Here is a 56178-nt window from a genome sequence, read left to right as displayed (position 1 = left end):
TTGCGGTCCTGCAAATAGGACAGCTCGGCCGTGGTCAGCGTGAATTCCTCCGACAGCGCGATCGACTGGCCCACGATTTCGACGGCGACCTTGCGAAACGCCATTTCGACCGACATGCCGGATTCGATACAGATCAGCAGCAGGTCGAGCGCGTCGGGAAAGGCGCGCTTGATCGAGAGCTGGCGCTTGGAGATCGCGTTCCTGAGGAACAGCATCGGCGCCTGGAGGCCGAGATAGGCGGCACCGACGCAGATGCCGATCTTGACGGGCATCGGCTTTTCCATGTGCGCGATCAGGAACACGTAGACGACCGAGCCGACGAACAGCACGAGCGGGGCCACCATGCGGGCGAACAGGAAGGTGATGTAGGGCGCCTGGCCGCGATAACCCGCCATGATGAGCTTGTCGCGCGCGGCTTCCTGCGCGAGCCATTTGGTGAGGTTGAAGTCGTCGACGACCTTGGAGACGAGCTGTTTGGGCGTCTGGCGTAGCGTGACCTTCTCGCTCTTGTTGAGGCGCTCGCGTTCGCGCTGCCGGATGCGCTCGCGCTCGCTCGCCACCGCCTTCATGCGCTTGGAAAGACCTTCGCCGGCGAACAGCGGCATCACCAGCGTATAGACGGTGGCGCTGGCGGCGACAGCCGCCAGCAGCATGGTCATGAAGCGGACGTCATGCAGTCTCGTGATGAGGAAATCGACCATATTGCACCGTCAGAAATCGAAGTTGATCATCTTCTTCATCACCATGATGCCGATCGACATCCAGACGACGCAGCCGACCAGCATCAGCTGGCCGGTGGGATGGGTCCACAGAATCGAGATGTAGTGCGGCGTCGTCAGATAGACGAGGAACATCACGATCGGCGGCAGCGAGCCGATGATGCCGGCCGAAGCCTTGGCTTCCATCGACATCGCCTGGATCTTTTCCTTCATCTTCTTGCGGTCGCGCAGCACCTTGGAGAGGTTGCCCAGCGCTTCGGAGAGGTTGCCGCCCGACTTCTGCTGGATCGAGATGACGATTCCGAAAAAGTTGGCTTCCGGCAGCGGCATGCGCTCGTAGAGGCGCGTACAGGCTTCACCCAGTGGCATGCCGATCGCCTGTGTCTCGATGATGGCCAGAAACTCGCTGCGCAGCGGCTCGGGCGCGTCCGCAGCGACGACCTTGATCGATTCGAACAATGGCAGGCCGGCCTTGATGCCGCGGACGATGATGTCGACCGCATCGGGCAGCGATGCCAGGAACTTGCTTTCGCGGCGCTTCTTCAGGAAGCCGAGTGCCCAGCGCGGCAGGCCGAAGCCGCCGGCAAAGGCAAGCCCCGCGGCGCCGAGCAGGCCACCACTGACGAACATGGCGGCCGCGAACAGCGCGCCCGCCACGACGGCGGACACGATCCAGAATTTCTGTGGCGTCCAGTCGAGCCCTGCCTGTGACAGGCGGACGCTGAGCGGAACGCTCTTCTCCTGCTGGCGCCGTGCCTCGAGATCCTTCAGCGAGGTCTCGACCTGCTCACGGCGCGATCGCTGGCTCTTCTCGGTCTGCTTGGCCGCGGGCGCATCGGCGCGCGAGATCGAGGCGCGGCGGTTCTCGGCCTTCCGCTCTCCGGACAGCAGCGGATAAAGGAAGACCCAGGCGATGCCGCCGACGGCGGCGGTGGCGAGGAAGGCGAGGGCGAGGACCTGCATGTTCATGGCCGTGCTGAGCTCCTCACGTCGGAGGCGCCACTTCCGCGGCGTCGAGCGCCGCGGCAAGGCGCTTCTCTTCGCCGTAATAGCGGGCGCGTTCCCAGAATTTCGGGCGGCCGATGCCGGTCGAGCGGTGCCGGCCGATGATCTTGCCGTTGGCGTCCTCGCCGATCATGTCGTAGAGGAAGACGTCCTGGGTGATGATGGTGTCGCCTTCCATGCCCATCACCTCGGTGATGTGGGTGATGCGGCGCGAACCGTCGCGCAGGCGCGCGGCCTGGACGATGACGTCGATCGAGGCGCAGATCATCTCGCGAATTGTTCGCGATGGAAGCGAAAAGCCACCCATCGTGATCATGGATTCGCACCGCGATAGCGCTTCGCGCGGATTGTTGGCGTGCAGCGTGCCCATCGAGCCGTCGTGGCCGGTGTTCATGGCTTGGAGCAGGTCGAACGCCTCGGGTCCGCGGACTTCGCCGACGATGATGCGTTCGGGGCGCATACGCAGGCAGTTGCGCACCAGTTCCCGCATGGTGACCTGGCCCTCGCCCTCGATATTGGGCGGGCGGGTTTCCAGCCGGACCACATGGGGCTGCTGCAGCTGAAGCTCGGCGGCGTCCTCGCAGGTGATGACGCGCTCGTCGTGCTCGATATAGTTGGTCATGCAGTTGAGCAGCGTGGTCTTGCCCGAGCCGGTGCCGCCGGAGATCAGCACGTTGCAGCGGACGCGGCCGATGATCTGGAGGATTTCGGCGCCTTCCGGCGAGATCGCGCCGAACTTGACGAGCTGATCCAGCGTCAGCTTGTCCTTTTTGAATTTGCGGATGGTGAGCGTGGGGCCGTCGATCGACAGCGGCTGCACGATGGCGTTGACGCGGGAGCCGTCGGCGAGGCGCGCGTCGCAGATCGGCGAGGATTCGTCGACGCGCCGGCCGACCTGGCTGACGATGCGCTGGCAGATGTTGAGCAGCTGCTGGTTGTCGCGAAAGCGGATTCCGGTCTTCTGGATCTTGCCGTTGACTTCGATGAAGACGGTGTTGGCGCCGTTGACCATGATGTCGGCGATGTCGTCGCGCGACAGCAGCGGCTCCAGCGGACCGTAGCCCAGCACGTCGTTGCAGATATCGTCGAGCAGCTCTTCCTGCTCGGCGATCGACATCACGATGTTCTTGATCGCGATGATCTCGTTGACGATGTCGCGGATTTCCTCGCGCGCGGACTCGGAGTCAAGCTTGGCAAGCTGGGCGAGGTCGATGGCCTCGATCAGAGCGCCGAAGATGGTCGCCTTGACCTCGTAATAATTATCCGAGCGGCGGGCCTCCATGGTCGGCGCAGGCCTGGCCGGGGCGAGCGGCGGCGAGGCGACGGCCGGCGGGGGCGGCGCGCGCGACACCGTCGGCGCCGGAGCCGGGGCAGGCTCTGGCGACACGGCGCCGAGCTTGGGAGCCCGAGTATCGGTGTCTGTTCCGCTACGCTTACCGAACACTTAACGACTCCTTGCGGCGGCTTATTTTCCGCGCAACTTCTCAATCAGGGGTGAAAGCAAGGACGACTTTTGTTTCTTCGTCTCGCTGCGCCCGGTCAGGCGCTGGGCGATCTGAAGGAACATCTCGATCGACTTGTGGTTAGCGGAGATCTCCGCGATCATCTGGCCGTTGTTTGCGGCCGACCCGAAGATCTGCGGCTCGAACGGGATCGAGACGACCGGCTGGCTCTCGATCGCCTTGGCGAACTCCGCAGCGGCGATTTCGGGCCTTTTCGGGATGCCGACCTGGTTCAGGCAGTAGAGCGGCGGCCGGTCGTTCGGGCGCGAGGCCTTCAGCAGGTCGAACAGGTTCTTGGTATTGCGCAAATTGGCAAGGTCGGGCGCCGCCACGATCAGGATGTCGTCGGCTCCGATCAGGGCGCGCTTGGTCCAGCCCGACCATTGGTGCGGGACGTCCAGCACGATGCAGGGCATGGTGGAGCGCAGCGTGTCGAACACGGCGTCGAAGGCGTCAATGCCGAAATCATAGACCCGGTCGAGCGTCGCCGGCGCCGCCAGCAGGCTGAGATGGTCGGTGCATTTCGACAGCAGGCGGTCGATGAAGGCCGTATCGACGCGGTCGGGCGAGAACACGGCGTCTGCAATGCCCTGCGGCGGGTCCTGGTTGTAGTCGAGGCCGGCGGTGCCGAAGGCAAGGTCGAGATCGGCTACGACCGCGTCCATCGCGAGGTCGCGCGCAATCGCCCAGGCGACGTTGTGTGAGATGGTGGAGGCGCCGACGCCGCCCTTGGCTCCGACCACGGCGATGATGCGGCCGACCGCCTTGGCTTCCGGCGCCGAGAACAGGTTGCAGATCGAGCGCACGACGTCGATCGCGCCGACCGGCGCAAGCACGTAGTCGCTGACGCCGCGGCGCACCAACTCGCGATAGAGCATGACATCGTTGATGCGGCCGATCACGACGACGCGGGTGCCGGCGTCGCAGACGGTAGCGAGATGGTCGAGCCCGCCGAGGATGTCGTTGCGGGCGTCGCTCTCGAGCACGATCACGTTTGGCGTGGGGGCCGAGCGGTAGGCTTCGATCGCGGCCGCCATGCCGCCCATCTGGATCTTTAAATGGGCCTTGCCGAGACGGCGATCCTCGCCGGCCGACTGCACCGCGGCAGCGGTCTCCACGGTCTCGCAGAAGGCCTGGACCGAAACGCGCGGTGCGGGCGCAATATGCTCCTCGACCGGCGGGAGAGATGCATCCGGCTGCTCTTCTGGTGTCTGGCGAGCGTAACTGATCATTTGCCGGTGTCGCTGAGTTTGGCCTTTTCGGCCTCAGGATAGGTAACCGCGGTCGGATTTCCCTTGCGATACTTCTCGAATGCCGCGGTGCGTCGTGTCGTGTAGGACGGCGTTTCGGAACGCGGCTGCTCGAGATCCGCCGGATTGTCGATCATGGCCGCCATGTTGCGCTGATAGGAGCAGCCGTAATTGTAGTAATCCTTGTTCTCGAACCAGCTCTTGTTCTTCATCGAGGGACCGATGTCCTCCGGCCACAGCCCGCAGGGACCGGCGACGGCGGCGATCCTGGAATAAGTCAGCCGGATCGGCGGCAGGAAGCGCTTGTCTTCCGGCTGGTAGGTGCGAACGGTTACGCCGCGCGGCGGAATGCCCGCGGCTGCCAGCATCGCCTGGATCTCACGCATCGTTTCGGCGACCGGGCGCGCGTTGGGCGTGCCGGACGGGGTGTCGATATGGATGGCGCCGGTGCCTTCGTGCAGCCAGGCCGATGCCAGGCCCATCACGTCGGCGCGTTGGGCGGCGCTCAAGCCGCCGCGGGCATGGCCGACGAAGACGACGATCGAGCGGTTCTGTTCCTCGATCGCGATCGGATGACGCTGCTTGTAGTCGTCGGGAATGGAGGCGGTCGCCGCCTCGTCGTGCTGACAGCCGCCGAGCGCAAGCGCGATGCCGACGAGCGCGCCACCGAGGCCGGTGGCGCGTTTGCGAAGCTGGGGTGGTCTTGTGGTCATCGTGAAGTCCCCGTTCCGCTTCAATCGGTGATGAAACCGTAGGTGCCGCGGTAGTTGCGTGCCGGCTCGGTTTTACCGGGCACGCCGTAGATGCGGTTGATGTTGCCGATCAGCTCGGCCTGCGGATCGGCGGGCGCCGAGAAGCCGTCATCCGGCCGCGACAGGTCCTTCTGCGCCACTGCGCGGACGATATAGGGCGTCACGATCACGACCAGCTCGGTTGCGTTGTTGACGAAGTCCCGGCTGCGGAACAGCGTGCCCAAGACCGGGAGCTGCATCAGTCCCGGTAATCCGCTCACCGCCTGCTTGGTCTGCTGCTGGATCAGGCCGGCCATCGCCATCGCGCCGCCGGAGGGAATCTCCAGCGAGGTCTCGGCGCGGCGAGTCCTGATCGAGGGCACCGTCAGCGAGTTCACGGCCGTCGAGGTCACGGCCTGGGACAGGGTGATCGCATTTTCGTTCGACAGCTCCGAGACCTCGGTCATCACCCGCAGGCTGATCTTGCCTTCGGTCAGGACGATGGGGGTGAAGTTGAGCGAGATGCCGAACTTCTTGAAGCTGATCTGGGTGGTACAGACATGCGTGGTCGGGTCGCAAGCATAGCCTGCCGGCACCGGGAATTCGCCGCCGGCGATGAAGGTCGCGGACTCACCGGAGATCGCGGTCAGGTTCGGCTCGGCCAGCGTCCGGATCACGCCCGCGGTTTCCATCGCGCGCAGGGTGGCCTGCACTGACGGCGTCGCGCCGAACTTCGTGGTCAGATTGTTGCCGTCGACGAGGTTGCGGCCGAGAGCCGTGAATGGATTGGAGTTGGTGAAGCTTACGACCGAGGTGCCGTAGTTCAGGTTCGCGGTGAGGTCGATGCCGAGCTGCTTGACGATATTGCGCTGGACCTCGGCCACCGTGACCTTGAGCATGACCTGGTCGCGGCCGCGGACCACGACCGAGTTGACCACCTTGTTGGGATCGCCGGTGAGGCGCGCAGCGAGATCGTTGGCCTGCTGCGCCTCCATCGGGTTTGCCGCAGTGCCGGTCAGGATGATGCCGTCACCGAGCCCGTCGATCTGGATGTCGGAGTTTGGCAACACCTGCTTCAGCGCGGCCCGGACGCCGTTGAGGTCGCGCTTGACCGCGATGTCATAGGCCGCGATCTGCTGGCCGGCGGAATCGAAGAACACGATGTTGGTCTGGCCGACCGAGGCGCCGATGATGTAGGCGCGCTGCGCCGAGCGCACTACCGCATTGGCGATTTTGGGATCTGCGACCAGCACGTCCTTGATGTCGCGCGGCAGGTCGATCACGATCGACTTGCCGACGCCGAGCGAGAGGAAGCGCGCATTCATCTGGCCGTCGGCCGCAACCTGCGCCACCGGGCGGTAGTCGGCGGCGACCACGGGGGTCAGCGCCGGGTTGAACACCAGCGCAAGGGCGGCCGAGAACGACAGGGCGCGAACCACAGAGGTTCGCATCGTCGCCAGATCTGCCCTGCATTTCATATCGACAGTCCTCATCGTGCCTTCGCCGTCGAGCTTGGGATGCCGTAGCGAATGATCGAAACGCCATCGCGCTTCTGTGCGGAATCGTCGAGTGTGATCTCGCTCATCTTGACGTCGACGATGCTGCGCAGCGCCAGCGACAGCGTTCCCGCCTGGCGGCCCGAAGTGAGCACCTGGGTCTGCGACGGATTGAGCTCGAGGGTCACGGTCTTGCCGACCACCGCGTTCTGGCCCTCCTTCTCCTTCGGCGCCTGGTCGATCGCCAGCACGCGGACATTGGTCAGGATGATCTCGGAGGTGACGACATCAGGTGCGCCGCCGCTCTGGTCGGGATTCTTGAGGCGGCGGGTCAGAAGGACGTCGACGCGATCGTTGGGCAGGATGAAGCCGCCTGCGCCGGTTTCCGGCGAAATCTCGGTCGAGATCGCGCGCATGCCGGTCGGCAGGATGGCGGCCATGAAGCCGGAGCCTTCGGGCTTGACCAGCTTCTGGTCGCGGATCGGCTCACCCTGGATGAACGGAGCGCGCGCGATCGAGCCGGTCACCTGGGTCACGCCCTCGGGACGCTCGTTGCGGCGGATGAAGGTGGCGCTGGCGGTTGCGGCCGGCCAGGTCTGCCATTGCACGTCTTCCGGCTTGACGGTCTGGCCGAGGCCGATGTCGTTCTTGGCGACCAGCACGTCGACGGTGGGAAGCTGCGCGACCGGAGCCGCTGGAGGCGGCGCAGAATTGTCCGAGCCGCTCGCCAGATACGCGGCGACACCGCCGGCGCAGATGGCGACCGTCAGGACGACTATGCGTGCCCTATTCATACGCTTCACTTTCCACAAAACGCCGCGACGCTGCCGCCGCCGTAATCGGCAGTTGACCAGCTATTCGTCAAAGCATGGTTAATGAGGCGTATCTAAATCGGCTTAACGCCGGGTTTACCCGGTGTGTTCAGCGCAGTGCGAAGTGAGCGAGGTCGATCGCCTTCACCCATCCGGTCTCCGGGTAGATCATCAGCGCGCCAAGCGTGAGCGCGATCCCGTAGGGGATGCCGCTCTCCTTGTCGTGCAGCCGTGCCAGCCAGGCCTGGCCCGCCAGCCCGTAAGGCAACGGCCATTGCCGGAACTGGAGCAGGAGCAGCGTCAGCGCTCCGCCGAACAGCGACGCGTAGAGCAGGAAGTCCATCAATTGGGCGAAGCCGAACCACAGCGCGACGGAAGCTGCGATCTTGGCGTCGCCGCCGCCCATCCAGCCCATCGCGAAGCAGCCGAAAGCCACGACCAGGAGCAACGCACCGGCGCCGACATGGCTCAGCATCTCGTAAGGTGCCATGCCACCGGCGAAGGCGAGCGCGAAGAAGCCCGCGACCAGCGCCAGCGAGACGCGGTTCGAGATCGTCATCGTGAAGAGATCGCTCGCGGCGGCGAACGCCATCAGGGCCGGAAACAGCAGAAGGCGCGCAAGGTCGAGGATCATGGGCTGCGTCTTGAGGCCTGGGGGATCTGGCGTCGGGCGATGCTAGCCGGCAGTGCTAAACAAACCGACAACGGCGGCTGCGGCCGCAACGGCTGGAACCCGCGAGAGGCGTGCTCACCAGAGACTGGCGATGCGCGCGGCGAGTGCGACCGTCGCAACCAGCAAGGCAAGGCAGACCCAGTAGGCCGGCGAGCCGATCGGCATCGCCTCCGTCTTGCGCGCCGCAACCGCGGCATCGGATCTGTACTCGCGCAACGCCACTGGAACTCGCCGTGCTCAAAAAAACAAAGGCCCCGGAGGTCCGGGGCTTTTGCCATCGATGGTCGGTCGCTTACTTCAGCGAGGTGCTGATCGAACCGAACTTGGTGTTCAGCGTGCTGCCGAGGTTGTTGACGACGGTGATGATGGCCAGCGCGATGCCGGCGGCGATCAGACCGTATTCGATGGCGGTGGCGCCGGATTCATCCTTGGCGAAACGCGCAATCAGGTTCTTCATGAACATAACTCCATCTGGGTTGGATCGCCTCGTTCGGCGCTGTCTTTGACGCTGTGACCATGAGAGCCGAGCTCTTTCGGTAGAGTTAATTCGACCGTGCAAACCCGAATACTGCGCGATGCTTTTGCCCAGAGTGAATTTCGCCTTAAGGCCCCCGCTGGATTTCGCTTTGGTTCCTGATCTGCTGCAAGCGCGCCACTGGCTTCACCCTCCCTTAAATTTCACGGAGTAGGCCTAAGGCGGACCAGCTGTTCGGAAGAGAGGCGACGATGTCGAGCCTGCCCATGGAAGTCGCCCTGATGCTCGGCGAGACCATCGCGAAAGTGGTCCCCGTCACCTTCGTGCTCGCGCTGGTCTTCACGGTGCTCGAGCATTTCTGGGCCTGCAATCCCGGTATTCCGTGGTGGCGCAAGCGGGAGATCGTCACCGACATCTGCTACTGGTTCTTCGTTCCGGTGTTTGCCCGCACCATGCGGATCGGGCTCCTGATCGTCGGTGCGAGCCTTCTCTTCAACATCCATGACGCCGACGATCTCATCGCCTTCTACGACAACGGCCACGGCCCGCTGGCGCAATTGCCGCTCTGGATGCAGGCCGTGCTGTTCCTGGTCCTGTCCGATTTCATGCTGTACTGGCTGCACCGGCTGTTCCATGGCGGTGAGTTCTGGAAGTACCACGCGATCCATCACTCCTCGGAAGAGATCAGCTGGATCTCGGCGGCCCGCTTCCATCCGGTCAATCTCGTGCTCGGCACGATCGGCGTCGACGTCGTGCTGCTGATCGCCGGCATCTCCCCCAACGTCATGGTCTGGGTCGCTCCGTTCACGACCTTCCATTCGGCCTTCGTGCACGCCAACCTGAACTGGACCTTCGGGCCGTTCAGATATGTGCTGGCGACCCCGGTGTTTCACCGCTGGCACCACACTCCGCTCGTAGAGGGCGGCGACACCAATTTCGCCGGCACGTTCCCGATCTGGGATGTGCTGTTCGGCACCTTCCGCATGCCGGAGGGGCAGCTGCCGCAGGATTACGGCAAGGACGAAGCGACCATGCCGAAGGAGATCGCGGGCCAGCTCGCTTATCCGTTCCGTCGCTAGCGAGGTTACGGAAAACGCCAATCCGCTCAAACAATAGTCGGCGAATTTGCGGAACGTTCACGAATTGAGGGCAGGTTAGCGGGGTCGGGCGCCGGCTCCGCTGTATCGCTTCTGCCGGTTTGTGACGTCCCGGGAGTAAGAGTATGCGTAAACAACTGCTGCGCCGTCATGCGCGCGTCTGTCTTCTGGTTGCGGCCGCGGTGCTGGCATCGCCGGCTGCCGGCCTTGCCGAGCCCACCGCCGATACCATCGCCGTCAATGTCGACCAGGCCAAGCTGGTCCGGCTGCCCGGCAAGGTGGCGACCATCGTGGTCGGCAATCCCCTGATCGCCGATGTCACGCTCCAGCCCGGCGGCATGATCGTCGTGACCGGGAAGGGCTATGGCGCCACCAATTTCATCGCGCTCGACCGGAGCGGCGAGATCCTGGTGGACCGCCAGATCCAGGTCGAAGGCCCGAGTGACCGCCTCGTCACCGTCTATCGCGGGATCGAGCGCGAGTCCTACAGCTGCATGCCGCAGTGCCAGCGTCGCGTGACGCTGGGCGACAGCGACAACTACTTCAACACCACGATGAGCCAGGCCGGTTCGCTGAGCAGCAATGCCAGCGGCGGCGCCGGTGCGGGCGCCAAAACCAACTAGCAAGACCGATCGGCGGATTTGCCCGGGCTGGATCGCATGATCCGGTCCGGACACGCGCGCGATGAAGAGCTCTCTTCCAGGTTCGCCCTTTTCCGTCTCCTTCGGATTGTCCGTGGTTAACGCATCCTTGACGGCGCGGTCCGCCGCGTGCGGATCGCCTGAAACACTTAAACAATCTGTTTCCGCTATTGAACAGGGCAGATGATCGCCGCTGCCGGGGAATTTGACGCGATGCCATCGCCTGCACCCAAGAGATTTACGTTCCTCGCCGCGCTGCGCCGATTTCGCGGCAACCGCCGCGGCTCCGCCGCCGTCGAGTTCGCGCTGGTCGCGCCGGTCTTCTTCGCACTGCTGTTCGCCATCATCGAAACGGCGATCATGTTCTTCGCGAGCCAGGTGCTCGAGACCATCACGCAGAATTCCGCCCGCGTGGTCCTGACCGGGCAGGCGCAATCCGGCTCGGTGACGGCCTGCGCGGTCTCCGGCGTCAGCACGGCCTGCTCGCAAACGACGTTCAAGACTTACGTCTGCGCCCAGATCCCGGCGCTGTTCGACTGCAATAGTCTCTATGTCGACGTCTCGAGCTTCTCGTCCTTCTCGGCGGTGACGCTGCCGAGCCACATCAACGGCTCCGGAAATTTCGACACGAGCATGAACTACAGCCCGGGCAACGCCGGCGACATCGTGGTCGTCAGGCTGTTCTACCAGTGGCCGCTGTTCGTCACCGGGCTCGGCTACAACATCTCCAATCTCACTGGCAGCAAGCGGCTGCTGGTGGCCACGGCCGCGTTCAAGAACGAGCCTTACTGAGGCATGATCCGGAAAAGCGTGAAGCGGTTTTCCGAAACGATCATGCTCAAAACCTAGGACCACGGATCGGCGGAGCGATGCAGGCGATTGCGAAATTCTGGCGGACGACGCGTCTCACGGCGCACGAATTCCTTGCCGACGGCAGAGGTCTGGCGGCGACCGAATTCGCGGTGATCGTTCCACTGATGCTGGTGATGTTCTTCGGCACGGTCGAGTTCTCGTCGGCCGTGGCGATCGATCGCAAGGTGACGCTGATGGCGCGGACGCTGTCGGACCTCACCTCGCAGTCGACGTCGGTCGGCGATACCGACATGACCAATTTCTTCGCCGCCTCGACCGCCATCATGACGCCCTACGACGCCACGCCGGCGTCGTCGACGATCACCGAGCTCTATGTCGATCCCTCGACCTTGCAAGCGCATGTGCAGTGGAGCAAGGGATCGGTGCCGCGGGCGGCGAAATCGGCGGTCACGATTCCCTCGACGCTTGCGATCGCCGGCACCTATCTGATCTTCAGCGAGGTCAGCTACAGCTACACGCCGTCGGTCGGCTATGTGCTCAAGAATTCGATCACGCTGAGCGACGTCGCCTATACCCGCCCGCGCCAGTCCACCTGCGTCTATTACAGCCCGGATACGGCCTGTACGGCCTACTGAGCGTCCGCGATTTATCGCGAATGAAAAAAGGCCGTGCGTCTCGCACGGCCTTTTGCCTTGGTTTGTTGATCCGGGCCGAAAGCCCGGGGAGCTCAACCGGCGGAGCGCAGGTTGTCCGCTGCCGACTTGCCGGAACGGCGGTCGGCGACGATCTCGTAGGAGAGCTTCTGGCCTTCGCGCAGCGTGCCGAGGCCCGCACGCTCGACGGCGCTGATGTGAACGAACACGTCCTGGCCGCCATCGTCGGGCTGGATGAAGCCGAAGCCCTTGGTCGCGTTAAACCACTTCACGGTTCCCATGCTCATGGGGGTAGTCCCTTCTCAAATACACAATGTCAGAGCCCGCTTGCGCAGGCAGGTTAGATCGAATTTTTGGAAGGGTCGTCAGCGTGTCTGAACCGGCTGTACCGGTGGATGCTAATGTCGTCCGGCCGAAAATCGATTGGCGCATTTTATTGGAAACAAGGTCCCGAAACAATCCTGACGTGCACGATTTTTTGATCCGCCGTGGGTCCACGGCGGATCAGCATACAGGTCAGAATTTTAGTTCCATGACTGACGCGCTGGAAGCGGATCAGCGGCGGCGGAACTGGCCACCGCGCTGTCCGGGACGGGGAGGTCCGCCCACCCCGCTGGGACGTTCGTCCTTGTGGCGGAAAATCAGTCGGCCCTTCTCGAGGTCGTAGGGCGACATCTCCACCGTCACGCGGTCGCCCGCCAGCGTCTTGATGCGGTTCTTCTTCATCTTGCCGGCGGTGTAGGCGACGATCTCGTGTCCGGCGTCGAGCTGCACGCGGTAGCGTGCGTCGGGGAGGATTTCGGTGACCAGTCCTTCGAACTGGATCAGCTCTTCCTTAGCCATGAATTTCTCCAGGTCGTGGACGGCTAGTGCGAATGGGGTTTGCGGGTGGATTGGCCGTTCGGCCGACTCTCGCGGCGCAAAAAGGCAACGCCTTGTATCCCATCAGGCTTGCCTGCGCTATGCGCAGGACGCTGTTCTGACCGATCGTTTGGCGAAGAATGCGTCTTGCCGCCGGGCCGGCGGCGGCCGGAACCCTTGGAAGTCTTCGGGCCGTTGCCGGGCCTTGCATCAGGGTGCCTTCCTTCAGCATGCCGTCCTTCAGCATGTCTTGCATCGGCATGCCGTCCGTCGCCCTGCTTGCCGGCGCTATGGTGGCGTCCGTCGGCACGGCTTTCGTCCGTTCGTCGTCCGTCACCGTGCCGTCCCTCACCATGTCTTGCCTCACCATGTCTTGCGCCCTGCGGACGCTGGCCCGGGCGGCCGCCTCGGCCCTGTCGCTGCTGCGGCGCGGGAGGACCCGCATCGCGGCGGCCGGCGTCGGTGCGGAGATCCTCGCGCGGCAGCGTCACCTTGATCAGCCGCTCGATGTCGCGGAGATAGGCGAGCTCCTCGCCGCCTGCGACCAGCGAGATCGCGGTGCCCTCGGCGCCGGCGCGCGCGGTGCGGCCGATGCGGTGCACATAGGTCTCGGGCACGTTGGGCAGGTCGAAATTGATGACGTGGGTGATGCCGTCGACATCGATGCCACGGGCGGCGATGTCGGTGGCGACCAGCGTGCGGATCTCGCCCGTGCGGAATTGGGCGAGCGTCCGCTCGCGATGGTTCTGCGACTTGTTGCCATGGATGGCGCTGGCGGGAATGCCGGCCTTCTCAAGCGTCTTCACGACCTTGTCGGCGCCGTGCTTGGTGCGGGTGAAAACCAAGGCGCGGTTGACCGGCTCTTGTTTCAACAGCTTGGCAAGGAACGTCGGCTTGGCCGAGAAGTCGACCTGGATAATGCGCTGCTGGATGCGCTCCACGGTCGAGGAGACCGGAGTCACGGCGACGCGGGCGGGATCACGCAGCATGGCGTCGGCGAGCTCGGCGATATCCTTCGGCATGGTGGCCGAGAAGAACAGCGTCTGCCGCTTGATCGGCAGCTTGGCGACGATTTTGCGGATGTCGTTGATGAAGCCCATGTCGAGCATGCGGTCGGCCTCGTCGAGCACGAGGAATTCGACGCTGCCGAGCTTCAGCCCGTTGCTCTGCACGAGGTCGAGCAAACGGCCGGGCGTGGCGACCAGCACGTCCACGCCCTGCATCAGTGCGCGGACCTGGCGGCCCATCGGTACGCCGCCGATGGCAAGCGTCGAGGACAGACGGATGTGGCGGCCATAGGCGTTGAAGCTGTCGAGGATCTGCCCCGAAAGCTCGCGGGTTGGCGAGAGCACCAGCACGCGGCAGGTCTTGGGCTGCGGCTTGATGCGGTTCTCGAGCAGGCGGTGCAGGATCGGCAGCGCAAAGGAGGCGGTCTTGCCGGTGCCGGTCTGGGCGATGCCGACGACGTCCCGGCCGGTCAACGCCGTCGGGATGGTCTGGGCCTGGATCGGGGTGGGAGTGACGTAATTCTCTTCGAGAAGAGCGCGAGCGATCGGTTCGGCGAGGCCGAAGTCCTGAAACGAAGTCAAAAGGTGGGTTCTTTCCATGTCAAAAGCGGGCGCCCGGCGCATAGAGCGCGGCGCGCGCGAGAGGGTGTCGAGAAGACACCTGCGTGTTTGGGGTGTCGGATGGCTTGGGAGATATGGGGCAAGCCAGACGCCCGGAAGGGCTTAAGAACACGCGGCTCGCAACGACCACTTGATTCGCAAGAGGTCTCGGACACTCATATGGAACATTCAGGGGGCGCTTTCAAGGCAACGCAGCTTCAAACGGCGATTGCGGTGCAAAAATAGTTGTGCCAGAAATTTAGACAGAGGCATCATTTTGCTTAATAAATAAGCCGCATGCCGCATTAGCATACATTTTATTCGCCCAAGTTTTGAGCAAAGAGACTGCGGCGAAACTTTGATTTCTGCAAATTTCCCAAATGAAACCAGTGGCTTGGCGTATGCCAATCCCATGGCATGGTTCTTGCGATTCCGTTAATCGCAGGCGGCCGTGGGGCCGTTTCGCAGCGTCTTTTTTCACGTCTGCGTCAGGGAGATGATACAAATATGCTTAGCAAATCCACACACGATATAGCGGCGTCATTTAGCCGCCGCGGCGTGCTCGCCGCGACCGCCGGACTGATGCTCGGTCTGGCTTCCATTTCTGGCGCGAAGGCCGCGGACGACACCATCAAGGTCGGCGTCCTGCATTCTCTCTCCGGCACGATGGCGATCAGCGAAACCACGCTGAAGGACACCATCCTCTTCCTGATCGACGAGCAGAACAAGAAGGGCGGCGTGCTCGGCAAGAAGCTCGAAGCCGTCGTGGTCGATCCCGCTTCGAACTGGCCGCTGTTCGCCGAAAAGGCCCGTGAGCTGATCACCAAGGACAAGGTCTCGGTCGTGTTCGGCTGCTGGACCTCAGTGTCGCGCAAGTCGGTGCTCCCGGTGTTCAAGGAGCTGAACAACATCCTGTTCTACCCCGTGCAGTACGAGGGCGAAGAGTCCGAGCGTAACGTGTTCTATACGGGTGCTGCGCCGAACCAGCAGGCGATCCCCGCCGTCGACTATCTGATGAAGGACGAGAAGGTGAAGCGCTGGGTGCTCGCGGGCACCGACTACGTCTATCCGCGCACCACCAACAAGATCCTGGAAGCCTATCTGAAGTCGAAGGGTGTCGCCCAGGAAGACATCATGATCAACTACACGCCGTTCGGTCACTCCGACTGGCAGACGATCGTGGCCGACATCAAGAAGTTCGGCTCGGCCGGCAAGAAGACCGCCGTGGTCTCGACCATCAACGGCGACGCCAACGTTCCCTTCTACAAGGAGCTCGGCAACCAGGGTATCAAGGCGAAGGACATCCCGGTGGTCGCGTTCTCGGTGGGTGAGGAAGAGCTCGCCGGCATCGACACCAAGCCGCTGCTGGGTCATCTCGCGGCCTGGAACTACTTCGAGTCGATCAAGTCGCCCGAGAACGAGAAGTTCATCAAGGCCTGGCAGACCTACACCAAGAATCCGAAGCGCGTGACCAACGATCCGATGGAAGCTCACGTCATCGGTTTCGACATGTGGGTCAAGGCGGTCGAGAAGGTGAAGTCGACCGATCCGGACAAGGTGATCGACGCGCTGCCCGGCATCGAAGCCAAGAACCTGACCGGCGGCACCTCCAAGATGCTTCCGAACCATCACATCACCAAGCCGGTGTTCATTGGCGAAATCAAAGCCAATGGCCAGTTCGACGTGGTGTGGAAGACCCCGGGTCTTGTCGCGGGCGACGCCTGGTCGAAGGAGCTCGACGGCTCCAAGGACCTGGTCGGCGACTGGGTCGGGAAGAAGTGCGGCAACTTCAACACCAAGACCAACAAGTGCCTCGGCTCGGGCTCCTGATCCCGATCTGACGTTCTAATGCACGACGGGAGGAGGCGGCTATTCCGCCGCCTTCTCCCCACTTCTGCCGGGGTGATCCACAGTGCCAACCAATTTGTCCGCTCGTCTCTGTACCTTTGTCCTCTCGCTATTCCTGATCGCGTTCGCACTGCCGGCCTTCGCCGGTCCGTTCGAGGATGCGGTCGCCAAATTCGCCAATGATGACTTCTCCGACACGGATGAGGCGATCGGCGTCGTCGCAAGCAGCGGCAACAAGCTGGCCCTTCCCATCATCAGCGCGCTTCAGGACGGCCGTCTCATGGCCGACCCTGACAGCAAGAAGGTTTACGTCACCGGTGCCGACGGCAAGTCGATCGATGCCGCGACCGGCGAGCCCGTCGCCAGCGTTCCCGACAGCGCGAGCGCGGTGCGTCTCAACAACCGCCTGCGCCGTAGCGTCGATGCCGCGATCGGCAGCCTGACGCTTCAGTCGCCGGATGTCGGAACGCGGCTCCAGGCTGCGCAATCCGTCTTCAAGTCGCACGAGGAGACGGCGCTCGAGGCGGTTGATGGCGCGCTGGCCAAGGAGACCAACAAATCCATCAAGGCTGCGCTGGGCGACGCCCGTGCGGCGATCCTGCTGTTCAAGTCTGATGCCACCGAGGTCGAGAAGCTCGAGGCGGTCGCCACTCTCAAGGCCCGCGGCGACCAGGAAGCGTTGGGACTGCTCACCGGCATGGGCGACCAGCCGGCCTCGGTGACCAAGGCCGCGGCGAGCGCAATCGGTTCGATCCAGAGCTCGCTCGCGGTCTGGTCCACGGTTCAGAATGCCTGGTACGGTCTCTCACTGGGCTCGGTGCTGCTGCTCGCCGCGATCGGGCTCGCCATCACCTTCGGCGTGATGGGCGTCATCAACATGGCCCATGGCGAGATGGTGATGATCGGCGCCTACACCACCTTCGTGGTGCAGGAGGTGATCCGCACCCGCTTTCCCGGCCTGTTCGACTATTCGCTGTTGATCGCGGTGCCGCTCGCCTTCGTCGTCGCCGGCGCCATCGGCGTGCTGATCGAGCGCAGCATCATCCGCTTCCTCTATGGCCGTCCGCTGGAAACGCTGCTCGCGACCTGGGGCCTGTCGCTGGTGCTCCAGCAGGCGGTGCGTACCATGTTCGGCCCGACCAATCGCGAAGTCGGCAATCCCTCCTGGATGAGCGGCGCGTTCGAGCTCGGCCAGATCACCATCACCTATAACCGGCTCTGGATCCTCGTCTTCACGCTAGCGGTGTTCGCGATCCTGCTGGCGATGCTGCGCTACACCGCGCTCGGGCTCGAGATGCGCGCGGTGACGCAGAACCGCCGCATGGCGGCCTCGATGGGTATCGCGACTTCGCGCGTTGACGCACTGACCTTCGGGCTCGGCTCGGGCATCGCGGGCATCGCCGGCGTGGCGCTGTCGCAGATCGACAATGTCAGCCCCAATCTCGGCCAGAGCTACATCATCGACAGCTTCATGGTCGTGGTGTTCGGCGGTGTCGGTAATCTGTGGGGTACCCTGGTCGGCGCCTTCACGCTCGGCATCGCCAACAAATTCCTGGAGCCGGTCGCCGGTGCCGTGCTCGGCAAGATCGCCATCCTGGTTCTCATCATCCTGTTCATTCAAAAGCGGCCGCGCGGCCTGTTCGCGCTCAAGGGCCGTGCGGTGGAAGCATGACCCCTCACATGCTGACGCGATCGCTGGACCGCGGCGCGACGATTTTCCTGCTGGTTGTCGCCGCGCTGGGCGTGTTGATTCCGCTGTCCAACCTGCTGCTCCCCGCGGGCTCGTTCCTGCAAGTGCCGACCTATCTCGTCGCGCTCTGGGGAAAATATGTCTGCTACGCCATCCTGGCACTCTCGATCGACCTGATCTGGGGCTATTGCGGCATTCTCTCGCTCGGCCACGGTGCGTTCTTCGCGCTCGGCGGTTACGCCATGGGCATGTATCTGATGCGGCAGATCGGCACCCGCGGCGTCTACGGCAATCCGGTCCTGCCCGACTTCATGGTGTTCCTGAACTATTCGAAGCTGCCCTGGTCCTGGTACGGCTTCGACATGTTCTGGTTCGCGGCGCTGATGGTGCTGGTCGTGCCCGGGCTGCTCGCCTTCTGCTTCGGCTGGCTCGCCTTCCGCTCACGTGTCACCGGCGTGTATCTTTCGATCATCACGCAGGCGATGACCTATGCCCTGCTGCTCGCCTTCTTCCGCAACGACTTTGGCTTCGGCGGCAACAACGGCCTGACCGATTTCAAGGACATTTTGGGATTCAACGTGCAGGCCGAGGGCACCCGTGCCGCGCTGTTCGCGCTGAGCTGCCTAGCGCTGATCCTCAGCTTTCTGATCTGCCGCTCGGTCGTGTCCTCCAAGCTCGGCAAGGTCCTGATCGCCATCCGCGATGCGGAATCGCGCAGCCGCTTCCTCGGCTATCGCGTCGAATCCTACAAGCTGTTCGTGTTCACGCTCTCGGCCTGCATGGCCGGCGTCGCCGGTGCGCTCTATGTGCCGCAAGTCGGCATCATCAACCCATCCGAATTCGCGCCCGGGAACTCGATCGAGGCGGTGATCTGGGTCGCGGTCGGCGGGCGTGGCACGCTGGTCGGCGCCGCGCTCGGCGCCGTCGTGGTCAATTACGCCAAGACCGTATTCACCTCGGGCATGCTGGCGCCGTACTGGCTGTTCATGCTGGGTGCGATGTTCATCCTGGTGACGCTGCTGCTGCCGAAGGGCATCGTCGGCACCTTCAACGCCTGGTGGGACTCGACGAAGGAAAAACGCGCCGGCGCGATCGTTGCGAGCGCGGCGGCTGAGGACGGCGTCACCGAACCGAAGATGGCGGAGTAGGCGCAATGAATGTCATGGACACCCGCGCGACGTCCGCACTGCTCTATCTCGACGGCGTGCACGTCTCGTTCGACGGCTTCCACGCCATCAACAATCTGTCGCTGACGCTCGCGCCCGGCGAGATGCGCGCCATCATCGGGCCGAACGGCGCCGGCAAGACCACGATGATGGACATCATCACCGGCAAGACCAAGCCCGACGAGGGTACAGTGCTGTTCGACGGCGTCACCGATCTGACGCGGCTCGACGAGACCCGTATCGCCGAGCTCGGCATCGGCCGCAAATTCCAGAAGCCGACGGTATTCGAGAGCCAGACCGTGCAGGACAATTTGCTGCTCGCGCTCAATGTCGACCACAGCGTCAAGGGCACGTTGTTCTGGCGCGGCAGCAAACCGGAATCGGAACGCATCGACAAGGTGCTGGAGACCATCCGCCTCACTGACGCGCGCAATCGCCTTGCGGGCAGCCTCAGCCATGGCCAGAAGCAATGGCTCGAGATCGGCATGCTGCTGGCGCAGGACCCAAAACTGCTGCTGGTCGACGAGCCCGTCGCCGGCATGACCGACGTCGAGACGCATCTCACCGCCGAGCTGCTGAAAGAGATCAACAAGACCCACACCGTGATGGTGGTCGAGCACGACATGACGTTCGTGCGCGAGCTCGGCGTCAAGGTCACCTGCCTGCACGAAGGCACGGTGCTCGCGGAAGGAACCATCGACCAGGTCTCGTCCAACGAGCGGGTCATCGAAGTGTATCTGGGGCGCTGAGCGATGCTTGAGGTCAAGGACATCAACCTGTTCTACGGCGCGGCGCAGGCGCTGCGCGGCGTCTCGATCGCGGCCGAGCCCGGCAAGGTGACTTGCGTGCTCGGGCGCAACGGCGTCGGCAAGACCTCGCTGCTGCGCGCCATGGTCGGGCAATATCCGATCTCGTCCGGCGCAATCGTGTTCGACGGCAGCGACATCACCGGCCTCAAGCCCTATGAGCGGGCCCGCAAGGGCATCGGGTTCGTGCCGCAGGGTCGCGAGATCTTTCCGCTGCTGACGGTCGAGGAGAACCTCAAGACCGGATTCGGCCCGCTCAAGCGTGAGGACAGGAATATTCCGGACGACGTGTTCTCGCTGTTTCCGGTACTGCAATCGATGCTTGGCCGTCGCGGCGGCGACCTCTCCGGCGGCCAGCAGCAGCAGCTCGCGATCGGCCGTGCGCTGGTGATGCGGCCAAAACTGCTCCTGCTCGACGAGCCGACCGAAGGCATTCAGCCCTCGATCATCAAGGACATCGGCCGCGCCATCTCCTATTTGCGCAATCTCGGCAACATCGCCATCGTGCTGGTCGAACAATATCTCGACTTTGCCTGCGAACTCGGCGACAGTTTTGCCGTGATGGATCGCGGCGCGGTGAAGTTCACCTGCGACCGCTCCAATCTCGATCCGGCCGAAATCAGCCGCCAGATGGCGCTGTAATCCGAAAATTTCTGCCGCGACCGGCTGGGGAGACGGATGCGCAGCGACGTTTCAGCGACGTCTTCGGTGTTCGAAGCCAACCGTGCCCGCGGCGCGGTGCGCTTCGACGTGCATGCCCGCGACGGCGTGACGCGTCGCGGCACCTTGTATGAGTCCGGCTCGCTGCGCGTACGCTTTCCCTCGCCGGAAGACGACGGGCTCTCCGGCGTGTTCGTCAACACGGCGGGCGGTGTCGCCGGCGGCGACTGCTTCGATATCGACATCGCAGCTGGCCAGGGCTCGCGCCTGACATTGACCACGGCGGCGGCCGAGAAGGTCTATCGTGCGCCGGGAGGGGCGGCGCAGCTCAATATCGCCTTGAAGGTCGGCGCGGGCGCGCATCTCGGCTGGTTGCCGCAAGAGACGATCCTGTTCGACCGCGCCCGTGTCCATCGCCGCTTCAACATAGAGTTAGATGAGACGGCTTCGCTGCTGCTTTGCGAAATTGTCGTGTTCGGCCGCACCGCCATGGGCGAACGGATGGAGCAGGGCGAGTTCGTCGACCGCTGGCGGCTGCGTCGCGGCGGCAGGCTTGTATTCGCCGAGACTGTCAGGCTCGACGGCAACATCGGCGCAAAACTTGGGCGATCCGCGTTTGCCAATGGCGGTGCTGCGATCGGCACGGCCCTGATCGTGCCCGGTGACGAGGCATTGATCGAGCGCATCCGTGAGACGTCGGACGCATTCTCCGGCGAGGTCGGGATATCCGCCTGGAATGGCTTTGCAATGGCGCGGTTCTGTGCCCAAGATGCGGCGCGTTTGCGCGCCGACATGATGGCCGTGCTGGCGCGCACCGGTGCCGCGCTGCCGCGCCTGTGGCTGAATTGACGTGTTGAACGGAAGAGATTCTTCATGAACCTGTCTCCCCGCGAAAAGGACAAGCTTCTGATTTCGATGGCGGCCATCGTGGCCCGCCGCCGGCTGGACCGCGGCGTCAAGCTTAACCATCCCGAATCGATCGCGATCATCTCCGATTTCATCCTCGAAGGCGCGCGCGACGGCCGCACCGTCGCCGAGCTGATGCAATCCGGCGCGCAGGTCCTCACCCGCGAGCAGGTGATGCCGGGCATTCCCGAGATGATCCACGACATCCAGGTCGAGGCGACGTTCCCGGACGGGACTAAGCTCGTCACCGTGCACGAGCCGATCAGGTAGGAGTAAGACGCATGATCCCCGGCGAAACCTTCATCCAGGACGGCGAGATCGAGCTCAATGCCGGCCGCAAGACCGTGACGCTGACGGTCGCCAACACCGGCGACCGCCCGATCCAGGTCGGCTCGCACTACCATTTCTTCGAGACCAACCCGGCGCTGAAATTCGACCGCAAGAAAGCCCGCGGAATGCGCCTCGACATCGCCGCCGGCACAGCCGTCCGCTTCGAACCCGGCCAGACCCGCGACATCCAGCTCGTCGCGCTCGCCGGCAAGAAGACCATTTATGGTTTTCGTGGCGACGTCATGGGGAAGCTGTGAGTACAGGAACGAGCACGGCGCGGCGCGGTTGAGGCAGAAACGGAGGTCTTTGCCATGCTGTCGCCCATCCGCCTCATCTCCGAAGCCGCCGAACTTGCCGCGCGCCGTCACAATGGCGTGGCGCGCAAGGGACGCGGCAACGAGCCCTATATCAATCATCTCGCCGAAGTCGCGAACCTGCTCGCCACCGCGACCGACGGTGCCGATGCCGAGCTGGTTGCAGCCGGCTGGCTGCATGATTCAATCGAAGACACCGACACCACGCGCGAGGAGCTCGCGCAGAGATTATCGGAGCGTGTCGCCTCGCTCGTGGTCGAATGCACCGACGATATGGACCTGCCCAAGGCTGAGCGCCGGCGGAAGCAAATCGAGGACGCTCCGCATAAATCTCCCAGCGCAAAGCTGATCAAGATCGCCGACAAGGTCAGCAATATCGGGGCGCGCATTCAGTCCGATCCGACCACTGAGGAGCGCGACGAGCTCGCCGACTATGCCGGCTGGGCTGAGCAGGTGGTCGCGGGCTGCCGCGGCGGCAATCCATGGCTCGACACGAAATTCGACGATGCCGTGAAAGCAGCGAGGGCGTTGCTGTGATCCACCAAACATTCAAACGCAAACGGGGCTTGTGATGTCCGTCAAGATCAAACGTTCCGTCTATGCCGACATGTTCGGCCCGACCACCGGCGACAGGGTGCGGCTGGCCGACACCGATCTCATCATCGAGGTCGAGAAGGATTTCACCACCTATGGCGAGGAGGTGAAGTTCGGCGGCGGCAAGGTGATCCGCGACGGCATGGGGCAGTCGCAAGTCACCAACAAGCAGGGCGCGGCCGACACCGTCATCACCAATGCGCTGATCGTCGACCATTGGGGCATCGTGAAGGCCGACGTCGCGATCAAGGAGGGCATGATTTCGGCGATCGGCAAGGCCGGCAATCCCGACATTCAGCCCGGTGTCACCATCATCATCGGCCCCGGTACCGACGTGATCGCGGGCGAGGGAAAAATCCTCACCGCTGGCGGCTTCGACAGCCACATCCATTTCATCTGCCCGCAGCAGATCGATCACGCGCTGATGTCCGGCGTCACCTCGATGCTCGGCGGCGGCACCGGCCCGTCGCACGGCACCTTCGCCACCACCTGCACGCCGGGCCCGTGGCACATGGGGCGGATGATCCAGTCGTTCGATGCCTTCCCGGTCAATCTGGGCATCTCCGGCAAGGGCAACGCCTCGCGCCCGGCCGCCCTGGTCGAGATGATCAAGGCCGGCGCCTGCGCGCTGAAGCTGCACGAGGATTGGGGCACGACGCCGGCTGCGATCGACAATTGCCTGTCGGTCGCCGACGATTACGATGTCCAGGTCATGCTGCATTCCGATACGCTGAACGAGTCAGGTTTCGTCGAGGACACGATCAAGGCGTTCAAGGGCCGCACCATCCATGCCTTCCACACCGAGGGTGCCGGCGGCGGGCACGCGCCTGACATCATCAAGATTGCGGGCCTGAAGAACGTGCTGCCGTCCTCGACCAATCCGACGCGGCCGTTTACCCGCAACACCATCGACGAGCATCTCGACATGCTGATGGTGTGCCACCACCTCGATCCCTCGATCGCGGAGGACCTCGCGTTTGCCGAGAGCCGCATCCGCAAGGAAACCATCGCCGCCGAGGACATCCTGCACGATCTCGGCGCGCTCTCGATGATGTCTTCGGATTCGCAAGCCATGGGCCGCCTCGGCGAGGTCATCATCCGGACCTGGCAGACCGCCGACAAGATGAAGAAGCAGCGCGGAGCGCTGCCGCAGGACAAGGGCAAGGACAACGACAATTTTCGCGTCAAGCGCTATATCGCCAAATACACCATCAACCCCGCGATCGCACATGGCGTGTCAAAGCTGATCGGGTCGGTGGAGAAGGGCAAGATGGCCGACCTCGTGCTGTGGTCGCCGGCCTTCTTCGGCGTCAAGCCGGATTGCATCGTCAAGGGCGGTATGATCGTCGCCGCGCCGATGGGCGATCCCAACGCCTCGATCCCTACGCCGCAGCCGGTGCATTACCAGCCGATGTTCGGCGCCTTCGGCAAGGCGCGTACGGCCTCTTCCGTCGTCTTCACGTCGAAGGCGGCCATCACCGGCGGCCTCGCGCGAAAACTCGGCATCGAGAAGAAGCTCTATGCCGTCCAGAACACCCGCAGCAAGATCTCCAAGAAGAGCATGATCCACAACGACGCCACACCCAATATCGAGGTCGATCCGGAGACCTATGAGGTGCGTGCCGACGGCGAGCTGCTCACCTGTGCGCCCGCGGAGGTGCTTCCGATGGCGCAGCGATATTTCATGTACTGAGCGCATCGCATGGAGGCTCCACATGGAGATCAGCGCACCAGAACTGTTCCTGAAGTACCACTATGCTGAAGGGAAGGATCTGCTGAAGGCATTTCTGACTCTGCAGTCGGCCACTCTGGTACTTTCCATTACCTTCGCTGAGAAAATCGTGGAGTTCAAAGCCTCGAGCGGTCGAGCGAAGAACTATTTGATGACGTGCTGGATATCCTTGGTCGTTTCGATTGTTCTCAGCGGGCTTTCGATCTGCGCTATCGCGTTGGCGGGAGGTGTCTCTTTGGCGGATCTCTATGCCAAGAGGACGGTGATCAGTGAGCGGGTTTTCGATTTGGCCGGATGTGCGACGGTATTCGGATTTCTCGGCGGCGCGGTCTTCGTCCTTGCCCTGGTTCTGATGATTTTGGCTGCGAAGCAATCTATGTGGAAAGACGACCTGTCCTGATTAACGACATTCGCGTGCCCGATAGCTATGGCACAGGACCGGCCAATATTATAAAGGGTGAAACAGAAACCAAAAGCCGGGAGGATTTCTCGTGATCTACGTCGTTGCCACCCTGACCATCAAGCCCGAGACGCGCGCCGAATTCATTGCCGCCGCCACCGCCTGCATCAAGGAGACGCGGAAAGAGCCCGGCAATATCGCCTATGATCTGCATGAGAGCGTGACCGATCCCAGCAAGATGGTGTTCGTCGAGCAGTGGGAAAACGCCGAGGCGCTGGTGCCGCATCGCGGCCAGGAGCATATGAAGACCTTCGGCCGCGTCGCGGTGAAGTGCTTCACTGCGCCGCCCAAGATCGAAGTGATCACGCCCGAGAAGGTCGACGTCCGCTAACAAGAACAACAGGACTAACCCATGATCTATGTCATCGCCACCACGCCCATGAAGCCGGAGAACAAGGACGACTTCATCAAGGGGCACAAGGCCTGCACCGTCGACACGCTCAAGGAGAAGGGCTGCCTCTCCTATGACGGCAATGTCAGCGTCAACAACCCCAACCAGTACGTCGTGGTCGAGCGTTGGGAGACGCGTGAAGACCTCAACGCCCACGGTCGGGCGCCGCACATGAAAGTGTGGCGGGAATATTCCGCGCAGATGAAGTCGGCGCCGACGGTGATCGAGATCATCAGCGACGGCAAGGTCGAGAAGCTCTGAGGACATGGCGATGATCCGGGCGACGCAGGTTAGGGGACAGTACCGTTTCACGGAAACGCCGGCGGATACGGTCGTGCTCGATTTCGACGATCGGCACCGCCGCCGCATGGCGATGACGGGGACGCGGGGTCTCGAATTCCTGCTCGACCTGGAAAACGCTGTCGCGCTGCGCGGCGGTGATGCGCTGGTGCTGGAGGACGGTCGGCTGGTCGAAGTGGTGGCGGCACCCGAGCCGCTGCTCGAGATTCGCGGCCACGATCCGCACCATCTCATCCGCGTCGGCTGGCATCTCGGCAACCGTCATCTGCCGACGCAGATCATGGCCAAGGCCTTGCGCATCCGCCGCGACCACGTCATCGAGGCCATGGTGAAGGGCCTCGGTGCCCGCGTGGTCGAGATCGAGGCGCCGTTCGATCCCGAAGGTGGCGCCTATGCGGATGCCGGTCACGCACATGGCCACGACGACCATGCGCACCATGATCACGGCCATCATGGTCACGATCACCATGATCATCACGGCCATGACCACCACGCGCACGATCACGCCGCGCATGGCCATGGCCACGATCACCACGATGAGCATTGCGACCACCCCGACCATCGCCACGGCGACAAGCATGCTCATGACCACAAATGAGCCGGTCGCGGCCTGCGACCTCGCCGAGCGCGAGGCAGCGGCGCTGTATCGGTTGATGACATGGCTGTCGCCGGCGTTCCCCGTCGGTGGCTTCTCCTATTCCAGCGGCATCGAATGGGCGGTCGAGGCGGGCGACGTCACCGACGTCGCGACGCTGGCCGACTGGCTCGACGCGATGCTCGGTGACGGCTCGGGCTTTTGCGATGCGACGTTTCTGGTCCATGCTTACCGTGCCGCTGAAGCCGGCGAAGACGCCACCTTGAGCGAGGTCGCGGAACTCGCCGCCGCCTTCGTGCCGTCGCGCGAGCGGCAGCTCGAGACCACCTCGCAGGGGCGCGCCTTCATCGAAATCTCCCGCGCCGCGTGGGATGCCGACGGACTGGACGCCATGGTCGCGGCATGCCGCACGCCACTGGTTTATCCCGTCGCCGTCGGCGTCGTTGCGGCGATGCACGGCGTACCGCTGGCGCCGACGCTGCACGCCTTCCTGCATGCGCTGGTCTCGAACTGGATCTCGGCGGCAAGCCGGCTCGTTCCGCTCGGTCAGACCGACAGCCAGCGCGTGCTGGTGAAACTGGAGAGCGCCGTTGCCGCGACCGCCAATCGTGCGCTGAATGCGACATTGGACGATCTCGGCAGCGCGACCTTTCGCGCCGATCTCGCCAGCCTGCGGCACGAGACGCAATATACCCGGCTGTTCCGCTCGTGAGCGGTGCGGCCTCTAACTGATCAAGAGAGAGCAAGCCAAATGTCGAAATCTCACGGCCCCTTGCGTGTCGGTATCGGCGGCCCCGTCGGATCGGGCAAGACCGCGCTGATGGACCTGCTCTGCAAGACCATGCGCGAGCGCTACGACATCGCCGCGATCACCAACGACATCTACACCAAATGGGATGCGGAGTTTCTGGTGCGCTCGGGCTCGCTGACGCCGGACCGCATCGCCGGCGTCGAGACCGGCGGCTGCCCGCACACCGCGATCCGCGAGGATGCCTCGATGAATCTCGCGGCGGTTGCGGACATGCGTGCGAAATTCCCCGGGCTCGACCTCGTGCTGATCGAATCCGGCGGCGATAATCTCGCTGCCACTTTTTCCCCGGAGCTGGCCGACCTCACCATCTACGTGATCGACGTCGCCGCCGGCGACAAGATCCCGTCCAAGGGCGGCCCCGGCATCACCCGCTCCGACCTCCTCGTCATCAACAAGATCGATCTCGCGCCCCATGTCGGCGCATCCCTCGAAAAGATGGAGACGGACGCCAGGCGCATGCGCGGCGAGCGCCCTTTCGTCATGACCAACCTGAAGAAGAGCGACGGGCTCGACCGCATCGTCGGCTTCATCGAGGCGAAAGGCGGCCTGAAACGGGCGGGCTGATCGACGCGACGACTTGGCGCAGGCGTTCTTGCCGTTAACGCCCGGGGCCGTACCGGCACCAGCGGAACAAATTTCGGACATGGCGATTAACTACTTTCGGCGCCCCGGGGCAAATCCGCCTTGTAAGTCAATTTGGCCGGACGATCGGCCGGGCAGATTAAGCTTTTCAGGCGACCCAAGTTGCGTACCGATGCCTCCTCCTTCATTATCTCCGCCACTGGGGTCCACCCTGTTTCGGCACATGGCCGTTCGAGCGGCGTTCATATGCTCCGTGTTTATTGCCGACCTCCTGCTTCCGCCTGAGTAGTCGCGTGGTCCGGCTGGGTTTCATCATCGGTTTCATCGCTCTGCTCGGGGTCTTGCTCTCCGGGCTGGCGGCCTATCGTGTCCACGACCAGGAGCTGGCGCTGGACCGGATCGCGCTGGCGCGCGCGATCGACGTCCATGCGAGCCTGGTCCAGGACCGGCTCACCGAGCGCGAGTTGCTTGCGCGTGTCGCCTCAGGCCTGTTCCGTGCGCCGTCGGTGCTCAAGCCCAACATGCTGGAGCCGCTGCGCTCAGCGATCTACGCCTTCAAGACCGATTTCGTGGTGGCCGGCTGGGTCGCCCGGCTCCAGCCGAACGAGCTCGCTGCGGCGCAGGCGGCGATCGCGGCCGCCGGCTTCCCGAAGCCCGAGATTCGCGACTACGGCGACAGGCCGATCGCCCCTGCAAGCCTCACTCAGCCGATCGACGTGCTGATGGACCTCGAGCCGCGCAGCGACGAGACCAAGGCGCTGCCCGGCCGCAGCTACGACCAGGACCCGGTCCGCAGCGCGATGCTCGCCCGGGCCCGGATCGAGAAGAGGTCTGTCGCCTCTGACCCGGTGCCACTCCTGCGCGCAAACGGGGCGGTTGGCATCATCGTCGCGGCCCCCGTCATTCCCGAGGGCGCGACGGAGCCTGTCGGCTTCATCACGTTTTCCTACGAGCTTGCTTCGCTGATGCTGACCAACGACGACATGTCGTTGTTCTCGGTCGCGCTCAGGGATCCGCGCAAGGATGGCGGCGAGCTCGTCGCCAACGACCAGGGCGTGGTCTCCACGCGCATGAGCGCGGATGGCCCGGCGCCATCGGCGACGCGCACCGTGAGCTTCGGCGGGCGTGACTGGCAGCTCGGCTATTACGCCAAGACCAATTCGGCACGGCGCGCGGAGCAGACCGCGATCATCGTGGCTGCGATCGGCTTTGCGATCACCGCGATGGTGTGCGGCCTGTTTGGCTATGTCGCCTACAACAACTTGAGGCTCAGCCGCGAGATCCAGGTGCGGATCGGCTTCGAGCGCCGGCTGACCGCCGTGATCGACGAGCTCAACCACCGGGTCAAGAACATCCTGGCGGTGATCCAGTCGATCGTGACGCGCACGCTGCGCCATGGCGCCGATATCGATGGCGCGCGCGAGCTGCTGATCGGCCGCATCCACGCCATGTCCAACGTGGTCTCGCTGCTCAGCGAGAGCCAGTGGCAGGGCGTCAAGCTGAAGGGCCTGTTCGAAGCGCGCGCCATTCCGCACGCCGACCGCATCGCCGTCACGGGTCCTGATATCGCGGTCAGCGCGCGCGCGGCGCAGAGCCTGTCGCTGCTGTTCTTCGAGCTCGCTTCGCACTCCGACGAGGGCCTGTCGCTGGTCGGCAAGCATCCGCACATCACCGCGAACTGGACGGTGACGGGCGAGGGGACCGATGAGGTCTTCCATTTCCGCTGGGAGGAGTTCAACACCAGCGAGGCGACGCGCCGTCCCGATTCCGATTTCGGCCTGATCCTGCTCGACCGTGTCGCGCCCGAGGCGCTCGGCGGTACCGCCAAGCGCTACTTCACCGACGTCTCCTACGTCTATGAGCTGACCGCGCCGATGGTAACCGTGGTCGACATGACCGAGCGCGATCGCACCGACAAGCTCTCTGCGCCGGTGCGGCCTGCACGATAGCCGCTTGGTTAATCCTTCGGCCGCAAGACCATGTCGACCAGATTGCGCGCATAGGCCGGCGTGATCGGCGCGATGCCGAACACGTAGCGGTAGAACAGGCTGCCATAGATCGCGTCGTAGAGATCTTCAGGCGCCCCGTCGGCCAGAACACTGCCGTCGGTCTGGCCCGCGGCGATCATCTCGACCAGCGCATCGCGGCGGAATTGCAGATAGCGCGCGTAGAACAGCTCCGCCGAGCCGGTCTTCGAGATGCATTCGGAGATGACGGCGAGCTGCACCTTGCCGAACTCGCCCTGAAGCGCCTCGGCATAGGCCGCGGCATGGCGGCGCGCGCGCGCGGCTGGCGTTCCGGAACTCACCGGCGGCAGCGGCAGCATTTGCGCCGCGTGATCAAGGAAGGCGTCGATCAGCAGCGCTTCGCGCGACGGCCACCATTTGTAGATCGTCATCTTGGAGACGCTGGAGTGGCGCGCGACGGCGTCGATGGTTGTGGTGGCGAGACCCGTGGCAGCCATCAGCGCATAGGCGCTTTCGAGAATGGCGTTGGTGGTCTCGATCGACCGCGGCCGACCGCGCTTGGGTGCGCTGTCAGCCTCGTCACCCCCGCTCTTAGCCATCGCCACGCCGGTCTCCTCACGCAAAGCCATTCGGCATAGCGCAGCCACGGCTTTCGGCCTAGCAGAATCGCACGATTATTTGGCTAGCTAGGCCTGCTGCCGCAGCGCCGCAGGCAGGTCCTGCCGCTTCGACCAGGCGATGTAATAGGCCACCGCCGTCATCGCCGCGAAGCCGGCGAGGCTCACCGCGATCTGCATCACCACCAGGTTCGCCCCGGTGATCAGGATGAGATGGCCGGCAAGGGACAGGAATACGGCGACGCAAAACACCGCGAGCCATTCCTCGCCGCATGTGATCACCGCATGAAGCGGCCGCAATTTCAGGCCGGGGTGATCGGCCGGAATGAAATGGGTCGCGAGGAAGGCGAGCGCGAGGAAATGGATCACGCGATAGGGCGCGAGGTTTTCCTTGTCGGTCGGCGCGATGCCGTTGAGGACGACATCCGGCAGGTAAGGAGACAGCGCCGGCGAATGCCGCATCAGGGTGATGGCCATCGCGAAGACGAGATAGGCGCCCGCGACGATCCGCAGCCAGGACATCCCGTGCAGCTTGCGCCCGGGTGCGCCTGTCACGGCGAACCAGCCGCCGAGCACCATCAGCATCTGCCAGCAGAACGGATTGAACGTCCATTCCTGGTCGGGGTAGGCGTGAAAATTCCAGCCGAACCACCGCGCGGCGAGATACAGCGCGATCGAAATCGCCAGCGTCAGGTTCGGATTCCGCAGCAGACCCCACAGTGCGAATGGGAAGAACGCCATCAGCGGGATCATCAGTTGCAGCAGGTCGAGGTTGAGCGGTTCTTCCTGGAGCACCAATCCCTGGACCAGGATGCGCAGCGGGTGCTCGAGAATCCCCGAGATATTGTATTCCTGAATGATCTCCGGCGCCATCGACTGCGAGGCGACATAGGCGATGGTGTCGATATAGATCACGAACAGCACGACATAGGCGGCGTAGAGTCGCCAGACCCGGCGGAAGATCCGCGTCGCCGCGACGACGTAGCCGCGCTCCAGCGCCATCCTGCCGTGGATGATGGCGACGCCATAGCCCACCACGAACACGAACAAATCGGCCGCGCCGCTGAAGCCAAAATTGCGCAGCGTCAGCAAATTGACGACGTTGTTCGGGATGTGGTCGACGAACACCGACCAATTGGCAATGCCGAGCGTCAAATACAGCCTGGCGTCGGGATGAAATGCGGCGAGGTTCGCCTTGACGGACGGTTTCATTGAGTAAAATAGGTTTGGGAATCAGGGTGATGCTTTTACCGGCAACCGCCTGCCTATCCGAGTAGCGTTTGCGTGAGAAGGGCCCAATTCGCTCCAGGTGATGAAAAATTGCGCGTTGGTACGCCGACACGCTGGCAGAGTTCCGTGTACGCGTCCGGTGACGCAACCTCTGGAAAGATCGTGAGCGCGTGGCGGCCCTCGCGAATCGGCGCTCCGCCACCGGTCGCGGTCGATTGTTGCATCATTCTGCGCGTGACTGCAGCGCGTCTGTAGTTTGGAAATAGTAAACCTCTAGAATGGAGAGCTTCCAGCCCGCAACGTTGAACCGCTGCGGTAATTCCCTGCACGGCTGCACCGATCTGCAGCCGTGGGAAGTTGGGGAAGTTGCGGTGGGCATTTTAGAAGTGGGACGCTGGCGGTTCGTGGGAGCCGTCAGTTCGGTTGTTTTGATCGTTGCTACTGGAGGGGCGTCAGCTCAATCATCGACTGCAGCGTCCACCGCCGGGGCGGGTACCGAACTCGGCACGATCGTCGTCGAGGCGAGCGAGGCTCGCAAGCGCACCACGGCATCATCCTCGCGCAGCCGCAGCGCCGCCCGTGCGCGCGCCGCCGCCCGCGCGAATACAGCCGCCAGCGCCGCGGCGGCCGCAGCCGGGGCTGGCACCGGTGCCGGCCGCAAGGAATCGGCTTTCGGCCATGTCGATGGCATGGTCGCCACCCGCAGCGGCACTGGCACCAAGACCGATACGCCGCTGATCGAGACGCCGCTCGCGATCTCCGTGGTGACGCAGGACCAGATCCAGGCGCAGGGCGCGCAGAGCGTCTCCCAGGCGGTGCGCTATACGTCGGGCGTGCGGGCCGAGGCGCAGGGAGCGGATGCGCGCTTCGACCAAATCTTTATTCGCGGCTTTCTCGCCGACCAGTATCTCGATTCGCTGCGGTTGATGAATGCGAGCATCTTTGCCTATCCGATCGTCGAGCCTTTCAATCTCGAGCGTGTCGAGATCCTGCATGGCCCAGCCTCGGTGCTGTATGGCCAGGCGTCGCCCGGAGGCGTGGTCGATCTCGTCTCCAAGCGACCGACGCTCGAGCCGTATCACGAGATGTTCGTCTCCACCGGCAGCTATGGCCGTGCGCAGGCCGGTGTCGACGTCTCCGGGCCGGTCGACAAGAACAGGGAGTTCCTCTACCGCTTCACCGCCTCCGGCTTCGATGTCGGCAGCCAGGTGGAGCACACCAGCTATCAGCGCGTCTCGATCGCGCCGTCGCTGACGTGGCGGCCAGACAACGACACCACTCTTACGGTGCTCGGCACCTACCAGCGCGATCCCAAGGCCGGCTTCTTCAACCTGCTGCCGGCCAACGGTACGGTGTTTCCGGTCGCCGGCGGGATGAAGATCCCGACCGGCTTCTATTCGGGAGAGCCGGGCTTCGACAAGACCGACCGCACGGTGGCATCCATCGGTTATCTGTTCGAGCACCGCTTCAACAACCTGTTCACGGTGCGGCAGAACCTGCGCTACATGGACAACTCCACGGACTTCGCGGTCGTCTCTCCAACCGTATTGACCAACCCGTTCAACCTGCCGCGCGGCGCCTTTTCGACCTATGAGACGCTGCGCTCGCTTGCGCTCGACAACCAGGGCGAGTTGAAGTTCAAGGCTGGTCCGCTCGAACACACCGCCTTGCTCGGAATCGACTACCGCAACTCCGTCGATAACGCGCTTAGCCGCAGTGCGACCGTGGGCGTTCCTGCAATCAACGCCTTCAATCCGGTGTACGGTCTGCCGATCCCGCCGCTGGCCGTCACCTCCAACAACCGCCAGAGGCTCGAGCAGGTCGGCTTCTATGGCCAGGACCAGATCAAGCTCGGCGGATTCGTCGCGTTGCTCGGCCTGCGCTACGACCAGGCGGACCTCAACACCGACAATCTGCTGACCGGCATCACTGCGCCGAAGTCGGATGGTGCCCTGACCAAGCGCGCGGCGCTGCTCTACAAGTTCGACAATGGTGTTGCGCCCTATGTTCAGTACACGGAATCCTTCCAGCCCCGGCTCGGCACCGACTTTTTCGCGCAGGCGTTCAAGCCGACGCGAGGCCAGCAGGAAGAGGTCGGCGTCAAGTACCAGCCCGATCCGAAGACGCTTCTGACCTTGGCGGCTTTCAACCTCGAACAGCAGAACGTGCTGACGCCCGATCCGGACCCGACCCACATCATTGGCGGCGTGCGGGCCAATGTGCAGACCGGCAAGGTACGCGCGCGCGGTATCGAGCTCGAAGGCAAGAGCGAGATCAGTCGCAATCTCACGATGCTCGGTGCCTACACCTACACCGAGATCATCAATACGGAGTCGAATACGGCGAACCTCGGCAAGCGCGTTCCCGGCATACCCGTTCACGCGGCCTCGCTGTGGGCGGACTACACGTTTCATGGCGGCGCGTTTGACGGCTTCGGCATGTCAGGCGGGATCCGCTATCTCGGCGCCTCGCCCGGCAATTCGCTCAATACTTTCGACGTTCCCGCCGCCACTCTGTTCGATGCCGCCGTGCACTACGATCTCGCGGGCATCGGACCGCAATTCAAGGGCTTTCTCGCCAGCGCAAACATCAGCAATATCTTTGACAAGACCTACGTAGAGGTCTGTCAGGACAGCGGTTGCTATTACGGCCTCCGCCGCAGCGTGATTGCGACGCTACGTTACCGCTGGTAGGGGGACAGGATGAGCGAGCGGGCGATCTCCAGCGAACGTGTGCATGAGCGAAAGCCGGCGCTGCGGCGCTGGCTCTTCGTACACAAATGGTCGAGCCTGATTTGCACATTGTTCCTGCTCCTGATCTGCATCACCGGCCTGCCGCTGGTGCTGCGGGACGAGATCGATAGCCTGCTCGACGACGCCTTGCCTTACGCGCAAGTGCCGGAGAGCACGCCCAATGTCAGTCTTGACCGGGTCGTCGACGCAAGCCGGAGACTTTATCCCGGCGAGACGATCATCTCGGTGTTCGTCGACGACGACGAACCCAAGATCATGGTGTTCATGGCGAGTTCGTGGGAGGCGTTCAAGGCCAACCGCAAGGCGATCCACTCGATCAGGTTCGACGCCCACACCGGCGAGGTGCTGAAACAGACGAAGCCATTCGGCGAGGACGGGCTCACCTTCCTGCGACTGATGCTGACGCTGCATCGCGACCTCTTCATGGGGCTGCCGGGCGAGCTGTTCCTCGGTGCGGTGGCGTTGCTGTTTATCGCGGCGATCGTCTCCGGCATCGCCATCTACGGGCCCTTCATGCGCCGGCTCGATTTCGGCACGGTGCGCGCAGCCCGGTCGCGGCGGCTGAAATGGCTCGACCTGCACAATCTGCTCGGTATCGTCACGCTCGGCTGGGCGCTGGTGGTCGGCGCCACCGGGGCGGTCAACGAGCTCTCGACGCCGCTGTTCGCGCTGTGGCAGCAGACCGACGTGCGCGCGATGTTGGCGCCGCTGCAAGGCAAGCCGGTGCCGCAAACCTCCGAACTGGCCTCGCCGCAAGCCGCCTATGACACGGTGAGTGCCGCATTCCCCGACATGACCACGACCAGTGTGGTGTATCCTGGCTCGCCGTTCGGATCGCCATTTCACTACGTCGTCTGGACCAAGGGCAAGCAGCCGCTGATCTCGCGGCTGTTCAGCCCGGTGCTGGTCGACGCCAGAAGCGGCGCGCTGGTGTCCGCGGTGACCATGCCCTGGTATCTGCGCGCACTGGAGCTCTCGCGTCCGCTGCATTTCGGCGATTATGGCGGCATGCCGCTGAAGATCATCTGGGTGCTGCTGGACCTTGTCACCATCCTCGTGCTCGGCAGCGGGCTGTATCTCTGGTTTGCGCGATCGCCGGTACCGAAGATGAGCCGCTCGACGGCCGTCATGCCGCTGACTTCGCCGGGCGGCGCCGAATGACGGGCCGTCGCTCGCTTGCCATGATCTGGCGCTGGCCGTCGCTGCTCGCCGTCCTGAGTGTGTTTGGCCTGTTGGCGGCCTTGCTGGGCCAGACCGGAATATGGCTGCCGCTATGCTGGGGCGCGCTGACCATTCCGCTCGCGGTGGCCGCGATCTGTATCGTCCGCAGCCGAGGCTGACTCGCGATTATTCGGCCGGCTCGGCCGAGGCCTCGTCGGGCACGCCGGCGCGGCTCGCCATGATCCCGAGCGCGACGCCGCCGATGGCGAGGATCGGCAGCAGCCGCTTGATCCCGATGGCGCGAACGATCTGGAGCCCCGTCGCGAGCAGCATGGGGTCGGCGAGCATGCTCTGCGCGGTTGACTTCGCGGCACGCTCGGCCGCGATATGGGCGCGCTTCTGCAGTTGGCGCTTGTAGCCCCAATAGGTGCCTGCGGCCGTGAGCGTCAGCAGGAAGAAGATACCGGCACCTGCGAGACAGGCTTGCACCGGACCGTACTTCTCCAGCACCGAGATAAAGGCGGCGGCACAGAGAAAGCAGGTCGTGATGAACAGCGCGAATGCCGCGCCTGCGGCGAGCGACGTCAGTCGGACCGTCGTGCCGGTCGATGCGCTGATGCCGTCGATGATGCGTTGAAACATGGACTTGCTCCTCAAATCCCCACAAGCCGGATCGTCACCAGCCGACCGCGGCGGCGCCGAGCACCGCCGTCATCACGGTACCGGCCGCCTTACCGGCGCCAGACCGCGCCGATCAGGAAGCCGATGCCAAGCGCGATCCCGACGGTCGCGAGCGGCCGCTGCGTGATCGCGTCCTCCAGCGTTTCCTCGATCGAGCCATAGGCGTCCTGCGCCGCGCCCATCATCGCGCTGCCGCGCTCCGACATATCGTCGAACGTCGTATCCATGTTCTCGCGTGCCTGCTTGTAACCACGCCGGGCCTGCTTGCCCGTCGCGTTGGCAAAGGTATTGAGCGCGTCGGTGATCTGATCGGTGAGGGCGGCGATATCGTTTTTCACGGCTGCTACATCCTTCTCGAGGCGTTCTGCGGTGGCTTTGTCGGTCCAGTCTCTCATCCTGGCTTCGCCGTCGGCTATTGACATTACGGACTCCGAACTGTTGGCGGTGAGATGGACGGAAAACGTTTCGTTGTGAGGTAAGTTCCGTTGGTGAAAACCCGCTACCCTTGAGGCAATTGCGGCGAATTCTCCGGCATCAGGTGCTCTTTCAGGATCAGCCCGACGATCAGGAGCGGCGACGACAGGAACGCACCCATCGGTCCCCACAGCCAGGTCCAGAACGCCAGCGCGATGAAGACGGCGAGCGCGTTCAGCGACAGCCTGCGGCCGATGATGGTCGGCGTGACGAAATGTCCTTCCAGGAAGGTGACGCCGCCGAAGGCCAGTGCCGCCATCAACCCGCCGCCGATGGTCGGGAAAGCGACCAGCCCGACCACGGCCAGCACGACGAACATCGCGATCGGCCCGATGATCGGGATGAAGTTGAGCGCAGCCGCGAGCGCGCCCAGCCCGGCCGGATTCGGCATGCCGGTGACCGCACAGACGATGCCGGTGGCGATGCCGACGCCGACATTGATGACGGTGACGGTCAGAAGGTAATTGCCGAGATGGACCTCGATCTCGTTAAGGATTCGCAGCGTGCGCAGCCGCGCGTCGCGGTCGCCGAAATTCATGATCATCGCGCGCCGCAAATCGCGCCAGCTCGCGATGAACAGGATCAGGGTGGCGAAGAACAGCAGGAATTCGGCGAAGGTCGGCGACAGGAATTCCAGCGTCGGCTGCACCCAGTCGATTTTCGGCAGGGGGAGGCTTGATAGACTATCGGAGCCGCCGACCATAGTTTGCAGTTCCTTCCACAGCGCCAGCGGCCGGTCGAAGACGTGCATCTTCTCCTTCAGCTGCGCGCCCAGCTCCGGCAGGCGTGAACTCCACTCCATGGCGGGCACGGCAATCAGCGCCACGACGAACGCGACCAGCGTCGTCACTGCGGTCACGATCAGCACCGCACCGAGCGCGCGTGGCACGTGCCGCCGTTCGAGAAAGCTTGCGGCCGGTGACAGCATGGTGCCGGCAACGACGGCCATCACGACCGGGAGGAAAAACGCCTTGGCAAGATAGAGCACCGCGATGATGGCGATCAGGAGCAGGCCGGCGAGCGCAAAGGCGACGAACTCGGTGCGCCGGATCATCGGCGGCAACTCACTGCGGCTGTCGGGAAGCGGAGCGCCTTCGTTGTTGCCGGGAAGCAGACGTTCAGAGGGAAGGACGCGCACAATATCTCTCCCGCACGGAGGTCTCCGGGCGCCCATTGGTGTGAAGGGAACGCCCGAGGGGCGTCGCGGTTCCATCGCGGTTTCGTGAAGTCTTGATCGCTTGACTGTGACGTCGGTGCCGCAGACGGCGGCGGAACTTGAGTCGGTCCTGCTGCGTTTGTCGGAAAGCCGCATCACCCTGATGCTCACATCCCACGGGGCAGCACATGACAAAGTTGTCTTCAGTCCGTCGCAGCTTCTCGCCGCGCGCCGTCACCGCTTTTGCCTTCGCGACAGCATTGCTGACCGTGCCGTTCGCGGCACAGGCCCAGACGCTCGGCTACGCGCCGATCCAGACGCAGGGCTATCCGCAAGACCAGGCGACCTATTCGCAGGGCTATTCGGCTGAGCCGCAAGCCGCCGACGAGGACGCTGCGCTCCCTGACCGGTTCCGCAAGCAGATCGTCAGCTTCGACAGGAGCGAGCCAGCCGGCACTATCGTGATCGATACCGGCAACACCTATCTCTATTACGTGCTCGGCAATGGCCGCGCGATCCGTTACGGCGTCGGCGTCGGCCGCGAAGGCTTTACCTGGGCAGGCGTGCAGAGCGTGACGCGCAAGGCTGAGTGGCCGGATTGGCATCCGCCGGCCGAGATGATCGCGCGCCAGCCCTATCTGCCGCGTTTCGTCGCCGGCGGCCCCGGCAATCCGCTCGGTGCACGCGCGATGTATCTCGGCTCCAGTGAATACCGCATCCACGGCACCAACGATCCCACCACCATCGGCAAGTTCGTCTCCTCCGGCTGCATCCGTCTCACCAACGAGGATGTCAGTGATCTCTTCAGCCGCGTCAATGTCGGCACCAAGGTGGTGGTGCTGCCGAAGAACGCGCCGATCATGGCGAAAGGTGGCGACAAGGGGAGTGATTCTTGGCGCAAGCGCCCGGCCGTGACGACGCTGCCCACAGGCCGGCAGGCGCTGAACATCCCGACGTCGGCCGTGAACTGAAGAAGTTGAGTGAGGTCTCATGACTGGACGTTCGATCAGCAAACTGGCGAGCGGTGCGGCGGCGGTCCTCGCCGCCAGCTCCCTCGGCCTCGCGCTGACGCCATCGGCGCATGCGGAGGATTTCTTCTCGGCCTTGTTCGGCGGCTTCGGAAGGCGGCCGCCGCCGCAAATCCAGATGCCGTTCGCGAATGACGACATGCCGCGCTACGACGCACCGCGCCAGCGGGCTTCCTATGGCGGTGGTACCGCTTATTGCGTGCGCGGTTGCGACGGTCGCTACTTCCCGGCGCAAGGAAATGATGCCGAGAGCAAGGCGAAATCCTGCAAGAGCTTCTGCCCGATGTCGGAGACCTCGCTGGTCTATGGCAGCAATATCGACGACGCGACGACGGAGAAGGGAAAATCCTATTCCGAGCTGCCGAACGCGTTCCGCTATCGCAACGAGCTCGTCACGGGCTGCACCTGCAATGGCAAGGACTCAGTCGGGCTCGCCCAGGTCAAGGCCGAGGACGATCCCACCTTGCGCAAGGGCGACATCGTCGCGAGCAGCGATGGCCTCGTCGTCGCCAGCCGCAACGCAAACGACCGCCGCGGTGTCGCGATGAACTTTTCGCCGCTGCCCGAGTCGGTCCGCGCAAAATTCCGTCAGGTGCCGGTGGTGGCGAAGGAGTAGGGGGCTTCCCTACGCCGCACGTATCTTACCCAGGAAGTCGCTGACCTGCTGACCGAGCTGGCGGCTCTGCGTCTCCAGCGTTTCCGAGGCCTGCTTGACGTTGTCGGCCGCACCCGCTGCGGTATCGGCATCGGCCTTCACACCGGTGATGTTGTCCGAGACGTTCTTGGTGCCCTGCGCCGCATATTGCGTGCTGCGGGTGATCTCCTGCGTCGCCGCGCCCTGCTCCTGCACGGCGGCAGCAATCGCGGTGGCGACTTCGTTGACTTCGCCGATGATGCCGCCGATCGCCTGGATTGCGTTGATGGCATCGCCGGCGACCTTCTGGATGTCGGCGATCTGCTCCGAAATCTCCTCGGTCGCCTTCGCGGTCTGGCTCGCCAGCGACTTCACCTCCGATGCGACCACCGCAAAGCCGCGGCCGGCTTCGCCCGCGCGTGCCGCCTCGATCGTGGCGTTCAGCGCGAGCAGGTTGGTCTGCGCTGCAATCGTGTTGATGAGGCCGACCACCTCGCCGATGCGGCCTGCGGACTGCGCCAGCCCCTGCACGGTGACGTCGGTCTCGCGGGCCTGGTTGACGGCGCGGCTGGCGATGCCCGCGGCATGGGCGGCCTGCTGGCTGATGTCGTTGATCGATGCAGAGAGCTCCTCGGCGGCGGCCGCGACGCTCTCGACGCTGGTGGAGGCCTCGTTGGACGCCTTGCCCGCGATCTCTACGCGCTCATTGGTCTGACGTGACACCGCGGACAGATCGCCTGAGGTCTTGCGCATTTCGCCGGAGGCGTCGCTCAGCTCGCCCAGCGATCTGTGCACCACGCCCTCGAACTCGCCGACATAGGTCTCGATCGCGCGCTGGCGCGCGGCGGCGCCGGCGTTCCGCTCGCGCTCCTGCTCCTCGATCTCGAGCTTGTCGATCGCCTGCTGCTTGAAGGTTTCAAGCGCGCCGGCGAGCGAGCCGATCTCGTCCTGGCGCTCGAGATAGCCGCTGTCGACGCCGAGATCGCCGCCGGCGACCTTGAGCATGGCGTCGCGGATTTTGTGCAGCGGCGTGATCACGCGGCGGCTGACCGCCAGCATGGCAGCACCGGTCAGGATGATTGCGGCAACGAGCAGGGCGGTATTGACGATCAGCCACTGCACGGCGGCCGAGCGCTGCACGGCGGAGTGATCCTTGGCGGCCTGAAGCGCGGCGTCCGCGAGCTTCACCGCGCTCATCATGCGGGGCACCGAATAGGGGCTCCACTGATTGGCGGTCATCGACGGCTTCTCGCCCTTGGCGATCGCCGTGATCACGCCGTCGCGGGTCGCGGCATATTGCGGGTCGAAATAGACCGACTTGGTCTCGGTGATCGCGGCGCTCAGGGCCGGCGGCAGTTGCATGCCCAATGCGGCGAGCTCGATCGCGGTCCAGGCAGTGTCGGTACCGCCGACGAATTTGGTATAGGCGAGCTGCACTTCGGGTGCGATCTTGCCGCTGCCGAGCGCGTTACCGACGAGCTGCGAGGATTCGCCCGCGGTGCTGCGCAGCAGCCAGGCCATCTGCTTGATGGTCAGCAGCTGGTCGATGGTGGCGTCCTGATGGTTGACGCTCGCGACGAGCGCGCCGGCGAGCTTGTCGAGCTGCGCCATCAGAGTGTCCTCGGTCGCGACATATTCCTTGGCAAGCGCCGCGCGGCGCTCGGCGCGCGGCTTGAGCGCCTCGATCCAGAACTCGGCCTGCGCCGCCAGCAGCGTCTTGTTCAGCGTACCGAGCTCGGCGAGGAACGTATCGCGCTGGACGAGGTCAGTCGTGGGCAGGATCTCGAGCGTGCGCGCCAGCGCGGGCATCAGGGCGTCGCGGATCTCGCGGATGTATTTTTCGATGTCCTTGTCCATCGGGACATCGGAGGTGAGCTGGCGGTTGCTGGTCGAGCGGTCGGCCCGGATGTTGGCCATCGCCTTGAACACTTCCGTCGACGCGGCAGAGACCGCCACGATCCGGTTGGCCTGCTGCAGCCGGCCCCAGGAACTCCATGCGCTGATCGAGAAGCCGATGACGACGACGAACGCGGTGGACAGGATCACCGCCTTCAGCAGCGTGGATACGGACAAGCGATTGAGCATAGGACACCCCGGTACGCGTTTCGAAGTTCGTGGCCCGGAACGGCAGCCCCCACGAACTTCGAAACAAAGGGATGCGCGCAATGAACGCGCCTGCCTTAAGGCAGACGCTCGAAGCGCATTTGGCCCGAAAAGGGTAAAAACTTAGACAGTGTTCTTGCCGTATAATTACGGGCGACGCCCCGCAACTTTACGCCGCGCGAATCTTGCCGAGGAAGTCGCTGACCTCATGGCCGAGCTGGCGGCTCTGGCTCTCCAGCATCTCGGAGGCGTGCTTCACGTTGTCGGCAGCGGCTGCGGCAGCGTCTGCATTGGCCTTCACGCCGGTGATGTTGTCCGTGACGTTCTTGGTGCCCTGCGCCGCAAACTGCGTGCTGCGGGTGATTTCCTGGGTCGCCGCGCCCTGCTCCTGCACCGCGGCGGCGATTGCGGTCGCGACTTCGTTCACTTCGCCGATGATGCCGCCGATGGTCTGGATCGCGTTGATGGCGTCGCCCGCGACCTTCTGGATGTCGGCGATCTGCTCGGAGATCTCTTCCGTCGCCTTCGCGGTCTGGCTCGCCAGTGACTTCACTTCGGAGGCGACCACCGCAAAGCCGCGGCCGGCCTCGCCGGCGCGGGCCGCCTCGATCGTGGCGTTGAGCGCCAGCAGATTGGTCTGCTGCGCGATGGTGTTGATCAAGCCGACGACCTCGCCGATGCGGCCGGCCGACTTCTGCAATCCCTGCACGGTGCCGTCGGTCTCGCGCGCCTGGATCACCGCGCGGCTGGCGATGCCTGCCGCATGCGCGGCCTGCTGGCTGATGTCGTTGATCGAGGCGCTGAGCTCTTCGGCGGCCGCGGCGACGCTATCGACGCTCATGGACGCATCGTTCGAAGCCTTGCCGGCCGTCTGGACCCGGTCATTGGTCTGACGCGACACGTTTGAGAGATCGCCTGAGGTCTTGCTCATCTCGCCGGATGCCTCGCTCAGTTCGCCGAGCGTCTTGCGCACAGCGCCCTCGAACTCCCCGACATAAGCCTCGACCGAGCGCTGACGTGCCGCTGCGCCGACGTTGCGTTCGCGCTCGTGCTCCTCGATCTTGAGCTTCTCGGTCGCCTGCTGCTTGAAAGTTTCCAGCGCGCCGGCCAGTGCGCCGATCTCGTCCTGGCGGTCGAGATAGCCGCTGTCGACGGCAAGATCGCCGCCGGCGACCTTCAGCATGGCATCGCGGATGGTATTGAGCGGGGTGATGACGCGGCGGCTGACCAGCATGATGGCACCGGCGGCAAGGCCGATGGCGAGCGCCAGCAGCACCAGCTGCACGATCAGCGCGCGTTGCGCGGCGCTGCGCTGATCCTGCGTATGGGCCTTGGCGGCGTCGAGCGCGCCTTCGGCGACCGCGACCGCGCTTCCCATGCGGCCGACCGTGAGCGGGCTCCACTGGTTGGCGGTCATCTCGGCCTTCTCGCCCTTGACCAGCGCGTCCGCGAGACGGTCGCGCAGCGCCAGATATTGCGGATCGAAATAGGCGGTCTTGGCCGCGGCCATCGCGGAGGCAAGCGTCGGCGGCAGCTGCATGCCGGAGGTCGACAGCTCCAGCGCCTTCCACATCGCGGCCGTGCCACCGACATATTGGGTGTAGTTGTAGCGTGCTTCCGGCGTGATCTTGCCGGCGGCAAGGCCCATCGAGACGATCAGGGAGCCTTCACCGGCGGTGTTGCGCAGCAGCCAGGCGTTCTGCTTGATCGACAGCAACTGGTCGATCTCGGCGTCCTCGTGATTGACGGTGTTGGCGAGGACGTTCGACAGCTTGTCGAGCACGTCGAGCAGGCCCTGCGTCGTCTCCATGTATTCCTTCGGCAGACCCGCGCGGCGTTGGTCCTTGGGTCTTGCGACGTCTTCCCAGAACTGCTTCTGCTCCTCGACCAGCAGCTTGTAGAGCCGCGCGAGCTCGGGCACCATCGTACCCGATTGCGGGAAGTCCATGCTCGGCAGCAGCTCGAGCGCGCGCGCCATCGCAGGCATCTGCGCATCGCGCAAGGCACGCAAATATCGATCGATCTCGGGGTCCAGCGGCTCGGTCGCGTTCAGGAGCCGCGTCGTCGTCGAGCGGTCGGTGCGCAGATTGTGCATCGCCTTGAACAGATCGGCGGAGGCATCGGCGATCGCCGAGATGCGGTTGGCGGTCTTGAGGCGGTCCCAGGATTCGTAGGCGGTGAGCGAGAGCGCAATCACCACACAGACCGACGTGATCGCGATCACCGCCTTCAGCAGCGCGGATACGGTCAGACGATTGAGCATCGAAGTCCCCCCAAAATTCCCATTTCAAAGTTCGTGAAGGGCGCCCGGAAACATCGAAAAACGAGGCGCGCAGATCGGCAATCGCATGCCGTTTGCGGCACAGGGCCCAAACGGTTTCTACATCTGAAACGAAAAGGGTAAAGTTTTAGGCAGGAGGCCGGCCGGTAGAAGTACGGAATTACTAGAAGTTGCAGTGGGTTGCCTGGATGGAACCGCTGCGGGAGATGGGCGTTAGGATACCGTCGTCAATTTGCCTGAAGGGGGCCTTGCGATGTTGGTCGGCGTACTCGTCACCTTTCTCGTCATCATCCTCGTGCTTTATCTCATCAACATGCTGCCGATGGACGGTCGCGCCAAGCAGATCGCGCGCGTGGTCGTCATCATCATTGGCATCGTGTCGTTGCTGAAATACCTCGCGGTGTTCTAGCCCGGACCTGTAGCCCGCATGAGCCGAGCGATATGCGGGGGACAGCTGTCCCGGATGTCGCTTCGGTCATACGGCTACGGTACTGCCAAACAAAAAAGCCCCGGCGTGAGCCGGGGCTTTCGGTGTTCGAACGATCGCAATCAACCCGCCGGCTTCTTAGCCAAGAGCCTACTTAGCCAAGAGCCTTGGCCTCGCGGCGGCGCGCGGTGAGAATGTATTCGGTATAACCGTTCGGCTGCTCGCGCCCCTTGAAGATGAGGTCGCAAGCGGCCTTGAAGGCAACGCCGTCGAAGGCGGGCGCCATCGGCTTGTAGATGGCGTCGCCCGCGTTCTGCTTGTCGACGACGACGGCCATGCGCTTGAGCGACTCCATCACCTGCGCTTCGGTGATGACGCCCTGATGCAGCCAGTTGGCGAGATGCTGGCTGGAGATGCGCAATGTCGCGCGGTCTTCCATCAGGCCGACATCGTGGATGTCAGGCACTTTTGAGCAGCCGACGCCCTGGTCGATCCAGCGCACGACATAGCCCAGAATGCCCTGGCAGTTGTTGTCGATCTCCTGCTTGACGTCGTCAGGTGCCCAGTTCGACTTCGACACCGGAATGGTGAGGATGTCCGAGAGCTTCGCGCGAGGTCCAGCCTTCGTCAGCTCCTGCTGGCGCGCGGTGACGTTGATCTGATGGTAGTGCAGGGCGTGCAGCGTCGCCGCGGTCGGCGAGGGCACCCACGCCGTCGTGGCGCCGGCCTGCGGATGTGCGAGCTTCTGTTGCAGCATGTCCGCCATCTTGTCGGGCGCGGCCCACATGCCCTTGCCGATCTGGGCATGGCCGGGCAGGCCACAGGTCAGGCCCATGTCGACGTTCCAGTCCTCATAGGCCTTGATCCAGGCCTGCGCCTTCATCTCGTTCTTGCGGATCATCGGACCCGCTTCCATCGAGGTGTGGATCTCGTCGCCGGTGCGATCGAGGAAGCCGGTGTTGATGAACATGATGCGCTTGGAGGCGCGCTGGATGCAGGCCTTGAGGTTGACGGTGGTGCGCCGCTCCTCGTCCATGATGCCGACCTTGAGCGTGTTCTCGGGCAAGCCAAGCATCTTCTCGACATGGTCGAAAATCTCGCAGGTCAACGACACCTCGTCGGGGCCGTGCATCTTCGGCTTGACGATATAGCCAGATCCCGTGCGGCTGTTTTTCGTCTTGGAGTTGCCTTTCAAATCATGAATGGCAAGAAGCCCCGAGACGGCGGCATCGAGCAGGCCTTCCGGAATCTCCTCGCCCTTCTCGTCCAGCACCGCGTCGGTGAACATGTGGTGACCGCAATTGCGCATCAGCAGCAGGCTGCGGCCGTGCAGCTTTACTTCGCCCTTGCCGTCAGGCGTCTTGTAGCTGCGGTCGGTGTTGAGCGAACGCGTCAGCGTCTTGCCGCCTTTTTCGAAGTCGGCCGAGAGCGTGCCGTCCATCAGGCCGAGCGTGTTGCGATAGACCAGCACCTTGTCTTCGGCATCGACCGCGGCGACCGAGTCTTCCATGTCGAGAATGGTCGAGACCGCGGACTCCATGATCATGTCGGCGACGCCGGCCGGATCGTCCTTGCCGATCACGCTGCTGCGGTCGATCTTCACCTCGACATGCAGGCCGTTGTTGGCGAGCAGCACTGCGCTCGGCGCGGCCGCATCGCCCTGGAAGCCGGTGAACTGCGCGGCGTTCTTCAGCGCGGTGGCGTTGCCGCTCTTCAGCTTCACCGCGAGCTGGCCCGCGACCACGCTGTAGGCGGTAACATCGGTATGGCTGCCGGTCGCCAGCGGCACGGCGGCATCGAGGAACGCCTTTGCCTTCGCGATCACCTTGTCGCCACGGGCCTTGTTGTAGCCCTTGCCGCTCTCGGCAGCGTCGTGCGGGATCGCGTCGGTGCCGTAGAAGGCGTCATAGAGCGAGCCCCAGCGCGCATTCGCTGCGTTCAGCGCGTAGCGCGCATTAGTGAGGGGCACGACCAGCTGCGGGCCGCAGATCTTGCCGATTTCGTCGTCCACATTGGTGGTCTCGACCTTCTGCGTCGCCGGCTCCGGAACGAGATAGCCGATCTCCTTCAGGAAGGCGGTGTAGGCGTCGAGGTCGAACGCCTTGCCCTTGCTGGCGCGGTGCCAGTCGTCGATCTTGGCCTGCAGCGTGTCGCGCACCGCGAGCAACGCGCGGTTCTTCGGCCCCAACTCCCTGATGATGCCTGCAACGCCGGCCCAGAACGCATCCGGCGCGATCCCTGTTTTCGGGGCCGCTTCCTTGGCGATGAAGTCAAACAGGACGGGAGCGATCTTCAATCCGTGGGCGTCGACGCGTTTCATGATGGTCTTTCTTGTTGGAAATGGCTGTTTTTGGCTGCTTTGACCCGACAGCAGCAAAATGCGCCCATTTGGGGCAGCTTTCGGGGACCTATTAGCCCCAAAATCGGGGCGGTGAGAAGACCCCCGGGGGGTTGTCAAAATGTCAAGGTGAGGTGTGGGGGCGGCACGCGCCGCTGGCATTCCCCGCGACCCGGATACGCCAAGGCTTCGCCGGGGTTGAGGTCTAGGGGCGCCGAAGCTTCAGCGTAGGCGGCAGGCGGGAATCCAGTACGCCGCGGCTTCCCCGTATCCCAACGCCGTCTCTGGAATACTGGGCGGATTCGCCCGGTCAAGCCGGGCGACGACAGCGGGAATGAGGTCGCCCTCAAATATTCGCGGCGAGGTCCACGAGTTCGTCGAACAGCACGCCGGTCGTCTTCAGCATCCGCTCGATTTCGTCGGCCGCGTCCGCAACGGTCCGCGTCGAAGTATCGATCACGAGTTCGGCTGCCTGCGGCGTCTCGTAGTCGTTGCCGATGCCTGTGAAAGAGGCAAGCGCGCCGGCGCGGGCTTTCTTGTAGTGGCCCTTGGGGTCGCGCTCCTCGCAGATTCCGGCCGGCGTTGCGACATGGATCTCGCGGAATGCGGTGTCGGCGATGCGGCGCGCGGCGGCACGGTCCTCGCGGGCGGGCGAGACGGCGGCAACGATCGCGATATGGCCGTTGCGGGCCAGATGCGTCGCGACTTCGGCGAGGCGGCGGATGTTCTCGCTGCGATCGGCCGCAGAGAAGCCGAGATCGCTGTTGAGGCCGGCCCGCACCGTGTCGCCGTCGAGCAGGATCGGCGAGCCGCCATTGGTGAACAGACGCCGCTCCAGCGCCTTCGCCAGTGTCGACTTGCCGGAGGCCGGCAAGCCGGTGAGCCAGACCACGGCGCCGTTGTGGCGATAGCGCGCGGAGCGCTCATCCAGCCGCAGCGCGGATTCCACCGGTACGATGTCGACAGGCACGGCGCGCTGGCCGGCGTCGACCGACAGCACGAGACCGCCGCCGGCGATGCGCCCGGAGACCTCGATCACGAGGCGGCCGGTGCGCGGATTCTCGGTGTAGGGATCGGTCGCGATCGGATTGGACAGGGAGATGTCGATCTCGCCGACATGGTTGCGGCCGATCGCCTTGTTCTCGACACTCGACAGCTCGCCGGGATCGACCGCCTTCTCGATGGCGACGACGGTGGCGCGGCTTTCCTTCGGCCCGCAGCGCACCAGCAGCTGGTCGCCCTTGGCGAGCGGCTTGTCGTGCAGCCAGAAAATGCGCGCACGCAGGCGCCGCGTCTCGCGCGGGGCGGCGTTGGTATGCGCAATGATGTCGCCGCGCTCGATGAACAATTCGCGGTCGAGCGTGATGCCGACCGAGCGGCCCGCGCCCTGACGTCCAGCGACCGGCGTCACCGGCCAGCTCTCGACCGTCTTGATCTTCGCGATCTTGCCGGCCGGCATGATCACGACCTCGTCGCCGGCAATCAGGCTGCCGGATTCGATCCGGCCCGCGACGATGCGGCGGTCGTCGAACTTGTAGATCGCCTGCACCGGCAGCCGCAGCGCCAGCGCTTCCAGCGGCCGCGCCGGTTCGAGCTGGTCGAGCGCTTCGACCACGGTCGGCCCCTTGTACCAGCCGATGCGGTCAGTGCGCTCGGCGACGCCGTCGCCGTCGCGCGCGGAAATCGGGATCACCGCCGTGGGCTTGACGCCGAGGCCCTGCAAATGTGCCGAGATCTCGTCGCTGATCTCGTTGAAGCGATCGGCGGAGAAATCGACCCGGTCCATCTTGTTGACGACGACCGCGACCTGCTTCACGCCGAGCAGATGCAGCAGATAGCCATGCCGCCTGGTCTGGTCGCGCACGCCTTCGAGCGCGTCGATGATCAGCACCGCGCCGTCGGCCTGCGACGCCCCGGTGATCATGTTGCGCAGGAATTCGGCGTGGCCGGGCGCGTCGATCAGCACGATGTCGCGCGAATTGGTGCGGAAGCGGATCTGCGTGGTGTCGATGGTGATGCCCTGGTCGCGCTCGGTCTGGAGCGCGTCGAGCAGGAACGACCATTCGAACGGCATGCCGCGCCGCGCGCTGACGGCCTTGAGCATCTCGAGCTTGCCGTCGGGCAGGCTGCCGGTCTCATGCAGCAGGCGGCCGACCAGCGTCGACTTGCCGTGATCGACATGGCCGACGATGACGATGCGAACCTGCGGACGCGTGGTGCCGTTCGGAGTGGCGGGCGACGCCGGGGTGACGATCATGTTCATATCGCGCTCGCGTCCTTGAAATCAGAGATAGCCGGCGACGCGCAGGCGCTCAAAAGCGTCCTCGGTCTCGTGGTCGAGCGCGCGGCCGGCGCGCTCCGGCACCTTGGTCTGCTCGAGCTCGATGAGGATCTCGTCGATGTTCGACGCGGTCGAAGCAACCGGATTGGTGATGTCCTGATCGCCCAGCGAGCGATAGCGCTTGCCGTTTTGCGAGAGATAGAGCGGGATGATGGGGATGTTCTCGCGCTTGGTGTAGGCCCAGATATCGGACTCGGTCCAATGCAGGATCGGGTGGATGCGTAAGTGAGCGCCCTGCGGCGGCGAGGCATTGAAGTGGTCCCAGAACTCAGGCGGCTGGTCGCGCACGTCCCAATTGCCTTCGAGGCCGCGCGGCGAGAACACGCGCTCCTTCGCGCGGGTGGCTTCCTCGTCGCGGCGGATGCCGGCGATCAGACCGTCAAAGCCGAATTTGCCCAGCGCCATCTTGAGGCCTTCGGTCTTGCGCGCGGCGGAACGGGCGGCGGGCGGCAGCGTTGCGTCGACGGCATCGATGGGCGGGCAGGGCTCGACGCGCAGATCGAGATCCCACTCTTTCCCGTAATGATCGCGAAAGCGGTACATTTCCGGAAACTTCTTGCCGGTATCGACGTGGAGGGCGGGGAACGGCAGCCGGCCGAAAAACGCCTTGCGCGCCAGCCAGATCATGACGTTGGAGTCCTTGCCGAGCGACCACAGCAGGGCGATCTTCTTCAAACGGCCAAAGGCCTCGCGGAAGATGTAGATGCTCTGCGCCTCCAACTGGTCCAGATGGTCCATGCTGGGGGCGGTCAGCCCGAGGGGAATTTGCTCGGAAACGGGGGGGCGGGAGTCCCGTCCATCTGCACCGGAATCGGTCCTGAGAAGATGCATCTCTGCCACTTTGCGTTTGGAGGCGAAAATTCTATAGTTGCGGTGCGGAAGAGAAGAAAAAATTTTCTCTTTGCGCGCTTGAAACGACACATATATAGAAAATAATTCCAGTCAACCCCGGATGTGGGGGAAGCGAGTATCGCATGCGGTTCTTGCCGGTGTTCCTCGATCTCAAGGCCGGTCCGGTGGTCCTCATCGGCGCGGGTGAGCTTTTGCGCGCCAAGCTGCGCGTGCTCGCCGCTGCCGGCGCACGCCTTCGCGTGCATGCGCTCGACGGCAATCATGATCTGGGCCTCAGCTCTGAGGACGCAGCGCGCGTCGAGATCGCGGCCGGCGATCCGCTGATCGCCGATCTCTCGGGTATCATCGGCATCGTCTGCGCCGGCGCGGGCGATGTCGGCATCGCCATGTCAGCTCGCGCCAAGGCGCTGGGCCTGCCTGTCAACGTCATGGACGACCTCGAACATTCCAGCTTCATCTTCCCGGCGATCGTCGATCGCGGCGATGTCGTGGTCGCAGTCGGCACGGGTGGAACCTCGCCGGTGGTGGCGCGGCGCGTGCGCGAGAAGATCGAGGCGCTGCTGCCGGCGCGCATCGGCGAACTCGCCGAGTTCATCGGTGGTTTCCGCAAATCCATCAACGAACGCATCATCGAGTTTCCGCTGCGCCGCCGCTTCTGGGAGCGCGTGATCGACGGTCCGATCGGCGCCGCCGTGCTCGCCGGCCGCAAAAGCGAGGCGGACACTGCGCTCAAGGCGATTGCCGATCCCACGGAATTCGCGCGCGCCGACAAGCCGGAAGGCTCGGTCGCGCTGGTTGGCGCGGGTCCGGGCGATCCTGACCTCCTCACCATCAAGGCGCTGCGCGCGTTGCAGGACGCCGACATCGTCTTCCATGACGAGCTGGTCTCGCCCGAGATCCTCGACCGCATCCGCCGCGACACCACGCGCATTGCGGTCGGCCGCCGCATCGGCAAGCCCGGCATCGGCCAGGACGCCATCAACAAGCGCATGATCGAGGCCGCGCAATCCGGCCAGCGCGTGGTGCGGCTGAAGGGCGGCGATCCCTTCGTGTTCGGCCGCGGCGGCGAAGAGGTGGAAGCCCTGCGCGCAGCCGGTGTTACCTATTCGATCATTCCTGGCATCACCGCGGGTCTCGGCGGCGCCGCCGATTTCGAGGTGCCGCTGACCTACCGTCACGAAGCGACCCGCATCACTTTCCTTACCGCACACAAGGCGCGCGATGCGGAGACGGTGGACTGGTCGACGCTGACCGACACCAAGATGACCGTCGTGGTCTACATGGGCATGACGGCTGCGCCCGCGATCCGCGATGGCCTGTTCGCCGCCGGCCGCTCGCCGGAGACGCCGGTCGGCGTGTTCGCGCGCGTCACGCGGCCGGACGCGCAAGGCGCGATCGGCACGCTGCGCGACCTGCCCGAGCTGGTGCGGCGGACTAATGGTGGCCCCGCCATCCTCATCATCGGCGACGTGGTCCGGCATGCCGGTTCGCTTCGCCGCCAAACACCCAAACAAATCATCTCTGACCTCCTGGATGCTGCCGAATGACCTCCCCACTGCAACAGAAAATCAAGATCGCCGGTCCCTCCATCGTGACCGCCAACCGCACCTGGGACGGCATCGTCGTCTACCGTACCGCCGGCAAGGGCTGGTCGGCGGAACTCGCCGATGCCGCGATCGTGCGCAACTCCGACGAGGCCAAGGCGTTGCTTGCCGAAGCCGTTGCCGATGACGTCGGCGCGATCGGTCCCTATATCGCACCGGTACAGCTTGGCGATGACGGCAAGATCGAGCCGGGCAATCTGCGCGAACAGATCCGCAAGGCCGGCGTCACCATCGAGCTGCCGGCTCAGGGTTAAGGCACGCTTCAATGTATGCTTACGACGAAATCGACCGCACGCTTGTCAACGAGCGCGTCTCGGAATTCCGCGACCAGGTGCAGCGCCGCCTCTCGGGCGAACTCACCGAGGACGAATTCAAGATGCTGCGCCTGCAGAACGGCGTCTATCTGCAACTGCACGCCTACATGTTCCGCGTCGCGATCCCTTATGGAACGCTGGCGTCGAACCAGCTGCGGGCGCTCGCCCATGTCGCGCGCAAATACGACCGCGGTTACGGCCATTTCACCACGCGGCAGAACATCCAGTTCAACTGGATCAAGCTGTCGGACCTGCCGGACGCGCTGGCCGATCTCGCCGAAGTCGGCATCCATGCGATGCAGACCTCCGGCAACAACATGCGCAACGTCACGTCGGACCAGTGGGCCGGCGTCGCGCCCGGCGAGATCGAGGATCCTCGCATCTGGTCGGAGCTGATCCGCCAGCACACCACGCTGCATCCGGAATTCTCGTTCCTGCCGCGCAAGTTCAAGATCGCCATCACCGCGTCGGACCATGACCGCGCCGCGATCAAGGTGCACGATATCGGCCTGCGCCTGATCAAGAACGAGAAGGGCGAAACCGGCTTCGAGGTTCTGGTCGGCGGTGGCCTCGGCCGCACGCCGTTCATCGGCAAGACCATCAAGCACTTCGTCCACGGCCGCGATCTCCTCAGCTATATCGAGGCGATCCTGCGCGTCTACAATCAGTACGGACGCCGCGACAACATCTACAAGGCGCGCATCAAGATCCTGGTGCATGAGCTCGGTATCGAGAAATTCTCGCGCGAGGTCGAGGAGGAGTGGCAGCACCTGCGCAATTCCTCGCTCCAGATCGACGATGAAGTGATCGAGGACATCCGCTCGCGCTTCATCTATCCGGCGTATGAGAAGCTGCCGCACATGCCGGACGAGCTACGGCAGGCCGCGGCCGATCCCGATTTCGAAGCCTGGCGCAAGAACTCGGTCGCGCCGCACAAAAACCCGGGCTATTCCATCGTGACGATCTCGCTCAAGCCGATCGGCGCGCCTCCGGGCGACGCCACGGCCGAGCAGATGGATGCGCTCGCCGATCTCGCCGACAAATATTCCTTCGGTGAGCTTCGCGTCGGCCACGAGCAGAACCTGGCTCTTCCGCATGTCGCCAAGCGCGACCTGCCGGCACTGTGGAAGGCGCTCGACAAGCTCGGCCTCGCAACGCCGAACGTCAATCTGATCACCGACATCATCGCCTGCCCGGGCCTGGATTACTGCTCGCTGGCGAATGCGCGCTCGATCCCGATCGCGCAGGAGCTGACGCGGCGCTTTGCCAACCACGAGCTGGCCAATCTGATCGGCCGTCTCCACATCAACATCTCCGGCTGCATCAATGCCTGCGGCCATCACCATGTCGGCCATATCGGTATTCTCGGCGTCGAGAAGAACGGCGAGGAGATCTACCAGATCACCATCGGCGGCCGTGCCGACGAGAGTGCCGCGCTGGGCAACCTGATCGGCCCCGGCGTCAAGTTCGACGAGGTTGCCGACGTCGTCGAGGACATCGTCGAAGCCTATCTTGCACTGCGCGAGCGGCCGGAGGAGCTGTTCGTCGACACGGTGAAGCGCCTCGGCGTCGAGCCCTTCAAGGAGCGCGTCTATGCCACTCGTTAACGGCGGGAAAATCATCGACGACAGTTTTGTCAAGCTCGCCGTCGACACGCCGCTGCCGGAGAGCGGCGACATCCTGGTGCCGGCCGAGCGCTTCGTGAGCGAAGCCGATGCGCTGCTCAAGCGTGCCGGCAAGATCGGCGTAATCTGGCCGAACAACCGCGACATCGCCGAGCTCGTGCCCTATCTCGGCAAGATAGCTACCGTCGCGCTGGTGTTCCCGAATTTCCGCGACGGACGCGCCTATAGCCAGGCGCGGCTGCTGCGGGAGCGTTACGGCTATCGCGGCGATCTGCGCGCCACTGGCCAGGTGCTGCGCGACCAGTTCGTGTTCATGCTGCGCGCCGGCTTCGATTCCTTCGAGGTCAAGAAGCAGGCCGACGCGGAAGCCTTCATGCAGACCGCCAAGCGTTACTCGGTGTTTTACCAGCCGACCGGCGATGGCCGCATCACGGCGCTGCACCGGCGCATGCAGCTGCGTCACTCCGAAGGTGTCGGCACGTGAACGCCATCGCGTCCCAGGTCTCGTCAACGCCCATCTCTGCGCTGCCTTCAGCGGTGGAGCTCGATCGCGCCTTGCGCGATGCTTCTCCGGCAGAAGTCATCGCCGCGGCGCTGAAGACGGTCGGGCGAGAGAAGCTCGCACTGGTGTCGTCCTTCGGCACGGAATCGGCGACGCTGCTGAAGGTGATGGCGGACGTCGATCCCGCAATCCCCGTGATCTTCCTCGATACCGGCTGGCTGTTCGAGGAGACGCTGGCCTATCGTGACACGCTGATCGAAACGCTGGGTCTCAAGGACGTCCGCTCGATCAAGCCTGCCGAGGAGACGCTGTCGCGCGAGGATGCCGATCGCGACCTCTGGTTCTCCGACCCGGACGCTTGCTGCCGCATTCGCAAGGTCGAGCCGCTGTCGCGCGCGCTAAAACCGTTCGATGCCTGGCTCAACGGCCGCAAGCGCTTTCAGGGCAATGCGCGCACCGACATTCCCGTGGTCGAGGACGACGGCGCGCGGTTGAAGTTCAATCCCTTCGCCAATGTCTCGCGCGAGGAACTCGAAGCGATCTTCGTCCGCGCCAAATTGCCGCGACACCCGCTGGCCGCCTCCGGTTTCCTGTCGGTTGGGTGTATGCCTTGCACGAGCAGAACGGCCGAGGGCGAGGATGAGCGCGCCGGTCGCTGGCGCGGCCGGGCGAAGACAGAATGCGGCATCCACACGATGAAGACTTCGTAGCACATCTGAGCTGCCCCGCTACGAACAAGAAAATCCGGTTCCGTTGACTTGAGCGCGTTTCGCCCTGAGTTATGCCCGCATGCCATCGATGACGCTGAAGTCGTCGAGGTGAATGGAGATGGACATGATGCGCCGTATCGTTCCGCTCGTGGCAGGACTGCTCGTTACGAGTTTCTGGGCAAGCTCGGCTCTGGCCGCTGACATCAATCTGCTGAACGTGTCGTACGATCCCACGCGCGAGCTCTATGCCGAGTTCAACAAGTCGTTCTCGGCCGCCTATCAGAAGGAAACCGGCAAGAGCGTCGAGATCAAGCAGTCGCATGGCGGCAGCGGTTCGCAGGCGCGTAGCGTCATCGACGGATTGCAGGCCGACGTGGTGACGCTCGCGCTCGCCTATGACATCGACGCGATCGCGGCCAAGGGCCTCACCGCGGCCGACTGGCAGAAGCGCCTGCCGCAAAATTCATCACCGTATACGTCGACCATCGTGTTCCTGGTGCGCAAGGGCAACCCCAAGGGCATCAAGGACTGGGACGATCTGCTCAAGCCGGGCGTTGCCGTGATCACGCCGAACCCGAAGACATCGGGCGGTGCGCGCTGGAATTATCTCGCGGCCTGGGGCTTTGCGCAGAAGAAGTACGGCTCGGCCGACAAGGCCAAGGAGTTTATCGGAAAGCTGTTCCAGCAGGTGCCGGTGCTCGACACCGGTGCGCGTGGCGCGACCGTGACCTTCGTCGAGCGCGGCGTTGGCGACGTGCTGCTCGCCTGGGAGAACGAGGCGTATCTCGCCCTGAAGGAATTCGGTCCGGAGAAGTTCCAGATCGTGGCGCCGCCGCTGTCGATCCTGGCTGAGCCGCCTGTTACGATCGTCGACAAGGTTGCCGGCAAAAAGGGCACCCGCAATGTCGCCGACGCCTACCTCCAGTACTGGTACACCAAGGAGGGGCAGGAGATCGCCGCGCGCAACTTCTACCGTCCGCGCGATCCCGAGATCGCTAAAAAGTACGAAAATTCCTTCGCGAAGGTCGAACTATTCACGATCGACGACGTTTTTGGTGGTTGGACCAAGGCTCAGAAGGAGCATTTTGCCGACGGCGGTATCTTTGACCAGATCTACAAGAACTGATCTGGCGCTGTAGCGGGGGGCCTGGTGAGCGCAATCGCAGCACGACGACGGACTCTTCCGGGCTTCGGTCTCACGATGGGACTGACGTTGACCTGGCTGTCCATCATCATCCTGATTCCGCTCGCCGGCCTGTTTCTGAAATCGCTCGAGCTCAGCCCCGAGCAGTTCTGGAACATCCTCTCCAGCCGTCGCACCCTGAACGCGCTCCGGGTTTCCTTTGGGCTCGCTTTCGCGGCGGCCTGCGTCAATCTCGTCATGGGCAGCATCATCGTCTGGGCGCTGGTGCGCTATCGGTTTCCCGGCCGGCGCATCTTCGATGCGATCGTCGACGTGCCCTTCGCGCTGCCGACGGCGGTTGCCGGCGTCGCGCTGACCGCATTGTTTGCCGAGAAGGGTTGGCTCGGCGCGCCGCTCGCGGCGCTCGGCATCAAGGTGGCGTTCACGCCGGTCGGCATCTTCGTCGCCATGATCTTCATTGGCATTCCCTTTGTGGTGCGCACGGTGCAGCCGGTGCTCCAGGATCTCGATCCCGAGATCGAGGAAGCCGCGGGCAGCCTCGGGGCCAGCCGCTGGCAGACCATCATTCGCGTGATCCTGCCCTCGCTCGCACCGGCGCTGCTCACGGGACTTGCGCTCGCCTTTGCCCGTGCGGTCGGCGAATACGGCTCGGTGATCTTCATCGCCGGCAATCTGCCGAATGTCTCCGAGATCGCGCCGCTGCTGATCGTGATCCG

General features: G+C 64.0%; 57 protein-coding genes (2 of these 57 cut by a window edge). 34 read left to right on the top strand and 23 right to left on the bottom strand.

Annotated elements, in window-relative coordinates; all coding sequences use genetic code 11:
• The 10 genes from IVB29_RS31780 to IVB29_RS31735 all read right to left on the bottom strand — a co-directional run.
• Positions 1–701, bottom strand: the 5' portion of a protein-coding gene (locus IVB29_RS31780) for a type II secretion system F family protein (protein WP_247507354.1). It extends 274 nt beyond the left edge of the window; only the first 701 of its 975 coding nucleotides appear in the window; the start codon lies at positions 699–701; the stop codon falls past the left edge of the window.
• Positions 702–710: 9 nt separating this feature from the next.
• A complete protein-coding gene (locus IVB29_RS31775) occupies positions 711–1688 on the bottom strand; it encodes a type II secretion system F family protein (protein ID WP_247507353.1) in 978 nt (325 codons plus the stop codon).
• A 16-nt stretch (positions 1689–1704) separates the two neighbouring features.
• Positions 1705–3168: a CpaF family protein gene (locus IVB29_RS31770; RefSeq protein WP_247507352.1), complete on the bottom strand. Its 1464-nt coding sequence runs from the start codon at positions 3166–3168 to the stop codon at positions 1705–1707.
• A gap of 21 nt (positions 3169–3189) precedes the next feature.
• A complete protein-coding gene (locus IVB29_RS31765) occupies positions 3190–4458 on the bottom strand; it encodes an AAA family ATPase (protein ID WP_247507351.1) in 1269 nt (422 codons plus the stop codon).
• Positions 4455–5189 (bottom strand): CpaD family pilus assembly protein, encoded by a 735-nt coding sequence (locus tag IVB29_RS31760; protein WP_247507350.1) that lies wholly within the window; start codon positions 5187–5189, stop codon positions 4455–4457. The genes IVB29_RS31765 and IVB29_RS31760 overlap by 4 nt, the downstream gene beginning before the upstream one ends.
• Positions 5190–5209: 20 nt before the next feature.
• Entirely contained in the window at positions 5210–6685 is a 1476-nt protein-coding gene (locus IVB29_RS31755) for a type II and III secretion system protein family protein (RefSeq protein WP_247507349.1), read from the bottom strand.
• Positions 6686–6696: 11 nt separating this feature from the next.
• Positions 6697–7497 carry a Flp pilus assembly protein CpaB gene (gene cpaB / locus IVB29_RS31750; RefSeq protein ID WP_247507348.1) on the bottom strand — a complete coding sequence of 267 codons (801 nt, stop codon included), beginning with the start codon at positions 7495–7497 and terminating at the stop codon, positions 6697–6699.
• Between the two features lie 127 nt (positions 7498–7624).
• Positions 7625–8149: a prepilin peptidase gene (locus tag IVB29_RS31745; protein ID WP_247507347.1), complete on the bottom strand. Its 525-nt coding sequence runs from the start codon at positions 8147–8149 to the stop codon at positions 7625–7627.
• A 114-nt stretch (positions 8150–8263) separates the two neighbouring features.
• A complete protein-coding gene (locus IVB29_RS31740; protein WP_247507346.1) occupies positions 8264–8410 on the bottom strand; it encodes a hypothetical protein in 147 nt (48 codons plus the stop codon).
• A gap of 70 nt (positions 8411–8480) precedes the next feature.
• Positions 8481–8645, bottom strand: coding sequence for a Flp family type IVb pilin (locus tag IVB29_RS31735; protein ID WP_129274995.1), 165 nt, complete (start codon positions 8643–8645; stop codon positions 8481–8483).
• Between the two features lie 269 nt (positions 8646–8914).
• Here IVB29_RS31735 and IVB29_RS31730 point away from each other — a divergent pair, with 269 nt between their 5' ends.
• From IVB29_RS31730 to IVB29_RS31715, 4 genes are all read left to right on the top strand, one after another.
• Positions 8915–9742, top strand: a complete 828-nt coding sequence (locus IVB29_RS31730) for a sterol desaturase family protein (protein ID WP_247507345.1) — start codon at positions 8915–8917, stop codon at positions 9740–9742.
• Between the two features lie 143 nt (positions 9743–9885).
• Entirely contained in the window at positions 9886–10383 is a 498-nt protein-coding gene (locus tag IVB29_RS31725) for a pilus assembly protein N-terminal domain-containing protein (RefSeq protein WP_247507344.1), read from the top strand.
• A 231-nt stretch (positions 10384–10614) separates the two neighbouring features.
• On the top strand, positions 10615–11193 hold the full coding sequence (locus IVB29_RS31720) for a TadE/TadG family type IV pilus assembly protein (protein WP_247507343.1): 579 nt from the start codon (positions 10615–10617) through the stop codon (positions 11191–11193).
• 77 nt (positions 11194–11270) lie between these two features.
• Complete coding sequence (locus IVB29_RS31715) at positions 11271–11849, top strand: TadE/TadG family type IV pilus assembly protein (protein WP_247507342.1); 579 nt, start codon at positions 11271–11273, stop codon at positions 11847–11849.
• A 92-nt stretch (positions 11850–11941) separates the two neighbouring features.
• Here the strand turns inward: IVB29_RS31715 and IVB29_RS31710 are convergent, their stop codons facing one another.
• The 3 genes from IVB29_RS31710 to IVB29_RS31700 all read right to left on the bottom strand — a co-directional run bounded on the left by IVB29_RS31710 (position 11942) and on the right by IVB29_RS31700 (position 14359).
• On the bottom strand, positions 11942–12154 hold the full coding sequence (locus IVB29_RS31710) for a cold-shock protein (RefSeq protein WP_008131892.1): 213 nt from the start codon (positions 12152–12154) through the stop codon (positions 11942–11944).
• 268 nt (positions 12155–12422) lie between these two features.
• Entirely contained in the window at positions 12423–12710 is a 288-nt protein-coding gene (gene infA / locus IVB29_RS31705) for a translation initiation factor IF-1 (RefSeq protein ID WP_008131890.1), read from the bottom strand.
• Positions 12711–12733: 23 nt separating this feature from the next.
• Positions 12734–14359, bottom strand: a complete 1626-nt coding sequence (locus tag IVB29_RS31700) for a DEAD/DEAH box helicase (protein ID WP_247507341.1) — start codon at positions 14357–14359, stop codon at positions 12734–12736.
• A gap of 483 nt (positions 14360–14842) precedes the next feature.
• Here IVB29_RS31700 and urtA point away from each other — a divergent pair, with 483 nt between their 5' ends.
• The 17 genes from urtA to IVB29_RS31615 all read left to right on the top strand — a co-directional run bounded on the left by urtA (position 14843) and on the right by IVB29_RS31615 (position 29469).
• On the top strand, positions 14843–16165 hold the full coding sequence (gene urtA / locus IVB29_RS31695) for an urea ABC transporter substrate-binding protein (RefSeq protein WP_247507340.1): 1323 nt from the start codon (positions 14843–14845) through the stop codon (positions 16163–16165).
• Between the two features lie 82 nt (positions 16166–16247).
• Entirely contained in the window at positions 16248–17855 is a 1608-nt protein-coding gene (gene urtB, locus IVB29_RS31690) for an urea ABC transporter permease subunit UrtB (RefSeq protein ID WP_247507339.1), read from the top strand.
• Positions 17852–19021, top strand: coding sequence for an urea ABC transporter permease subunit UrtC (gene urtC / locus IVB29_RS31685; RefSeq protein ID WP_247507338.1), 1170 nt, complete (start codon positions 17852–17854; stop codon positions 19019–19021). Before urtB ends, urtC begins: the two co-directional genes overlap by 4 nt.
• Positions 19022–19026: 5 nt before the next feature.
• Entirely contained in the window at positions 19027–19788 is a 762-nt protein-coding gene (gene urtD, locus IVB29_RS31680) for an urea ABC transporter ATP-binding protein UrtD (RefSeq protein ID WP_247507337.1), read from the top strand.
• A 3-nt stretch (positions 19789–19791) separates the two neighbouring features.
• A complete protein-coding gene (gene urtE, locus IVB29_RS31675; RefSeq protein WP_247507336.1) occupies positions 19792–20487 on the top strand; it encodes an urea ABC transporter ATP-binding subunit UrtE in 696 nt (231 codons plus the stop codon).
• A gap of 36 nt (positions 20488–20523) precedes the next feature.
• The gene (locus IVB29_RS31670) at positions 20524–21354 is read left to right on the top strand and encodes an urease accessory protein UreD (protein WP_247507335.1); all 831 of its coding nucleotides are present in this window, start codon (positions 20524–20526) and stop codon (positions 21352–21354) included.
• A gap of 24 nt (positions 21355–21378) precedes the next feature.
• Positions 21379–21681 carry an urease subunit gamma gene (locus IVB29_RS31665; protein ID WP_247343801.1) on the top strand — a complete coding sequence of 101 codons (303 nt, stop codon included), beginning with the start codon at positions 21379–21381 and terminating at the stop codon, positions 21679–21681.
• An 11-nt stretch (positions 21682–21692) separates the two neighbouring features.
• Entirely contained in the window at positions 21693–21998 is a 306-nt protein-coding gene (locus tag IVB29_RS31660; protein WP_247507334.1) for an urease subunit beta, read from the top strand.
• A gap of 54 nt (positions 21999–22052) precedes the next feature.
• Positions 22053–22592, top strand: coding sequence for an HD domain-containing protein (locus IVB29_RS31655; RefSeq protein ID WP_247507333.1), 540 nt, complete (start codon positions 22053–22055; stop codon positions 22590–22592).
• Positions 22593–22626: 34 nt separating this feature from the next.
• Complete coding sequence (ureC, locus tag IVB29_RS31650) at positions 22627–24342, top strand: urease subunit alpha (protein ID WP_247507332.1); 1716 nt, start codon at positions 22627–22629, stop codon at positions 24340–24342.
• Positions 24343–24364: 22 nt separating this feature from the next.
• Entirely contained in the window at positions 24365–24781 is a 417-nt protein-coding gene (locus IVB29_RS31645; protein WP_247507331.1) for a hypothetical protein, read from the top strand.
• A gap of 91 nt (positions 24782–24872) precedes the next feature.
• A complete protein-coding gene (locus IVB29_RS31640) occupies positions 24873–25172 on the top strand; it encodes a putative quinol monooxygenase (RefSeq protein WP_247507330.1) in 300 nt (99 codons plus the stop codon).
• Between the two features lie 21 nt (positions 25173–25193).
• Positions 25194–25493: a putative quinol monooxygenase gene (locus tag IVB29_RS31635; RefSeq protein ID WP_247507329.1), complete on the top strand. Its 300-nt coding sequence runs from the start codon at positions 25194–25196 to the stop codon at positions 25491–25493.
• Between the two features lie 10 nt (positions 25494–25503).
• Positions 25504–26130, top strand: a complete 627-nt coding sequence (locus IVB29_RS31630) for an urease accessory protein UreE (protein WP_247507328.1) — start codon at positions 25504–25506, stop codon at positions 26128–26130.
• Positions 26111–26839, top strand: a complete 729-nt coding sequence (locus IVB29_RS31625; RefSeq protein WP_247507682.1) for an urease accessory protein UreF — start codon at positions 26111–26113, stop codon at positions 26837–26839. The genes IVB29_RS31630 and IVB29_RS31625 overlap by 20 nt, the downstream gene beginning before the upstream one ends.
• A 39-nt stretch (positions 26840–26878) precedes the next feature.
• Entirely contained in the window at positions 26879–27502 is a 624-nt protein-coding gene (ureG, locus tag IVB29_RS31620) for an urease accessory protein UreG (RefSeq protein ID WP_247507327.1), read from the top strand.
• 311 nt (positions 27503–27813) lie between these two features.
• Entirely contained in the window at positions 27814–29469 is a 1656-nt protein-coding gene (locus tag IVB29_RS31615) for an HWE histidine kinase domain-containing protein (RefSeq protein WP_247507326.1), read from the top strand.
• Between the two features lie 8 nt (positions 29470–29477).
• Here IVB29_RS31615 and IVB29_RS31610 read toward each other — a convergent pair whose 3' ends face one another.
• Together IVB29_RS31610 and IVB29_RS31605 are read right to left on the bottom strand one after the other, a co-directional pair.
• Positions 29478–30086: a TetR/AcrR family transcriptional regulator gene (locus IVB29_RS31610; protein WP_247507681.1), complete on the bottom strand. Its 609-nt coding sequence runs from the start codon at positions 30084–30086 to the stop codon at positions 29478–29480.
• An 87-nt stretch (positions 30087–30173) separates the two neighbouring features.
• Positions 30174–31316 carry an OpgC domain-containing protein gene (locus IVB29_RS31605; protein ID WP_247507325.1) on the bottom strand — a complete coding sequence of 381 codons (1143 nt, stop codon included), beginning with the start codon at positions 31314–31316 and terminating at the stop codon, positions 30174–30176.
• A gap of 389 nt (positions 31317–31705) precedes the next feature.
• Between IVB29_RS31605 and IVB29_RS31600 the strand changes: the two genes are divergently transcribed.
• Genes IVB29_RS31600 through IVB29_RS31590 form a run of 3 tightly spaced genes read left to right on the top strand, consistent with a single transcriptional unit; the run spans position 31706 to position 35427 of the window.
• Positions 31706–34027, top strand: coding sequence for a TonB-dependent siderophore receptor (locus tag IVB29_RS31600; protein ID WP_247507324.1), 2322 nt, complete (start codon positions 31706–31708; stop codon positions 34025–34027).
• Between the two features lie 9 nt (positions 34028–34036).
• A complete protein-coding gene (locus IVB29_RS31595; RefSeq protein ID WP_247507323.1) occupies positions 34037–35248 on the top strand; it encodes a PepSY-associated TM helix domain-containing protein in 1212 nt (403 codons plus the stop codon).
• Positions 35245–35427 carry a hypothetical protein gene (locus IVB29_RS31590; RefSeq protein ID WP_247507322.1) on the top strand — a complete coding sequence of 61 codons (183 nt, stop codon included), beginning with the start codon at positions 35245–35247 and terminating at the stop codon, positions 35425–35427. The genes IVB29_RS31595 and IVB29_RS31590 overlap by 4 nt, the downstream gene beginning before the upstream one ends.
• A gap of 7 nt (positions 35428–35434) precedes the next feature.
• Here the strand turns inward: IVB29_RS31590 and IVB29_RS31585 are convergent, their stop codons facing one another.
• The 3 genes from IVB29_RS31585 to IVB29_RS31575 all read right to left on the bottom strand — a co-directional run bounded on the left by IVB29_RS31585 (position 35435) and on the right by IVB29_RS31575 (position 37541).
• Positions 35435–35890, bottom strand: a complete 456-nt coding sequence (locus IVB29_RS31585; RefSeq protein WP_247507321.1) for a hypothetical protein — start codon at positions 35888–35890, stop codon at positions 35435–35437.
• 89 nt (positions 35891–35979) lie between these two features.
• Positions 35980–36351, bottom strand: coding sequence for a DUF883 family protein (locus IVB29_RS31580; RefSeq protein ID WP_247507320.1), 372 nt, complete (start codon positions 36349–36351; stop codon positions 35980–35982).
• Between the two features lie 77 nt (positions 36352–36428).
• A complete protein-coding gene (locus IVB29_RS31575; RefSeq protein ID WP_247507319.1) occupies positions 36429–37541 on the bottom strand; it encodes an AI-2E family transporter in 1113 nt (370 codons plus the stop codon).
• Between the two features lie 206 nt (positions 37542–37747).
• On the opposite strand from IVB29_RS31575, the gene IVB29_RS31570 reads away from it, so the two are divergent.
• Positions 37748–38530 carry a L,D-transpeptidase gene (locus IVB29_RS31570; RefSeq protein ID WP_247507318.1) on the top strand — a complete coding sequence of 261 codons (783 nt, stop codon included), beginning with the start codon at positions 37748–37750 and terminating at the stop codon, positions 38528–38530.
• Positions 38531–38549: 19 nt separating this feature from the next.
• On the top strand, positions 38550–39203 hold the full coding sequence (locus IVB29_RS31565; protein ID WP_247507317.1) for a DUF2865 domain-containing protein: 654 nt from the start codon (positions 38550–38552) through the stop codon (positions 39201–39203).
• 9 nt (positions 39204–39212) lie between these two features.
• Here IVB29_RS31565 and IVB29_RS31560 read toward each other — a convergent pair whose 3' ends face one another.
• The gene (locus tag IVB29_RS31560) at positions 39213–41306 is read right to left on the bottom strand and encodes a methyl-accepting chemotaxis protein (protein ID WP_247507316.1); all 2094 of its coding nucleotides are present in this window, start codon (positions 41304–41306) and stop codon (positions 39213–39215) included.
• A 187-nt stretch (positions 41307–41493) separates the two neighbouring features.
• Entirely contained in the window at positions 41494–43587 is a 2094-nt protein-coding gene (locus tag IVB29_RS31555) for a methyl-accepting chemotaxis protein (protein WP_247507315.1), read from the bottom strand.
• A gap of 271 nt (positions 43588–43858) precedes the next feature.
• Between IVB29_RS31555 and IVB29_RS31550 the strand changes: the two genes are divergently transcribed.
• A complete protein-coding gene (locus tag IVB29_RS31550) occupies positions 43859–44014 on the top strand; it encodes a Thivi_2564 family membrane protein (protein ID WP_084292245.1) in 156 nt (51 codons plus the stop codon).
• Between the two features lie 172 nt (positions 44015–44186).
• Here the strand turns inward: IVB29_RS31550 and IVB29_RS31545 are convergent, their stop codons facing one another.
• The 3 genes from IVB29_RS31545 to cysD all read right to left on the bottom strand — a co-directional run bounded on the left by IVB29_RS31545 (position 44187) and on the right by cysD (position 49449).
• Positions 44187–46352 (bottom strand): malate synthase G, encoded by a 2166-nt coding sequence (locus IVB29_RS31545; RefSeq protein ID WP_247507314.1) that lies wholly within the window; start codon positions 46350–46352, stop codon positions 44187–44189.
• A gap of 364 nt (positions 46353–46716) precedes the next feature.
• Positions 46717–48633, bottom strand: coding sequence for an adenylyl-sulfate kinase (gene cysC, locus IVB29_RS31540; RefSeq protein WP_247507313.1), 1917 nt, complete (start codon positions 48631–48633; stop codon positions 46717–46719).
• A 21-nt stretch (positions 48634–48654) separates the two neighbouring features.
• Positions 48655–49449: a sulfate adenylyltransferase subunit CysD gene (gene cysD / locus IVB29_RS31535; protein WP_247507312.1), complete on the bottom strand. Its 795-nt coding sequence runs from the start codon at positions 49447–49449 to the stop codon at positions 48655–48657.
• Between the two features lie 236 nt (positions 49450–49685).
• Here cysD and cysG point away from each other — a divergent pair, with 236 nt between their 5' ends.
• From cysG to cysT, 7 genes are all read left to right on the top strand, one after another.
• Entirely contained in the window at positions 49686–51110 is a 1425-nt protein-coding gene (cysG, locus tag IVB29_RS31530) for a siroheme synthase CysG (protein WP_247507311.1), read from the top strand.
• Entirely contained in the window at positions 51107–51421 is a 315-nt protein-coding gene (locus IVB29_RS31525; protein WP_247507310.1) for a DUF2849 domain-containing protein, read from the top strand. Before cysG ends, IVB29_RS31525 begins: the two co-directional genes overlap by 4 nt.
• Before the next feature lie 11 nt (positions 51422–51432).
• Positions 51433–53088: a nitrite/sulfite reductase gene (locus tag IVB29_RS31520; RefSeq protein WP_247507309.1), complete on the top strand. Its 1656-nt coding sequence runs from the start codon at positions 51433–51435 to the stop codon at positions 53086–53088.
• Complete coding sequence (locus IVB29_RS31515; RefSeq protein ID WP_247507308.1) at positions 53075–53590, top strand: DUF934 domain-containing protein; 516 nt, start codon at positions 53075–53077, stop codon at positions 53588–53590. Before IVB29_RS31520 ends, IVB29_RS31515 begins: the two co-directional genes overlap by 14 nt.
• The gene (locus tag IVB29_RS31510; RefSeq protein ID WP_247507307.1) at positions 53587–54318 is read left to right on the top strand and encodes a phosphoadenylyl-sulfate reductase; all 732 of its coding nucleotides are present in this window, start codon (positions 53587–53589) and stop codon (positions 54316–54318) included. The genes IVB29_RS31515 and IVB29_RS31510 overlap by 4 nt, the downstream gene beginning before the upstream one ends.
• A gap of 124 nt (positions 54319–54442) precedes the next feature.
• Positions 54443–55444, top strand: a complete 1002-nt coding sequence (locus IVB29_RS31505; protein WP_247507306.1) for a sulfate ABC transporter substrate-binding protein — start codon at positions 54443–54445, stop codon at positions 55442–55444.
• A gap of 75 nt (positions 55445–55519) precedes the next feature.
• A protein-coding gene (cysT, locus tag IVB29_RS31500) for a sulfate ABC transporter permease subunit CysT (protein ID WP_247507680.1) crosses the window boundary here: on the top strand, positions 55520–56178 show its 5' portion. The gene runs 127 nt beyond the window's last position; only the first 659 of its 786 coding nucleotides appear in the window; it begins with the start codon at positions 55520–55522; its stop codon lies beyond the right edge, outside the window.

Source organism: Bradyrhizobium sp. 1, from assembly GCF_023073315.1.
Classification (GTDB): Bacteria; Pseudomonadota; Alphaproteobacteria; order Rhizobiales; family Xanthobacteraceae; genus Bradyrhizobium.
Note: the sequence above shows the minus strand (reverse complement) of the source record. Positions and strands in the feature narration are given on the sequence as shown.

Bases quoted from the DNA above. Each gene is read 5' to 3' on its own strand.
- IVB29_RS31775 (WP_247507353.1), bottom strand. From the start codon at position 1,688: ATGAACATGCAGGTCCTCGCCCTCGCCTTCCTCGCCACCGCCGCCGTC.
- IVB29_RS31765 (WP_247507351.1), bottom strand. From the start codon at position 4,458: ATGATCAGTTACGCTCGCCAGACACCAGAAGAGCAGCCGGATGCATCT.
- IVB29_RS31760 (WP_247507350.1), bottom strand. From the start codon at position 5,189: ATGACCACAAGACCACCCCAGCTTCGCAAACGCGCCACCGGCCTCGGT.
- IVB29_RS31755 (WP_247507349.1), bottom strand. From the start codon at position 6,685: ATGAAATGCAGGGCAGATCTGGCGACGATGCGAACCTCTGTGGTTCGC.
- cpaB (WP_247507348.1), bottom strand. From the start codon at position 7,497: ATGAATAGGGCACGCATAGTCGTCCTGACGGTCGCCATCTGCGCCGGC.
- IVB29_RS31745 (WP_247507347.1), bottom strand. From the start codon at position 8,149: ATGATCCTCGACCTTGCGCGCCTTCTGCTGTTTCCGGCCCTGATGGCG.
- IVB29_RS31735 (WP_129274995.1), bottom strand. From the start codon at position 8,645: ATGAAGAACCTGATTGCGCGTTTCGCCAAGGATGAATCCGGCGCCACC.
- IVB29_RS31730 (WP_247507345.1), top strand. From the start codon at position 8,915: ATGTCGAGCCTGCCCATGGAAGTCGCCCTGATGCTCGGCGAGACCATC.
- IVB29_RS31725 (WP_247507344.1), top strand. From the start codon at position 9,886: ATGCGTAAACAACTGCTGCGCCGTCATGCGCGCGTCTGTCTTCTGGTT.
- IVB29_RS31720 (WP_247507343.1), top strand. From the start codon at position 10,615: ATGCCATCGCCTGCACCCAAGAGATTTACGTTCCTCGCCGCGCTGCGC.
- IVB29_RS31715 (WP_247507342.1), top strand. From the start codon at position 11,271: ATGCAGGCGATTGCGAAATTCTGGCGGACGACGCGTCTCACGGCGCAC.
- IVB29_RS31710 (WP_008131892.1), bottom strand. From the start codon at position 12,154: ATGAGCATGGGAACCGTGAAGTGGTTTAACGCGACCAAGGGCTTCGGC.
- infA (WP_008131890.1), bottom strand. From the start codon at position 12,710: ATGGCTAAGGAAGAGCTGATCCAGTTCGAAGGACTGGTCACCGAAATC.
- IVB29_RS31700 (WP_247507341.1), bottom strand. From the start codon at position 14,359: ATGCGCCGGGCGCCCGCTTTTGACATGGAAAGAACCCACCTTTTGACT.
- urtA (WP_247507340.1), top strand. From the start codon at position 14,843: ATGCTTAGCAAATCCACACACGATATAGCGGCGTCATTTAGCCGCCGC.
- urtC (WP_247507338.1), top strand. From the start codon at position 17,852: ATGACCCCTCACATGCTGACGCGATCGCTGGACCGCGGCGCGACGATT.
- urtD (WP_247507337.1), top strand. From the start codon at position 19,027: ATGAATGTCATGGACACCCGCGCGACGTCCGCACTGCTCTATCTCGAC.
- urtE (WP_247507336.1), top strand. From the start codon at position 19,792: ATGCTTGAGGTCAAGGACATCAACCTGTTCTACGGCGCGGCGCAGGCG.
- IVB29_RS31670 (WP_247507335.1), top strand. From the start codon at position 20,524: ATGCGCAGCGACGTTTCAGCGACGTCTTCGGTGTTCGAAGCCAACCGT.
- IVB29_RS31665 (WP_247343801.1), top strand. From the start codon at position 21,379: ATGAACCTGTCTCCCCGCGAAAAGGACAAGCTTCTGATTTCGATGGCG.
- IVB29_RS31660 (WP_247507334.1), top strand. From the start codon at position 21,693: ATGATCCCCGGCGAAACCTTCATCCAGGACGGCGAGATCGAGCTCAAT.
- IVB29_RS31655 (WP_247507333.1), top strand. From the start codon at position 22,053: ATGCTGTCGCCCATCCGCCTCATCTCCGAAGCCGCCGAACTTGCCGCG.
- ureC (WP_247507332.1), top strand. From the start codon at position 22,627: ATGTCCGTCAAGATCAAACGTTCCGTCTATGCCGACATGTTCGGCCCG.
- IVB29_RS31645 (WP_247507331.1), top strand. From the start codon at position 24,365: ATGGAGATCAGCGCACCAGAACTGTTCCTGAAGTACCACTATGCTGAA.
- IVB29_RS31635 (WP_247507329.1), top strand. From the start codon at position 25,194: ATGATCTATGTCATCGCCACCACGCCCATGAAGCCGGAGAACAAGGAC.
- IVB29_RS31630 (WP_247507328.1), top strand. From the start codon at position 25,504: ATGATCCGGGCGACGCAGGTTAGGGGACAGTACCGTTTCACGGAAACG.
- IVB29_RS31625 (WP_247507682.1), top strand. From the start codon at position 26,111: ATGCTCATGACCACAAATGAGCCGGTCGCGGCCTGCGACCTCGCCGAG.
- ureG (WP_247507327.1), top strand. From the start codon at position 26,879: ATGTCGAAATCTCACGGCCCCTTGCGTGTCGGTATCGGCGGCCCCGTC.
- IVB29_RS31610 (WP_247507681.1), bottom strand. From the start codon at position 30,086: ATGGCTAAGAGCGGGGGTGACGAGGCTGACAGCGCACCCAAGCGCGGT.
- IVB29_RS31605 (WP_247507325.1), bottom strand. From the start codon at position 31,316: ATGAAACCGTCCGTCAAGGCGAACCTCGCCGCATTTCATCCCGACGCC.
- IVB29_RS31595 (WP_247507323.1), top strand. From the start codon at position 34,037: ATGAGCGAGCGGGCGATCTCCAGCGAACGTGTGCATGAGCGAAAGCCG.
- IVB29_RS31590 (WP_247507322.1), top strand. From the start codon at position 35,245: ATGACGGGCCGTCGCTCGCTTGCCATGATCTGGCGCTGGCCGTCGCTG.
- IVB29_RS31585 (WP_247507321.1), bottom strand. From the start codon at position 35,890: ATGTTTCAACGCATCATCGACGGCATCAGCGCATCGACCGGCACGACG.
- IVB29_RS31580 (WP_247507320.1), bottom strand. From the start codon at position 36,351: ATGTCAATAGCCGACGGCGAAGCCAGGATGAGAGACTGGACCGACAAA.
- IVB29_RS31570 (WP_247507318.1), top strand. From the start codon at position 37,748: ATGACAAAGTTGTCTTCAGTCCGTCGCAGCTTCTCGCCGCGCGCCGTC.
- IVB29_RS31565 (WP_247507317.1), top strand. From the start codon at position 38,550: ATGACTGGACGTTCGATCAGCAAACTGGCGAGCGGTGCGGCGGCGGTC.
- IVB29_RS31560 (WP_247507316.1), bottom strand. From the start codon at position 41,306: ATGCTCAATCGCTTGTCCGTATCCACGCTGCTGAAGGCGGTGATCCTG.
- IVB29_RS31555 (WP_247507315.1), bottom strand. From the start codon at position 43,587: ATGCTCAATCGTCTGACCGTATCCGCGCTGCTGAAGGCGGTGATCGCG.
- IVB29_RS31550 (WP_084292245.1), top strand. From the start codon at position 43,859: ATGTTGGTCGGCGTACTCGTCACCTTTCTCGTCATCATCCTCGTGCTT.
- IVB29_RS31545 (WP_247507314.1), bottom strand. From the start codon at position 46,352: ATGAAACGCGTCGACGCCCACGGATTGAAGATCGCTCCCGTCCTGTTT.
- cysC (WP_247507313.1), bottom strand. From the start codon at position 48,633: ATGAACATGATCGTCACCCCGGCGTCGCCCGCCACTCCGAACGGCACC.
- cysD (WP_247507312.1), bottom strand. From the start codon at position 49,449: ATGGACCATCTGGACCAGTTGGAGGCGCAGAGCATCTACATCTTCCGC.
- cysG (WP_247507311.1), top strand. From the start codon at position 49,686: ATGCGGTTCTTGCCGGTGTTCCTCGATCTCAAGGCCGGTCCGGTGGTC.
- IVB29_RS31525 (WP_247507310.1), top strand. From the start codon at position 51,107: ATGACCTCCCCACTGCAACAGAAAATCAAGATCGCCGGTCCCTCCATC.
- IVB29_RS31520 (WP_247507309.1), top strand. From the start codon at position 51,433: ATGTATGCTTACGACGAAATCGACCGCACGCTTGTCAACGAGCGCGTC.
- IVB29_RS31515 (WP_247507308.1), top strand. From the start codon at position 53,075: ATGCCACTCGTTAACGGCGGGAAAATCATCGACGACAGTTTTGTCAAG.
- IVB29_RS31505 (WP_247507306.1), top strand. From the start codon at position 54,443: ATGATGCGCCGTATCGTTCCGCTCGTGGCAGGACTGCTCGTTACGAGT.